Here is a 57261-nt window from a genome sequence, read left to right on the forward strand (position 1 = left end):
AGTAGATTGAAGCCGTTTCAAAAGGAAAATTTTTAAACACGGTTTTTGGGTCAAATTCTTCCGCGGCACTAAAAATAATTGCCTCCGCCCCTCTTTCCACGGCATCCAAGGCTATATTATTTGCTATTTTTTCATCGTCGATAAAGATTTTTTGGGCAATTTTCCACGACTTCGGCTGCCCGGGAATGGATTGGAATTCTTCCTCGAAATCGTCTTGGTGGTAAAACGGTTTCACGTGAATCCCTTCGGGACTTTGCCAAACCAAGGTTTCGTTATAGTCGGCGCCCTTTAAATCGTACTGAATTTTTTGTTTCCACTGTTTTGCGGAAACTTCATCAAAATCCTCGAACAAAAAATCACTCATCGCTTTTCTTCTTTTTTGATACTGTCTTCGTGCTCAATTATATAAATATCTTCGTTTTCCTTTTTCAAATAATACTTTTCGCGGGCAAATTTCTCCATCTCATTGCTGTCCTCCATTTTTTTGATGAAGCTTTTATCGCGGTCTATTTCCTGTTGGTAGAATTCAGCGTTGTCTTCCAAAGCATTGATATCACTATCCAATTCGTGATGAATAAGGTATGAATTGGCGTCGAAAAAAATCATCCAAACAATAAAAAGGATAAGGATAAGCACATATTTATTGCTTATAAACCGTACCCACTTTTTATTTTTAAACTCCTTTAAATTCACGATTCGGTATAACTTATTTTTTGGTGGATAATGCTTCTTATAACGTTTACCGCTACTGTATTGTATTTATTTGTTGGAATGATAATATCCGCAAATTCCTTGGTCGGTTCTATAAATTGCTGGTGCATCGGTTTTAGCGTGGTTTGGTAGCGGTTCAGCACTTCCTCCAAATCGCGGCCGCGGGTGGCTATGTCGCGTTTCAACCTTCGTATCAAGCGTTCGTCACTATCTGCGTGCACGAAAATTTTTATATCGAACATTTCGCGAATGTCTGGATGCGCCAAGATTAAAATTCCTTCCACAATAATAACCTTTTTTGGAAAGGTAGTAATTGTTTCCCCAGTTCTATTGTGCTCCACAAAGGAATAGACGGGCTGCTCAAAGGAATTCCCTTCGCGAAGCTCCTTTAAATGCCCTACCAACAAATCGAAATCGATGGCCTTGGGATGGTCAAAATTTATTTTTACGCGCTCTTCCAAGGAGAGATGACTGGTATCGTGATAATAAGAATCTTGGGAAATAACGCAAACTTCATCTGCGGGAAGCTCTGCGACTATTTGGTCCACTACTGTTGTTTTTCCGCTGCCGGTGCCGCCGGCAATGCCAATTATGAGCATATTTTAAAGGTTTATACAAAGGTAGGGAAAAAAGGTTTCACGTTTCTTGTTTCAAGTTTCAGGTTCTGAAAAGAGTCGATGAGTTTATGAGTTTAAAAGTTTAGGGGTTTAGAAAAACGTAAGTAATGCTAAACTCATCGACTTCTAAACTCATCGACTTTAATTTAGTATCCCGTATCTCGTATTTCGTATTTTGTATTTCACACTTCTTTCCTATTTTTGAAATGATGAAAACAATCCTCCTCCATCCCTCCTATTTTCCGTCCATTGAGCAGATGGCTGCGGTGGCGAAGGCCGATAAAGTGATTTTTGAAGTGGAGGACAACTACCAAAAGCAAACCTACCGCAACCGTGCCTACATTGCGCACAGCAACGGTCGGCTTTTGCTGAACATTCCGATAAAACACACGGGGAAACGCAGAAAAACGAAGGATGTAGTGGTTGAAAATGATTTTCCGTGGCAGGAACAGCACTGGAAGAGTTTGCAGAGCGCGTACCGAACCTCTCCTTTTTTTGAATATTACGAAGACGATTTGGAGCCATTGTTCACCGAAACTGTCAGCAACTTGATGGAACACAATCTAAAAATATTCAACTTGCTGTGTGAACTGATTGGGATTGATGTTGAAATTTCAAAAACTACTTCCTTCGAAAAAAATCCTGATATAACCGATTTGCGCATTTTGGTAGATGCAAAAAGAAAAACAAATTTTAAAGCCGAAGAATACACGCAGGTGCATCAGGCTAACCATCCTTTTCTGCCCAATCTTTCGGTTTTGGACTTACTTTTCAATGAAGGGCCGAACGCCTTGAATTATTTGGAAAAGCAACAGTTAAATATTACAGAATAAAATAGGTTTTTGTTAATTGCTAATTGGTAATTGAATTCACCACCCCACCGTAGCCCGAACGGCATAATGGTCGGAAAAAGTTTTCTTCAAAGTATCGAATGACAGTATATCGAGCCCATTTGAAGCAAAGATATAATCGATTCGCATCGGGAAACCCTCAAACTTGAAGGTGGTCCCCAACCCATTGCCCCGCTCGCGGAAAGCGTCCTGCATTCCGTCTTTCAATTTTCGATAACTGTACGAAAAAGGCGTATTGTTGAAATCTCCGGAAAGAATCACCGGATGATTGGTTTTCGCTTTGTGTTCCAAGATGGCCGCTACCTGTTGCTGTTGCATTTCAAAGGCACGCGACACCCGTTTGCGAAGTTTTTCGTTATCGCTTTCCTGTAAAAAACTTACCCGAGGAATAATGCCAAGCGACTGCAAATGTAAGCTGTAAATGCGAAGGGTATCCGCGCCCTTTACCACATCGGCGTAAAGCGTATTGTTATAGGTATCCTCAAAATCGAAGGCCCCGGTATTTACCAACGGATATTTTGAAAATATAGCGTGACCCAATTTTGCCTTTTCAGATTTAAAGTGAATGTATTGATAGGGATAGCCCGAAAAGTCGATAATATTGGGGTTGTAGTATTCCTGCACGCAGACCACGTCGGGATTTTCCTCAAAAAGCATTTCAGCAATTATTTGAGGTGCATCGGTGTCTGGATTTTTTTCGTAGGCATTAAAAAGCCGCACATTGTAAGATAAAACACTGAGGGTATTTTTATATTGGGAAGCGTCGCCTTCCGAGGAAACTTCGTAGAATACGTTGAAGTAAAAATAGGAAATCAAAAGTACGGTGAACGACACTAAGAATCTGCGCCTAAACTGCACGGCCCAATAGATTGCGAAGATTATATTCACAATTATTAGCAATGAGACCACCAAACTCAGCAAGGACAGTGTCGGGAAACTTTTGGGCGGCAAATACGGCAGAACAAAGGAAATCAACAATAAAAATGCCGCGAGCAGATTGCCCCAGTAAATGAATTTGTTGAGAGATTTCCGCATGGGTTAGTCGTCTTTTCCGGCCTTGAACAGAAAGTCCTTTTCTTCCTTTGTAAGACTTTCGTAGCCACTTTTGCCTATTTTGTCCAAAATACTGTCCACCTTTTTTTGGTTTTCAGATTTTTCGGCCTTTGATGTAGAACGTCGTGGGGCAGGTTGTGTTGTGCGGTGTACTTTTTTAAACGGCTTTTTGGCGCGGGGCTTAAAAAGATTGGCTACCCAATCCATAAAATTCTCGAACCACTTGCCAATGTCGTTTCCCTTAGCGAGTTGAACCGCATAGATATAACCGAAAATTGCGCCACCCACATGGGCCATCAATCCGCCTGCATTGCCTGATGAAGGTATGCGGACCAAATCAAAAAGGAACAGAAAAAGCGCAATATGCCAAAGTTTTATGGTGAAGGTAAAGATTCGCACTTCGGTAGTCGGGGTGTAGGTGGCGATAAAAACCATCAGGGCCGTAACTGCTCCCGAGGCGCCAATTAAAAATCCGCGTTGCATTTCAAAAACCGGAAAAAAGTTATAGGACAAAATAAATAACAGCCCGCCAAATGCAGCCCCCAACAGATAGATGGTCAACAGGCGTTTTCCCGTAAAAAGGTTGAGCACAAACTGCCCAAACCAGTACAGCCAAAGCATATTAAAAAGAATATGGAAAAAGCCGAAATGTAAAAACCCATATGTAATAAGCGTCCACGGCCGAAACAAAAGGGTGTCGAAATCATCGCCTAAAACAAACCATCGAGAGAAATATTGCGGACTCACACTCAAAAAGAAGGACCCCAACCTTACCACCAAAAATGCCGCTACATTGATGACAATGAGCTTTACCAAAATATTGGCGGTTTTATACTTATATGAAAGACTGGTTGCTGCCATAGTTAATTCCAACGATGGTTATCAAAACTGTTCTTTTTCCAGTACCACGCCATGATAAAACCGAAGAGCGCGCCACCAATGTGGGCCCAATGCGCAATACCCGTGGCGGTTCCGGTAATGCCAAAAATTAAATCCAATAAGATTATTCCGGGGATGAAATATTTCGCCTTAATTGGAATTGGCAGAAAGATTAACATCAGTTCAATATTCGGGAACATAATTCCGAAGGCAACCAAAATTCCATAAACCGCCCCGGAAGCTCCCAGAGCCAAGCCGTTATAAGATTGCGCCATGGCCTGGATATTTTCCATGGAAACGGTGTCCAAAACCGCCCTGCTACCGCCGTTGCCGCCTGATAAATAACTCATTACTTCAGCTTCACTCCAGCCGCCAGCAATTAGCGCGTCCATAACACTGTGAATCTGGAAATAATTTACCAAAGTATGGATAATGGCTGCGCCCAAACCCGCTGAAAAGTAGAAGAAAAGAAACTTTTTTTGTCCCCAGCGCATTTCCAACGGTGAACCAAAAGCCCAGAGCGCATACATATTAAAAAGTATGTGGAATATAGACGACGGGTCGTGCATAAACATATGCGTGATAGGCTGCCAATATTGAAAATTGGGGTTTTCAAAATAGTAAAGCGCAAACAACTTAATCGATAAGTCACCAATAATAAATGATCCTATATAAAAGATCACATTCAGTATTAAAAGAAATTTTACGGTATCGGTTATTCTTCCCATTTACATAAATTTTTTATCGAGGTCACTTACGTCCATCGTTGTAAAAACCAGCTTGTTATTTGGCGAAACGGAAGGTTCTTTGCATGCAAATAATTGATTGATTAAATGCTCCCGTTCTTCCCTGTTCAGTGAAACTCCTGTTTTTATGGCCATACTCGCGGCCATGGATTTTGCAAGCATATCGTTCTGGCTAAAACCACTTTCGGGCACTTCTTCCTTTATGTCGTGCACCAACTGGCTGAGCAAATTTACAACATGGCTTTCCAAAATCATCACGGGAATACCGCTAATCTCAATCGTTTCCTCTTTTATTTCCGAAAAAATAAAGCCCGTGTGCTCCAATTGCTCACGTACTTTTTCAATAATTTCCAAATCGGGCTTTGAAAAATGCAGTTGCAGCGGAAACAACAATTGCTGGCTCACCGCTTCCTTTACAGTAATATTTTTTAACAGCTCTTCGTAAAGTATGCGCTGGTGCGCCAGGTTTTGATGGATAACCATCATTCCGTTTTTCAGCGGGCTCACGATATATTTATTTTGAAGCTGAAAAGTTGTTTGGCCAGTTTCGGTTTCGGTATTTTCAAAAAGACTTCCAGTTACTTCCTCGCTTTCAAACTCAATATCTCCCAAATTGGAAACGGCAGCATTTTCATCATTTAAACCCACATATAAGGATTCCCACGAGGCAGACTGCTCTCTTTTAAAGGGAAAATTGATATTGCCTTGCTTTGGCTTTTCCTTAAAGGGATTAAAGTCGCGATCCACTTCAATGGAAGGCGCGGTGGGCGATTTTTTGCTGTATTCATAAGGTGTATCAAAACCCTTATCCCTTTCAAAGTCGAGCACGGGCGCAATATTGAACTGTCCCAAACTGTGCTTTACCGTGGCGCGGAGCATGGCGTAAATGGAATGCTCATCGTCAAACTTTATCTCGGTTTTTGTGGGATGTATGTTGATGTCAATGGAATGCGGATCTACTTCCAAAAAAAGAAAATAGCCCGGATGCACATCATTTTTCATCAAACCTTCAAAGGCCGATGAAACCGCGTGGTGCAAATACGGACTTTTTATAAAGCGGTCGTTTACAAAAAAGAACTGCTCGCCCCTGCTCTTTTTTCCGAATTCGGGTTTTAAAACAAAACCTTCAATTTTTAGGATTTCGGTTTCCTCGTGAACGGGAACCAGTTTTTCATTGGTTTTGCTTCCGAAGATATTTACGATACGTTGCCGCGAATTTGTCGATGGAAGATTGAAAACATCGCTTCCATTGTGAAGCATTTGAAACGCGACGTTTGGATGCGCCAAAGCCACGCGATGGAATTCATCAATTATATGACGGGTTTCCACAGGATTGCTTTTTAGAAAATTTCTTCGGGCGGGAATGTTGTAGAAAAGATTTTTTACTGAAATGGTCGTGCCCTTCGGAACTACTGCCGGATCCTGCGAAATTACTTTGCTGCCTTCAATGGTGAGATGCGTTCCTATTTCGGAATTTTCAGTTTTGGTTTTAAGCTCAACGTGCGCAATTGCAGCGATAGAAGCCAAAGCCTCGCCACGGAAACCTTTTGTATGAAGATTAAAAAGATCTTCGGCCGATTTGATTTTTGAAGTGGCGTGGCGCTCAAAACTGAGCCGGGCGTCGGTAACGCTCATCCCGATGCCGTTGTCGGTAACCTGCACGAGGGTTTTTCCCGCATCTTTAATTAGCAGTGTGATTGAAGTTGCTTTTGCGTCAATGGCGTTTTCCAACAATTCCTTCACTACCGAGGCGGGGCGTTGCACAACTTCGCCAGCTGCAATCTGGTTTGCAACGTGATCCGGTAATAACTGAATAATGTCTGCCATTAAAATTTATGCGTAGAAAATAGATAAATCGAATTCAATAATAAATAGGAAAAGTAGGACGAGAATGGCAATGATTACAATCAGCCTTCGGTTTGCGTTTCTGTCGGAAGATTGCCGCAAATCGGCCCAGGCGGTTTTAAATTTTCCCTTTAAGCCTTTGTTGTCGCCAACGGTGGTGCGGAATTGGTCAAATTTATGGCCCATTGCAAACGGGCTGCCTTCACCATCATGCTCAAAATGTCGCGGTTGATAACTGTACTTTTTGTTTTTTCTCTTGCCTATTAGTCCCATAATTGTCGTGCTTCAAAGTTACTTAATTCAATTAGGAATTCAGAATTATGAATTCAGAATTTAATTGTTTTTTGAACAATTACCATGCCGAAGTCCTCCCCCAGCCCCTCCAAAGGAGGGGAGCAAACCCAAGATTTTATGAAAACTTAAAAAGTCCCTCCCTCGGGGAGGGATTTAGGGTGGGACTAAAACTTAGATTCCTTCCGAAGTTGCGCCATTTTTATCGCAGCAATTGCGGCTTCAGTACCTTTGTTGCCGTGTTTGCCACCGCTTCGGTCTATAGCCTGTTGCATAGTGTTATCGGTAAGTACGCAGAAAATTACGGGAATATTGCCGCGAACGTTTAAATCTTTTATGCCCTGGGCTACGGCCTCGCACACATAATCGAAGTGTTTTGTTTCGCCTTGTATCACGCTTCCAATGGCAATTACGGCATCCAGCATATCATAACTCTCGGCCATTCGCTTGCAGCTATAGATAAGTTCAAAACTGCCGGGAACATTCCAACGGACAATATTTTCATTGATGGCACCGCAATCCTTTAAAGCTTCAAAAGCGCCTTGGAACATGCCCTCGGTAATATCGTGGTTCCATTCTGAAACAACAATCCCAAACCGAAATTCCTTCGCGTTTGGGATTGATGTTTTATCGTAAGCCGATAAATTTGTATTTGCTGTAGCCATTTATTTGTTCATTGCTTCCGCGCGGCCGGTATAGATTTCAGCCTTAGCAGCTTCAGTTGATTTTGGATATTCATCAGCTATTTTTTTGAAATTCGCCATTGCCTTGTCGTTTTGGTTCAACGCCATTGCTGCAATTCCGGCTTTCAATAGAAAACGTGGGGTTGTAAAGTCGTTCGTACGCATTTTGGCAGCTTCCTCATAATATTTCAACGCATCCTCATTTTGACCCAATTGTACGAAAGCATCGCCAATAGCACCCTTTGCCAATGGTGCCAAAATATCATCATCGCTGCTGAATTTATCCAAATGTTCGATGGCTTGTTGGTATTTGTTGGTATTCAAATATGCCATCCCTGCGTAGTAATGTGCAAGATTGGCAGCGTTTGTTCCACTGTAATTTTCGATGATTTCCAAGAAACCATACTTGCCCTCTCCACCTTGAAGGGAAAGATTATATAACGAATCCTTTGCAGGCGCCGTCAATGCTTGTTCCCAATAGCTCTGCGCTTGGAACATCTCGTTCATCGCCTCAGCTTCCTTTGGAGTTTTAACATATTGGTCGTAAGCAAAGTATCCCAAAACCAAAACTGCCACGACAATGATAAAGCCCAAAATTCCTTTTTGGTTCTTTTCTACCCAAGCTTCCGTTTTTGATGCGCCTTCATCCAGCGTATTAAATACTTCTGCCGTTGTGCTGTTTTCTTCAAGCTGCGTTTCTTTTTCAGCTTTTGTAGTTGGTTTGCCTCCGCGTTTTTTGTACGTTGCCATAATCTAACTTCTATTTATTTGGATTCCTGTCTTTGCGGGAATGGCGCAAAAATAAAATTTTAAATGGAATTTGAAAGGATAAATATTTCTTATTTTTTAATAATTTGCAGAACGGTTATTCTTCCATTCACTAAATAATCCAGAAGCACAACCCGCTCATTTTTATGATTTTACAAAAACTCTCTTTGCTCAACTATAAAAATTTTGAAGCTGAAAACTTCGAATTCGACCCAAAAATAAATTGTTTTGTGGGAAATAACGGCGTGGGAAAGACCAATGTGCTGGACGCCATCTACCATCTTTCCTTCGGAAAAAGTTATTTTAACCCAATCACTACCCAAAACATAAAACACGGCGAGGAGTTTTTTGTGGTGGAAGGGTTTTACGAAAGAAAGGAAGCGCCCGAAAAAATTGTGGTCAGCGCCAAAAAAGGGCAGAAAAAAATTATAAAACGAAACGGAAAAACCTACGATAAATTCAGTGAGCACATCGGATTTCTGCCGTTGGTCATTATTTCACCGGCCGACAGGGATTTGATAATTGAAGGAAGCGATACGCGCCGGAAGTTTATTGACGGCGTAATTTCCCAACGCGATTCGGATTATTTGAATACCTTGATTAAATACAATAAAGTACTTGCACAGCGCAATTCCCTTTTGAAATATTTTGCGGCGAACAACACTTTCAGCCAAGATACCATTGATATTTACAACGAACAGCTTCACACTTACGGAACTTCTATTTTTGGGAAACGAACCGCTTTTTTGGAGGAGTTTCTGCCAATATTTCTGAATCGATACAAATCCATCAGCAGCGGTGATGAGAGCATCAATTTGGTTTACGAAAGCCAATTGCAGGAAAACGACCTATTGACGTTGCTTCAGAAAAATATAACAAAAGATAAAATTACGCAGTACACCAACTTCGGAATACACAAGGACGATTTGGTTTTTGAGATTGACGGCCATCCTATAAAGAAATTTGGCTCGCAGGGGCAACAAAAATCGTATCTTATCGCTTTAAAATTGGCGCAGTTCGATTTCATAAAAAACCATTCAAAAACAAACCCAATTTTGCTGTTGGATGATATTTTTGATAAATTGGACGAAACCCGCGTGGAGCATTTGATTACGCTGGTTGACAATGAAAATTTTGGGCAGCTATTTATCAGTGATACCCACGCCGAACGCACCGAAGAAGTGATAAGAAAAGTACATCAGACATATAAAATATTTCCGTTATGAAATACTCCATTTATATAATTTTTTTTAGTTTCATTTTTTTGGGATGCGAAAAACCAAATCCCGAGGCACAAAAACAAAACCTGAGCGGTTATTGGGAAATAAAAACCGTAAAAATGCCCGATGGCGAGAAAAAGGAATACACTATAAATACGGTTGTTGATTATATTGAAATAAAGGGCGACTCGGGAACCCGAACCAAGGTCTCTCCCCGATTTGACGGCACTTTTAGAACTAATGGCATTTCAGAAAATTTTACCTTAAAAATTGAGGACGATAGCTTGCGGATGTATTACAAAACCCCTTTTGACGCATGGAAAGAAACTGTCATAAAAGCAGAAGACAGTACATTAGCCGTAATTAACAGAGATAATAAGATTTATACCTATTCTAAATTCAAAAAGTTTGATTTCGGGAAAGAATGACAGATGACGGATGCAAAAAATAACTTAGTAACTTAATAACCAAATAACTCAAGTAATGGCAAAAAGACACGCAGAAAACATATCAATTGGCGATGCTTTAAAAGAGTTTATCGGCGCTAATCGATTGGAGAAAGGCTTGAACAAAGTGAACGCCAAGGAAGCGTGGGATGCTGTTATGGGCGTAGCTATTTCAAAATACACGACTGATATTAAGTTTGATCGCGATACTTTATATGTGCAGCTTTCGTCTTCAGTGCTGCGGGAAGAATTGAGTTACGGAAAAGAAAAAATTGTCAAACTACTAAATGAGGAATTAGGCAAGGAATTGATTAAGAAATTGGTACTAAGGTAAATTGTTGTTATATTAAAAACGTAGGCGCGCGATTAATCGCGCGCCTACTGGATGCCAAAAGACCTGTCAGGTTTTGAAAACCCGACAGGTCTTTTTATTTAGTTTGTCATTTCCCCCGCCGTGGCTGGGTCAAGAGCATCTTAGAACATCTCGCGACCCGCAAAATGAAAAGCACCTTCAATAGCTGCGTTTTCATCGCTATCACTTCCGTGAACGGCGTTTTCGCCAATGGAAGCTGCATATAATTTACGGATGGTTCCGTCGGCAGCATCAGCTGGGTTGGTTGCACCAATTAAGGTACGGAAATCCTCAACTGCGTTTTCCTTTTCAAGAATTGCCGCAACGATGGGTCCGCGCGTCATATATTCTACCAATTCGCCGTAAAAAGGGCGCTCGCTGTGAACCGCATAAAATTCCTTTGCATCCGCAGTGGTCATTTGGGTAAGTTTCATCGCAACGATTCTAAAACCGGAAGCATTGATTTTTTCAAATATGGCGCCTATGTGTCCTTTTTCAACCGCATCGGGCTTTAACATTGTAAATGTTCTGTCTGTTCTCATTGTATTTTTAAAATTTCGGCAAAAATAACTATTTGAAAATGAAATGCAACTATTTACGGAATGTTTAATTCCTGCATTAAATAATTATGGAAATCCTCAATTAATGGCGCCGTCACAATATTCTTTGGGGTTAATGGGCATTATCGTATCTTCGCCGCGTATGAATAATGAAACTACGCAAGTTGTAAAAAAACTGCTCGCCTCCCCCCAAAAAGTGGCAATAGTAGGCCATAAAAATCCCGATGGCGATGCGATTGGCTCGTGTTTGGGACTCTCTTTCTTTCTGAAAAGCCAAGGCCACAGCGCCACGGTAATTATGCCGAACGACTTCCCTGATTTTTTGAAATGGCTTCCCGGTTGTGATGAAATTGTTATCTACGAAAAGGAAGTCGAAAACAGCAAGAAAATCTTTGAAAAGGCCGATATAATCTTCACTTTGGACTTTAATAGTTTAGACAGGGTTGGCGGGGAACTGCAATCGGTTTTGGAAAATGCTGCCGCAAAATTCGTAATGATTGACCATCACCAACAACCCGCAGATTACGCTGTGGCAACATATAGTGATGTGAAGATGAGTTCCACTTCTGAAATGGTTTATCATTTTATGGACGCAATGGACCAGGCCGAAAAACTTTCAAAGGAAATCGCAGTCAACCTATACACAGGCATAATGACCGACACGGGTTCGTTCCGCTTCTCTTCTACTACCCCAACTACGCACAGGGTTGCAGCCAAATTGATTGAGGCCGGTGCCCAAAGTGCCATTATCAACCAAAATGTTTACGACACAAACAGTTCCGAACGGATGAAACTACTTGGCGTTGCACTGAACAATCTGGTAATCCTGCCCGAATTGCACACCGCCTATATTACCCTTACCCAAAAGGAACTGGACGACCACAACTTCAAAAAAGGCGATACCGAAGGTTTTGTAAATTATGCGCTCTCTGTAAAAGGAATCGTTTTTGCGGCAATCTTTATTGAAAACAAACAGGAAAGTATTGTGAAAATTTCCTTTAGAAGCAAAGGTAATTTCTCGGTGAACGATTTCGCGCGCAACCACTACAGCGGCGGCGGACACATTAATGCAGCAGGTGGAAAAAGTTCACAGGACCTTAACAATACCATAAATGAATTTATTAGTATCTTGCCCCGTTATAAAAATGCACTTACAAATGCTTTATAAGCTGCTTTACACTGTACTATTTTTTGCCACGGTAATTTCCTGCAAAAGCCCGGAAGCCAGACGTCCAGTGCAAAGCGCCTCGGGAACTTTTATAAAAGAGTCTGCAGAGCGCAATAAAAAAATCTACGACGAGGAGAAGAGCTTTATTGAAAAACTAATGGCGAATGACTCTACTAACGATTATATTTCTTCGGAACAAGGATTTTGGTACTACTATAACTCCCGAGACACTTCTAGCACGGAGATGCCAGATATGGGCGATGTGGTGAAATTCACCTACAACATTAAAGATCTTAATGGCAACGTAATTCTTTCAGAAAAGGAAAACGGACTACAACAATATAAGGTAGACCAAAGCAACCAGGATTTAATTTCCGGGGTGCGTGAAGGTATAAAACTAATGAAGGAGGGCGAGACGGTAACCTTTCTTTTTCCTTCCTATAAAGCTTTCGGCTATTATGGGATCGAACAAAAACTCGGCACCAATATTCCGGTGCAGAGCACAATTACCCTACATTCAATTGAACAATCAAACTAAAATTAATTTAAAAAAAGATGAAAAAACTAACATTTTTATTTTTACTTCTTACACTTGCGTTTGCCTCCTGCCAGGAAAAATATCCTGAGCTAGAAGATGGGGTTTATGCTGAATTTATTACCAATAAAGGCACTTTTGTTGCCAAGCTTAAAAACGAAACGGCGCCACTCACAGTTTCAAACTTTGTGGCCTTGGCCGAAGGAACCAATGGAATGGTCGATTCTCTTTACAAGGGAAAACGTTTTTACGATGGGCTTACCTTTCACCGTGTTATCAAGGATTTTATGATACAGGGAGGCGACCCAAAAGGTGACGGTACCGGAAATCCAGGCTATGCTTTTCCAGATGAGCCTACTGATTCCATTCAATTTACCAAAAAAGGCCTTTTGGCCATGGCAAATTCAGGACCGGATACCAACGGAAGCCAATTCTTTATTACATTAAAAGAAACCCCATGGCTCAATGGCCGCCACACTATTTTTGGTGAAATAGTAATCGGGCAAGAAGTGGTTGATTCCATAGGAAACATGGAAACCGAAAAACCAGGTGACAAACCGAAAGAGCCTGTAATCATTGAAAAAGTGAATATTATAAACAAAGGAAATGTAAAGGTTCCTTATTTCACTGAGGAAATGGCGAAACTGGAAAAAGAGAAAAAGGAAAAAGAAGAACGCATCAATAAGATCGCCGAAAAGAAGGCGACGGAGCTTAATGCTTTAAGAGCCAAAGCGGACTCACTTCCATCAGGCGTTAAGATATATTTTAACGAAAAAGGCGAAGGCCCACAGCCTAAAGAGGGAGATAAAATCTTGATGAACTACGCCGGATACCTTGCCGACGGACACATGTTTGATTCAAACATTCTTGAAAACGCCGAGAAATTTGAAATGGTTGACGAAATGCGCAAAGCTGCACAACAGTACGTACCAGTGCCAACGGATTATAGCACAGAGGCGAAGTTGATTCCGGGCTTCCGCGAAGGCCTTTTGAATATGAAGGTTGGCGATAAAGCAACCATTTTCATCCCAGCACATTTGGCTTACGGAAAAAGAGGAATCCCGGGCGTAATTCCTCCCGACTCTGAATTAATTTTCGAGCTTCAAATTGTTGAAATAATGGAATAAAAGCCGTCAGGTTTTAAACCAAAAAAAGGAACCGAAATTCGGTTCCTTTTTTTATTTGAGAATTATATATTCCCTATTTCTTCGGAATATTCTTTAAAATTTCCAGCACATAATCCCAATACTTTTGCGCAGATGAAATACTGGCGCGCTCATCGGGAGAGTGTGCCCCTTTAATTGTTGGCCCAAATGAAATCATATCCATCTCCGGATAATTCTGGCCCAATATTCCGCACTCCAATCCAGCGTGGCAGGCGGCTACATTCGCCTTTTCGCCATTCATTTTTTGATATAGGCTGTCCAAAACCTTCAAAATCGGACTGTCCATATTGGGTGCCCATCCGGGATAATCGCCAGCAAGTTTTACTTCATAACCGGCAAGTTCAAAAACAGAAGTCAGCGCATTGGCCAAATTGGTTTTTGACGATTCCACCGAGCTTCGGGTAAGGCATTCTATTTTAATATTTCCGTCGGCAACCGAAACCTTTGCTATATTATTTGAGGTTTCCACCAAATCCTCAATATCCGGACTCATTCGGTACACGCCATTATGCGCGGCGTTCATGGCATTGAAGAAGTTTCGCTGCGCTTCATCGGTCATTACCTTTGCAAAATTTTCCTCGGTCAATTCGGCTATGATGGAAAGATTGGGCTCCAACGATTTGTATTCTGAAGTTATTTCGGAACGAATTTCATCAAAAGCCAAAAGAAATTTTTCTTCCGATGAAACCACTACTGTAGCCAAGCTCTCCCGCGGAATGGCATTTCGCAGACTCCCTCCTTCAAGTTTTGCCAATTGCATAAAATCTTTTGTGGCAAATAGCAAACGGTTCATCAGTTTGTTGGCGTTGCCCAACCCTTTGATGATGTCCATCCCGCTGTGGCCGCCTTGTAATCCCTTAACCTTAATTTGATACGTGGCTCCGTTTTTGGGGGCTTCGGTCTGGGTGTAAGTGCCCGTGGCGGTTACATCCACCCCACCGGCACAGCCTACGCCTATTTCGTCATCTTCTTCGGTATCGAGATTTAGGAGAATATCGCCTTTCAGCAACCCGCCTTTTAAACCTTTTGCTCCGGTCATCCCGGTTTCTTCATCAATAGTAAAAAGAGCCTCAATTGCCGGATGTTCAATTTCGTTGCTTTCCAAAATCGCCATTATCGTGGCAACGCCCAAACCGTTGTCTGCTCCAAGGGTTGTGCCTTTTGCGCGGACCCAGTCGCCATCAACGTACATTTCAATTCCCTGTGTGTCAAAATTGAAATCGGTATCGTTGTTTTTTTGGTGAACCATATCCAAGTGGCTTTGCAGGACCACGGTTTTGCGGTCTTCCATTCCCTTGGTCGCCGGTTTGCGGATTATCACGTTGCCCACTTCATCTTCAAGGGTTTCCAAATTAAGGCTTTTTCCGAAGTCCTTCATAAACGCAATCACGCGTTCCTCTTTTTTTGAGGGGCGTGGCACGGCGTTCAGGTCTGCAAATTTGTTCCAAAGAGCTTTGGGTTTTAGGCTTCTTATTTCTTCGTTCATTGTTTATGTTTTTGTTGTGAAAAATTTCTGCCACGAATACGCAAATACTTGTGTTCTATTTGAAATACATTTATGCGAAATGCTATTTTCAGAAACAGCAAAAGAAAAAATCGTGTATTCGTGGTCAACTTCCCACAAAATTACCTTTTTTCATTCGCTTTAAAAATTATGTGGGGAAAGAATTCCTTCGTAAGTTTGGATATGGCAAAACGAACCTCAGCTTTCCTAACCATTTTTCTTATTGTGCAGATAATTGGGCTGCAATTATTGAAATTTTTTCCGGAATTTGTAGAGAAATATTACAGCCTTGGGGTATATCCGTGGATTTCGAAACTTTCGCGGTATATCTTTGGTTGGATTCCGTTTTCGGTGGGTGATTTGTTTTATTTGCTTATCGCCATTGTTGCTATTCGCTGGTTGTATAAAAACGTGAGAAGGCTCAAAAATGACCAAGTGGGTTTTGCCGTGGAAATTCTGGGAGCCGTTTCAATAGTGTATTTTATGTTCCACGTGTTGTGGGGCTTCAATTATTATAGACTTCCGCTACATAAATCGCTGCAACTGGAAAGTGATTATACTACCGAGCAATTGCTGGAAACTACCAACCGTTTTATTGAGAAGAGCAACGCCATGCATCGCCAATTGGGTTATGCCGACAGTGTGAAAGTGGATTTGCCGTACACACAAAAAGAGATGTTCAAAAAATCTTTGAACGGTTATAAAAATCTTGAGGAGGAATTCCCCAAACTTGCCTATTCACCGCGCAGTGTCAAAAAAAGCGGCTGGAGTTTAGGATTGACCTATATGGGTTACAGTGGCTATTTAAATCCTTTTTCTGGAGAGGCACAGGTGAACAATCTGATAAAAACCTATAAATTCCCTGTGGTTGCCTGCCACGAAGAAGCCCACCAAATAGGGTACGCCGCCGAAAATGAAGCCAATTTTATTGCTACTCTTTCCACGTTGCACAATGACGATCCGTACATTCAGTATGCCGGATATATCTTTACGCTGCGCTATTTAATCAATGAAGTGGCGCGTAGGGACGAGCCCAAATATTTCGAACTTTTAACCACCATAAACCCCGGAATTCTGGAAAGCTATAAGGAAATGCGCGATTTTTGGGAAAGTTATGAAAACCCCTTTGAAAGTTTTTCTAAAATATTTTGGGATAATTTTCTAAAAGCAAACAACCAAAGCCGCGGGATTATGAGTTATGATTATATGGTGGCATTGGTTGTTAACTATTTTGAGGATAAACCGCTATAAAATTTTGTTGACCTTACTCCCGACCCCTAAAGGGGAGATACTCTCAAATCAATAATTTCTGGCTCCCTTTAGGGCTGGGGTAAAAAAAGTTTTGAAGTCAAATTGACCCCCGACCCCTAAATGGGAAGGGATTGAAATCATTTATACGATTGCCAACTGTTCACTGTCACTGACAACTGTTTACATTTTAACATACTCCGCCTCAGCGGGTTTGGCAAAAACCGAAGATTCCAGCATTGTTTCGGTAGCGGTTACTTTATTGAAACGAATATCCATCTCTTCATCCGTTGGTTTTCCGTCCTCAACATTCCACCACGTTAATTTTTCGGGCAGCAAAAGACCGTTCACGTCCTGCCATTTGTCATATTTTATATAATGGCAATCGTTGCTTTTCTTTTGGTCCATAAATGTTACGGTATAGGCCAGCCATACCATTTTATTGGTGCCGGGTTCAAAATAGAGAATATACTCATCTTTCGAGGAATCACCCACTCCATTGTCATAGGAAACCTTCAAACCATTGTAAAGTTTTCCGTCAAGTTCGGTTGGGGCAACGGCTTCATAATTTGTTCCCGGATCGGATATTACAAAAGGCATTGCGTAGAAATAAAACATTAAATTATGGTAGAAAATTGGGTTGCCCTCATAACCCAGCTTATTCTTTAAGAGCCAAACGCCTTTGCCATCATAGCCTATAGACCAATCCTTGGACTCGATTTTTGTCTTCCGGTCGGGAAGGGAAACGGTATGAGTCTCCAACCCATTTTTACCCTTCATCTCAAAACAGAGGTTGTTCATTTTTTTCCAATTATCCAGACCTCCGTGGGCGATAAATACGGTCTGGAGTGGTCTGGGATAGGTTTTTTCCAGGTTGGTTTGAGTAGTTTTAGGATTTCCATCCGGAGCATCCACTCCAGTGGAGTCAAGTTCAGTGCCCTCTACTCGGGGATCTTCGCCAGTAGTCTTTTTATCATCCCTACAGGCCGCGAGGACTATTAAAAGAAAAGCGAAAAAAGCTAAATTTTTCATATTGATTGGTTTTTAGTTTTTTAAAAATAAAAAAGCTTCCGCAGCATCGGAAGCTTTTTTGAAATGTTTATGATTAATAGACGTGAGAAGTAAGATTTGGGGTTTTAGACTTGTATGATTTAGTGCTTAATAATTTTCTTAACTGTTGAATTTCCCATTGAGGAAATTTTTACGAAATAGACCCGTTTTCCAAAGAAGAAACATTCTTGGTCAACTTGCTATTTTCCAACGCAATAATTTTTCCGCAATATATTGAATACTTTTAGAACCGAGAGAAATAATATCTTCTCTATATTCTTGACGTCCTTCTCTTTTTTTACTATTCTTGCCTTGTTTAAAACAGTTATGCTATGAATAGAAAGCACCTAATACAATTTCTTTTATTGGGCGTTCTTTTCCTGCTACAATCCTGCGACCCGCAGATTATGGATGACCGCCGAATTCTGGTGAAAGGAAATATTGTGGACAGTGAAAACAATCCCGTTGCAAATATTGCGGTCCGCTGCCAAACCTACGGCCTGGTCTTGGGAGAAGCCAGAAGTGATGCCAACGGACAATTTCAATTTACCTCGCTCGATGCCGAAAGCTACAACGGGCTGAATATTATGGTGAATATGAAATCTAACGACTATTATTATGAGGACGGCCACTCTTATGACCTAACGGAAAATCTGGCATACTCGGCCAAACAGTATTTTGACAATTTCACAAACCGTCCGGCAAAGACTTATAATTTAGGGCAAATAAAACTTAACGATGCTGCGCAACTGACGGTCTTTTTCAACAATATTCCCGGCGACAACAACAATGTGCCCTATAAAATGGAATACGACAGCGCCATTTGCCAAATAGACCTAAATGTACCCAATTCAGAGGACTGCAATTATGAGGAATATAATTATTACCAGCAGTTGGACATCAATACTGCCAATTTTCAGACCAATATCAAAAGTCAGTTGGGCTCCACGGTCATTTTTAAATACATTTTAAACAATGAGCCCGAGCAAACTATCTCCATCCCCTTAACAAATACCGAAAATACCTATGTTTTTGAATATTAAACTTTTTTTGGTGGCCCTTACCATCACCAGCCTCACGCTTGCGCAGGAAACCGAAACTCCCACAGAAACTACTGCTGAAACCCGAGATACCAAAGACGGTGGAAAAAACATCGGCAGCATTGTGATAGGCCCGTATATTCCCTTTGCATTTGGCGATAATTTCGTGAATGAGGGAATGGACCTAAAAATGGGCGCGCGAATTGCCTTTAAAGTGAACGCTTACAAAGGAATCTACATTGGCCCCTATTTCAGTTTTTTCAATGCCGATGTGACCAATAAAAATCTGTTGGGAAACTATGACAATACCACAAATACCGTCATAGGAGCTATTGCTGGCTATGAAACGCACATAAGCAAATTCGATTTGAGCATAGGCATAGGGGTGGGCGCTGCAACTTATCACAACGATGGTTATTACGACAATTTCAGTGACACCGCAACCGCCGTTTGGCTTAACCCCGAAGTTGGTTATCGCATTACGCCCTACTTGGGGCTCTATTTTGCGCCCGAACTACGCCACGATTTTATGAACATTGACGCCCCCGCAGAGCTCGGAAATACGTTTGAAGGCGTAAACTATCTAAACCTAAGTTTTGGGCTTCGCATCAATTTGGGTACCGCATATAAGTATCTGTAGCCTATCTTTGCGCCATGCACAAGAACATTACAAGTTTTCAAAATCCGCTGATAAAGCAAATAGTTTTACTTCAGGACAAGTCGCGCGAACGCAGAAAATTAGGGCTTTTCATTATTGAAGGTATGCGCGAAATTTCACTTGCTATTAAAGGTGGCTATCTTATGAAAACGCTACTTTTCTGTTCCGAAATAATTTCCGAAGAAGAAGTTTTCACATTGAAAGAATCCGCAAACAGCGAAACGGAATTTATAGAAATAAGTTCAGAAATCTATGAAAAACTTGCCTATAGAGGTTCTACGGAAGGCGTTTTGGCAATTGCACACACGAAAGATTTAAACATTTCAAAATTAGTCATTTCGGCTCCGCTTAATGACCGGTCCCAGAGCGGAGCCGAAGGGCTTCTAATCCTAATCGCCGAAGCACCCGAAAAACCCGGCAATATCGGCGCCCTGCTTCGCACAGCAGACGCCGCAAAGGTAGATGCGGTAATCATCGCTAATCCAAAGACGGATATGTACAACCCAAACATCATCCGCAGCAGCGTGGGCTGTTTGTTTACCAATAAAGTGGCCACAGGAAGCACTTCGGAAATTATTTCGTTTCTAAAGGAAAACAATATCAATATTTATTGTGCGGCATTGCAGGCTTCATTGCCCTATCACACTTGCGATTTCAAGAAAAGCACTGCAATTGTGGTTGGAACCGAAGCTACAGGACTATCCGACGAATGGCTGCAAAACAGCACCCAAAATATCATCATCCCGATGCAGGGTGAAATAGACAGTATGAACGTATCCGTAGCGGCGGGAATTCTTATCTTTGAGGCCAAGCGCCAGCGTGGATTTTAGCACACAGTTGCAGTCGCAGTTTGCAGTATTAATTTGAAACCTGAAACTTGAAACTCTAATATAGTACCCAGCCCTAAAGAGAGCAAGTAAAACTACCCTTTAGGGGCGGGGGTAAAAACCCAAAACCTTGAAACCAGAAACCCTTTTTTACATAATAATAGCCATCCTCGTCATCAGTTTTGTGATAGATCAGCTATTGGATTACCTAAACGCAAAACATTTCAACGACCCGCTTCCCATCGAATTACAGGACGTTTTTGATGAAGCCGAGTACAAAAAATCGCAGCGCTACAAAAAGGAACGGTACAAATTCGGAATACTTACAGCCACCATTTCCCTCATCGCTACCCTCCTATTCTTCTTTTTTGATGGCTTTGCCTTTGTAGATAGTTTTGCGCGTTCCGTATCAAGCAATGAAATTATAATCGCCTTAGTTTTCTTCGGAATTATTATGATGGCGGGTGATATTTTAAGCACTCCATTTAGTTATTACAGCACTTTTGTAATCGAGGAAAAATACGGTTTCAATAAAACCACCCGAAAGACCTTCTTTCTCGATAAGCTGAAAGGTTGGCTGATGGGCGCAATAATTGGCGGCATTCTTTTGGGAGCGATTATTTGGTTTTACCAAAGCACGGGCCAGCATTTTTGGCTCTACGCCTGGGGCATCATCACGGTTTTTACCATATTTATGAACCTGTTTTACGCGAGATTGATTGTTCCGCTTTTCAACAAACAAACGCCGTTGAAGGAAGGTTCGCTCCGCTCCGAAATTGAAAAATATGCCTCAAAAGTAGGTTTCACGCTCGATAAGATTTTTGTGATAGACGGCAGCAAGCGCAGCACCAAGGCCAATGCCTATTTCTCTGGCTTCGGAAGTGAAAAACGCGTTACGCTTTACGATACGCTGATAAAAGATTTAAACGAAGATGAAATAGTCGCCGTCCTCGCCCACGAGGTAGGCCATTACAAACGGAACCACATTATCATCAACCTTTCCGCCGCCATAATTACGACAGGTTTTACGCTTTGGTTGCTATCGTTGTTTATAGGAAATCCGTTGCTTTCCGAAGCGCTCAATGTTTCACAACCCTCATTTCACATAGGTTTGGTAGCCTTCGGGGTGCTTTACAGTCCAATCTCGGGTATTACGGGATTATTGATGAATTACCTGTCAAGAAAATTTGAATACCAGGCCGACAATTTTGCCAAACACACCTACGCCGCCCCGCCGCTTATTTCAGGTTTAAAGAAACTTTCAAAAAACAGTTTGAGCAACCTCACGCCGCACCCGCTGTATGTTTTTGCGCATTACTCGCATCCTACCCTGTTGCAACGGTTTCGGAATTTGAGGAAATAGGCTACCTGTGCAAAGGTTTCAACGCCGTGGTCTCCTTAAAGAACAACAGCGCGTCGTACCGCAACGGCACGATGGTGGGCACAAACTGACGCCTGTCAAATTGGGGATTGTAAACCACCCCTATCGCCCTGTGGCCCATTACCTTTAGGTTCTCCTCTTTTCTATCCTCGGCATCAAAAATAAGGTACAGGGCGTCCAGTCCCGTCTTTTTTAGCTTGTATTCCACACTGCTCCTCAAGGCTCTCGGAATGGTCATTTCTTCCATTTTGGCGCCCCAGGTGGACCCGGCGATCACCTTTCCTCTATAACTGGCGAATCCTATCAGGAATACATTCTCCTTCCCAAGGCTCTCGCGCTTTAGCTGGCCTATATTTTTCTCGCCCGTATTGCGCATACTGGTAAAGGAAGCATCGCCAATATGGGTATTGTGAGCCCAAACCACGCCCTTGGCGTTTTCGCCATAAAGCGCCAGCAGGTCGCCCACCGTCTCAAACATATGGAAAACCCGTGAATTCCACGAAGCAGCCCCCTTGGAGGCAACGCTTTCCCGATAAAATTCCTCGGCATTGTGGACCACGATCGCATTTTGGAGCAAATAAAAATAGGCGTCATCCGTAAGTGCCCCTAATGCCTCGCGATTGCTCCTTATAAACTCCACCACCCGAGCCGTGGCGGCGGCACAATCCTCCTTTCCGCCTTTCACGGCATGGGCGTACTGCCAACTGTCGCCCTTGTGCGGCTCAAAACAGTTGTACTGTTGCTTGGCGTAATAATAGCTGGCCTCATCAGTGTTTTTGAGCACCTCCAGCACCATTTCCTTGGAATGCCATTCATCATACACATCCATCCCGTAAAAATCTACCTTCTCTTTCTGGGGCAAAGCGTCGTTGTGCTTACGGAGCCATTCGGCCAGGGCCACCACCTCCTCGTTTGCCCACATCCACGTGGGCCATCGGTTGAGCGACATCAAAACTTCCCTCGCCGATTTTCCCGCGCCCTCCGTATTTTTTACATATTGGTTTAGCTTATAAAGACTGGCAAAGTCGCCTTCCACGGCAATAAAATTGAAACCGTGCTCCTCGATGAGCCTTCTGCTTATAATGTCGCGCCACACGTAATATTCGTGCGTACCGTGGCTGGCCTCCCCGAGCAGGACCAACTTTTTATCGCCAGCCGCGGTAATTAGCGGGTCCAAGCTGGATGCGTCCTCCAGCAATCGCGCTTTGTCCGTAAAATCCTGTGCAGAAACCATCATGAGTGAAAAAATCATTAAAACCGTTGCGCGCAACTTCATAAATTGGTTCATTAAATAGCAACCTCAAGATACGCAATATTGCCGACTTGTGCCACTGTAATGGCCTCACAAATTCCAAAGGAAAACGATTGGAAAAAATAAATTACCTTTCAGAGTAAATTAGATCAATCTTGAAACCCATAACCCGCACCGTATGGATCCTCTCCCTCGTCAGCCTGTTTACAGACATGGCCAGCGAAATGTTGTATCCCATCATGCCCATTTATTTAAAAAGCATTGGGTTTTCAATTTTACTGATCGGCATTTTGGAAGGTTTGGTAGAAGCTGTGGCAGGTTTGAGCAAAGGATATTTCGGACAACTTTCCGATAGCAAAGCAAAACGCGCGCCCTTCGTCCAACTCGGCTATTCCCTGAGTGCCATCTCAAAACCGATGATGGCCTTCTTTGTATATCCGCTGTGGATTTTCTTTGTACGGACTACAGACCGATTGGGAAAGGGAATCAGAACCGGCGCCCGCGACGCCATGCTTTCGGCGGAGACCAACAGGGCCAACAAAGGAAAGGTCTTCGGCTTTCACCGTTCCATGGACACTTTTGGGGCCGTCCTCGGTCCTGCCCTCGCTTTGGGCTACCTGTACTTTTATCCCGAAGACTATATCAATCTGTTTTACATAGCCTTTATTCCGGGCGTTTTGGCCGTGGTAGCCTCCCTTCTTTTGAAGGATAAAAAAGTTGTGATTGCTTCTGAAAAAAAGCAGATTCATTTCTTCTCCTTCATCAATTACTGGAAAAAAAGCCCTTCGGAATACCGAAAAGTAGTGCTCGGCCTGCTATTCTTCGCCCTCTTCAACAGCAGTGATGTCTTTCTTCTTTTAAAAGCAAAGGACGCCGGCCTGGACGACACTTGGGTCATCGGCATCTATATTTTCTACAATTTAATCTATGCCCTCACTGCGTACCCCTTGGGAAGTTTTGCAGATAAAATTGGTTTGAAAAAAATGTTCATTTTTGGATTAATCATATTCAGCTTAGTTTACTTCGGAATGGGTTTAACTACAAATTTATATGCCATCATCGCCCTCTTTTTTGGCTACGGAATTTACGCCGCCGCAACCGAAGGTATCAGTAAAGCGTGGATCACAAATATTTCAAAAGAAGAGAATACCGCCACCGCCGTGGGCACCTACACCGCCTTCCAAAGCATCATCGCCATGGTGGCAAGTGTAATGGCCGGATTGTTATGGTTCTATTTTGGGGCGAGCGTTACGTTTATAGTAACCGCTGTCGCGACAATTGCCTTAATTATTTATTTCCTCGGAAATTTTTCGGCAACAACTGATGTTTTCCCGCAAACCCATCTGCCGGACGGGCAAGGTCGCGAAGACCCAAAGTGAACCAATCCATACGTTATCCATTATTCAGCACACGTCATCTATCATCCCGCACCCAGCACCTATCACACTGAGCGCAGTCGAAGTGCAGCACCCAGCACCCGACAAAACAATACCCAATAAATAATAAACAATAAACAATAGAATATTATCTTTGCCCTCTGTTAAGATTTTTACACCTATGACAATTTCATACAACTGGCTAAAGCAATTCATTAACCTTCCGTGGGATGCCGAAAAAACTGGCGAATTATTGACAGACCTCGGTCTGGAAGTAGAGGGAATAGAAGATTTTTCATCCGTAAAAGGCGGCTTGGAAGGGGTTGTGGTAGGCCACGTTCTGGAATGTGCGCAACACACAAACGCCGACCGACTGAAGGTGACCAAAGTTGATGTAGGCAGTGGCGCACCGCTACAAATAGTATGCGGCGCCCCTAACGTTGCTGTAGGCCAGAAAGTGCCAGTAGCCACCGTTGGCACCACGCTTTACGATGCCGAAGAAAAGCCATGGCAAATTAACAAAGGTAAAATCCGCGGGGAGGTAAGCGAGGGAATGATCTGTGCCGAAGACGAACTTGGTATCGGAAAATCGCACGACGGAATCATGGTTTTGGATGCTAAATTAAAACCGGGAACACCCTTGGCCAAAGTTTTGGAAGTTGAAAATGATAAGGTTTATGAAATAGGCCTAACCCCTAACCGCGCCGATGCCATGAGCCATTGGGGCGTGGCGCGCGATCTAAAAGCCGGCCTGCTGCATAAAGGTATTTCGGCTAAGTTAAACACACCGTCCACGAGCAGTTTTAGAGTGGACAACCGTACCATGAAAGTGGCCATTAACGTGGAAGATTCATCATTGGCGCCCCGCTATTGTGGTATAACCATTGGCAATCTAAAAGTAGGCCCCTCGCCTGCCTGGCTTCAAAATCGATTGAAATCCATTGGGCTCGCCCCGATCAACAATATTGTGGACGTTACCAATTATGTACTCCACGAACTCGGGCAACCGCTCCACGCCTTTGATGCCGGAAATATTGCGGGAAATACCGTTAACGTAAAAACGCTACCAGCAGGGACAAAATTCACCACCCTTGACGGCATAGAGCGCGAACTGCACGAAGAGGACCTAATGATCTGTGATGCCGAAAAACCCATGTGCATCGCCGGCGTTTTTGGCGGAATTAACAGCGGGGTTACCGAAAATACCACAAGCATCTTTTTGGAAAGTGCCTATTTTAATCCGGTAAGTATCCGGAAAACCGCAAAGCGCCACGGGTTGAGCACCGATGCCTCCTTCCGCTTTGAACGGGGAATTGATCCAAACATTGCAGATTACGCACTGCGCTACGCCTCCATTTTAATTCTCAAAGTTGCGGGAGGACAGATTACAAGTGATTTGGTGGACATTTATCCTAAAAAAATTGAAGACCACCAGGTTTTTCTCACTTTTGACAAAGCCAATAAACTTATAGGCGAGGAACTTCCAAAGGAAACCATAAAAGATATTCTTACCTCACTGGAGATGAAGGTGAGCAACGTGACGGAAACCGGCATTGGGATGACCATTCCTGCATACAGAAATGACGTTACTCGAGATGTGGACGTTATTGAGGAAATACTTAGAGTGTACGGATATAATAACATAAAGTTTACCCAGAAGCTGAACGCCTCCATATCCACGATTTTACCTGGAGAAGATTATGACGTGCAGAATAAAATAGCATTGCAGCTTACAGGACTTGGTTTTAATGAAATGCTGAATAACTCGCTCACTACCACAGAATATGGCGACCTGAGCGATACAATCAAGAAAAATTATAACGTTACCATGCTCAATCCCTTGAGCAAGGATCTTTCGGTGATGCGGCAGTCTATGTTGTTTTCTGGTTTAGAAGCCATCGAATTTAATAGCAACCGAAAAAATAGTGACCTAAAGTTTTTTGAATTTGGAAAAACCTACCACAATTTTCCGGGAGGCCGAACCGAGACCAAACATTTGGCGCTATTCATCACGGGACTTAAAACCCAAGGCAATTGGGCAAGCCCAGATACACAAAGCAATTTTTTCTTCGGAAAAGGAACCGTTACAACATTAATGGAACGTTTGGGTCTTGATAATTATGCAGAGGAAGAAACTGAAAATGATATTTTTTCGGAAGGAATTGCCTTTAAAAGAAATAAGGCAGTTCTTGTAGAATTCGGGATTATAAAGAAAAAGATTACCAAGGAATTTGATATTGACGCCGAAGTATTTTATGCAGATTTCAACTGGGATGCGGTATTGAAACAAATTTCAACCAAAAATTTCAAGTTGAAACCTATCGCGAAATTTCAAGCCGCGCAACGTGATTTTGCCCTGCTGCTCGATGATTCCGTTCGTTTTGGTGCCTTGAGAGATGCTGCCTTTGCCGCTGAAAGGAAGTTCTTAAAATCCGTGACCTTATTTGATGTTTACAAGGGCAAAAATCTTCCCGAAGGCAAAAAAAGTTACGCATTAAGCTTTACAATTCAAGATGATGAAAAGACGCTGACAGATAAGCAGATCGACAAAATTATGAGCAAGCTCCAACAAAAATTTGAAACGGAATTTGGAGCATCACTTCGATAAAAAACAAAAACAGCGACTCTAAAAAGTCGCTGTTTTTTTTGAATTAATGGGGAATTGGGGCAATTTATTTAGGCAATACAACGCCATCAATAACGTGGATAACTCCATTTGACTGGTTTACATCTGCAATGGTTACCGTGGCCATTCCGCCGTTTTCATCCATTAGCATTACTTTTTTCCCTTTCATCATAGCGGTCAAGGTACCTCCGCTCACGGTTTTGTAAGTTGGTTTTCCATTTCCTTTTTTAATGTCCTTCATAATATCGGCAGCACTATGCTTTCCCGCAAGAACGTGATAGGTTAAAATGGTTTGTAATGTTTTTTTGTTTTCTGGTTTCAATAGAGACTCAACGGTTCCCATCGGAAGTTTTTCGAAAGCCATATTTGTAGGCGCAAAAACCGTGAATGGCCCATCGCCCTGAAGGGTTTCCACCAAATCTGCTGCCTTGACCGCGGCAACCAGCGTAGTGTGGTCTTTTGAATTTACTGCGTTTTCAACAATGGTCTTACTTGGGTACATTTCGGCACCGCCAACCATTACTGTTTTTTCATTCATCATTTTGTTTTGCGCAAAATTGGAAGTTGTTCCAGCCAGAAGGGCCATTGCGAATACTGCTGCTGTAAAGAATTTAGTTTTCATAAAATGTGTGTTTAGTTTAATGTTTACGTACCTATAAACGAAAGTCCCGAAACTGCGGTTTCGCAATTCCGGGACTTTAGGGTTTATTTAACTTTTGGAAAAAGCCTATTCCGAAGGTGGAAATATTAAACCATCAATTATATGGAAAAACCCATTTTTATGGTAATAATCTGGTGCTATGACCTTTGCCTTATTGCCGTTTTCATCAATTAATACAAGCTCTCCCGCTTCCTCAGTAATGGTCAAAAAATTGCCCTCCACGGTATTAAGCCTGGCTTTGCCTCCATTTTTCTTAACGGCATTCATAATACTCTTGCTGTCAAATCTACCCGGAACTGCCAAAAAGGTAACCATCGCTTTCATCAAATCGGTATTCCCCAAAATGGAATCGCGGCTTTTTTTCGGTAGCTTGGTAAATGCCTCATCGGCTACTGCAAAGAGGGTGACCATCTCCTCATTTTCCAATGTGTTGCGCAGCGTTTCGTTTTTTAAAATTTTCGACAATATTCTAAAATTGGGCGCCTCAGAAACATTCGCATAAAAGGATTTGCTGGAAGTGAAGGTTGTTTCACCGTACTTACCGGAAACCTCAACTTGTTCCGTTGTCTTATATTTTTGAGCTGAAACTGTAGTGGCAAAGCAGGTTATAAAAAAAATCAGGAATAGGTAATTAATCTTCATTTGTGTTTTGTTTAAAGGAAACTAAGGCTGAAATTATCCCCATAGCCGTTCGCAAAAATGTTCAAATTTCTAAAATGGTAACGGGTCATTTCATAAAAAATTTCAAGATTGTAAATATAGCAAATACGAGACCAATTTCTGAAGGATTGAAAATGGGATTCTATTATTTAAAATTTTAATCAAACTGTGTTAAATACTTGTTTTGCATAATTGTACTGTGTAAATTTAGTTTTCAAAAAATTGCCTTTTATGTTTTCGCGAACCAATATTGAACAACAGCTGCTGAAATATCGCTCCAAAAGGATTGACGAACACGCCGTTATGGAGGAAGTATCGCGGATTTTTTCTGAAAACGAAAAACAACGCGAAACAATTATTTCCACCTTAAAAGATAAGCCTTCCGAAATTGAAAACCATTTTAATTTTGAGTTGATTGAAAGTTCGCATATCTTTCACATTGACGATATTAAACACCTTTGCATAAATTACCGTTTGCGATTTTTGGACTCGCACTATTTCAAGGGAGATTTCCCCGAAGAAGCCATTTCAGAAATCCGAAATCTTGAAAAGCAACACGCTACAGTACTTAAAAACTTTAAAATTATTGCTCCCGCAAAACTGCTGAAACTTGAAAATGCTGACGATCCGTTGCTTTTTGCTCCCATGGGAAATGATTATTTCTACCTAATACATAAATGGGGAAATGATCTGCATCCGTTTCGGAAATTACTGATGTGGCCCTATAAGAGTTTCGAGAATTTGGTGTTTACCGTGGCTTTGTTCAGTTTGCTTATAACCGCTTTACTCCCTATGCACTGGTTTACACCCCATGCAAGCTTTGCTGAATATCTGTTTTTATTTCTCTTTATTTTCAAGGGAGTGGGCGGAATGGTTATTTTTTACGGTTTCGCCAAGGGGAAGAACTTTAATGGCGCCATTTGGAAGAGTAAGTATTATAATGCCTAACGGAAATTTCCGCCAAATAAATAACCGCATCAAAATTTTAAAGAATTAACTTAATAACGTAAGAAATGTCAGAAAACACAGAAGAAACAGTTCGTATTTACACAGGTTCAGATATTATGGCCGAAGCTCTCGTAGGACGATTGGAGGAAGTGAATATTAAGCCCATACTTAGGGATGACGAACAAAGCGGCGTAATGTTTGGCACAGGAAGTAAGTATGACGACCAAGTGCGCATCTTTGTGCGCAAGGATGAACTTGCCATTGCCCAACCGATTGTAGATGCCTACCTAAAGGAAATAGGAGAATAAATCTATGTCTGAAACAACCCGAATCTACACAGGTCCAACCCTAATTGCAAAAGGTTTGGTTGCCCGTTTAAATGAAATAGGAATTAGCCCGATAGAGCGAAATGATCACGATAGTAGTGTGCACGCAGGTTTTGCAATGAGCATTGCAAACCAAACGATTATTTTTATAAGAAAGGATGAAATGGCCAAAGCACAAACCACCATTGATGATTTTTTAAAAGACATAGGCGAGCAATAATCCGCTCCCCCGCACCTTTGGCGCAAGGACGAACTTGCCATTGTCCAACCGATTGTGAATGTCTAACTAAAAATAGGAAAACTTAATTTACTGGAAATTCACCGCCATGAATGTAAAAAACAAAAGAATACTTGCACTGTTGTTGGATTTGGCGATAATTGGTTTTATCTCCAGCCTTGTTACGAGCATGATTAAATTTGAATGGGAGCTGGGAACTTATTCCCTATTTAACCATCGCATAAGCTTTGGGCTCAGTCTGTCCGTTCTATTTTATTTGGTTTATTTTATACTATGCGATATTTTTTGGAACTCAATGACGATTGGCAAGGAAGTGCTGAAAATAAAAGTTGTTTTACAGGATGGAGCGCCATTGGAGCTGAAGTCGCGAATCTATCGGACACTTTTAAAAACCATTAGCATTCTATTTTGGCCCATTAGCGGCTTAGTATTTTTAGTAAATGGTTATACCTTGGAGGACGATTTCAGTAAGACCAAAACGGTTGAAAAATCATATCGTCTGCCCCAATAAAGAGACAGGCTTTATTTGATAAAAAATCAAATAAAGCCTGTTTTTATATAAAATCCCGAACCGGAATATAATCTATGCTGAATACATTTTTTCGCGTAATTCCTTAATTTTCTTGTCGTCCATATATTCATCAAAAGTCATATAGCGATCAATGGCACCATTTGGTGTAAGTTCGATGATGCGGTTACCCACGGTTTGCGCAAACTCGTGATCGTGCGTAGTAAGCAGTACAGTTCCCTTAAAGTTTTTCAAGGAATTGTTGAAGGCCGTTATCGACTCCAGGTCCAAGTGGTTGGTAGGCTCATCGATCATTAAAACATTGGCTCGCTGCATCATCATTCGGCTTAACATACAGCGCACTTTTTCGCCCCCGGAAAGTACATTGCTTTTCTTTAGGGCTTCTTCGCCGCTAAACAGCATTTTGCCCAAAAATCCGCGTAGAAATACCTCTTCGCGTTCCTCCTCGGTTTTTGCGTACTGACGTAACCAATCCACTAACGAAAGATTATTTTTGAAGAATTCCTCATTATCCAAAGGCAGATAACTTTGATTGGTAGTTATCCCCCATTGAAAGGAACCGGTATCGGGCTTCGCGTGGCCGTTGAGAATTTCATAAAAAGCGGTAGGAGCGCGGGAATCTCGCGAATAGATAACCACCTTATCGCCCTTGGCCAGATTTATATCCACATTTTTGAAAAGCGCCTCGCCATCAATAGATGCGGAAAGATTCTCAACATTAAGAATTTGATCGCCCGCCTCTCGTTCCCGCTCAAAAATAATGGCAGGATAGCGGCGACTGGATGGTCTAATTTCTTCAACATTTAGCTTTTCGAGCATCTTTTTTCGGGAAGTTGCTTGCTTGCTTTTTGCCACGTTGGCGCTAAAACGCATGATAAACTCCTGAAGCTCCTTGCGTTTTTCCTCTGCTTTCTTATTCTGCTGTGCACGTTGGCGAGCGGCCAGTTGGCTACTTTCGTACCAAAAAGTATAGTTACCGCTGTAATGATTAATTTTTCCGAAGTCGATATCGCTGATGTGGGTACAAACGGAATCCAAAAAGTGACGGTCGTGGGATACTACAATTACACAATTGTCATAATTCGCCAAAAAGTTTTCCAACCAGTTTATGGTTTCATAATCCAAATCGTTCGTGGGCTCATCCATTATCAGCACATCCGGATTCCCGAAAAGCGCCTGAGCCAATAGCACGCGTACCTTTTGTTTTCCGTCAAGATCCTTCATTAAAGTGTAATGAAGACTTTCATCAATACCAAGGTTTGAGAGCATGGCAGCGGCATCACTGTCTGCGTTCCAGCCGTTCATTTCCTCAAAGGCAACTTGCAGTTCACCTATTTTCTCCGCATTATCATCTGTATAATCTTCGTAAAGTTTGTCAATTTGGCTTTTTAGGGAAAAAAGTTCCTTGTTGCCTCGCACCACAGTTTCGAGCACCATAAAATCGTCATAGGCATTGTGGTTTTGTTCCAAAACAGACATGCGCTTTCCTTTTTCCAAGTGCACCTGTCCTGAAGTAGGGTCCTGTTTGCCCGAAATTATTTTTAGAAAAGTGGATTTTCCGGCGCCATTGGCCCCAATAATACCATATATATTGCCGCTGGTAAACTGCGTGCTCACTTCGTCGAACAAAACGCGTTTGCCGAATTGTACGGAAAGATTTGAAACTGAAAGCATAAATTTTTAAATTTTGCGCAAAAGTAGCTATTTATGCGACATCCCGAAAACATTAACGTTTTAAAAACCCTTTTAACTACCATTTAACAAATTGCAGGATAAGGGTCGGCTACATTTGTTTTTTAATCCTTATATTTTGGTGTCATTGTTTAGAAAAATACTTCCTCTCTTATTGCTTACCATAGTGCTTTCCTGTAAAGATAAGGAAGGTGCCCTCCAAACGACTACTTGGATAGGTGGACAGATAATAAACCCCACGATGGATTACATTATCTTTTCACGCGGAAATGAGATTTTAGATACCGTTAAACTGGATTCAAAGAATTTCTTCTTATATAAAACAGATAAGATAAAGGCTGGGCTTTACAACTTGAAGCATAACGAATCGCAGGTATTTTATATAGAACCTGGCGACAGTCTGCTATTACATTTGAACACGATGGATTTTGATGAATCGCTGGCTTATTCAGGCAAAGGGGGAGAAAAAAACAACTTGATGATGGACCTTTATCTAACGAATGAAAAGGAAAATCAAAATCTTAGTAATTGGTATAGACTTTCCTCAGAAGAATTTACCCACAAGATAGATTCGCTCAAACAATTGAAATTTCAGGAATATGAAGATTTCATAAGCAAAAATGAAGTAAGCGAGGGTTTTAAGAAGATAGCACTGGCCAATATTAAGTATGATTATTTCAGAAAAAAGGAAATCTATGCGGCAGCCAACCGCAATAACCGGGAAAAATTCTCGGATGATTTCTTTGCTTATCGGGACGACATAGATTTTAAGCGGGAAGACCTTGCGTTTTATTATCCCTACTATCGATTTATGAACCAGTATTTTGAAAACTTGGTTTTTTCGGAATACAAAAATAATGTTGGCATAGATCGGAATTCTTACGATTTTAAATACAGGAAAATTGTTTTGATCGACAGCATGGTGACCTCAGACACCCTTAAAAACAGCCTATTGCGCCAGAATGCACTATGGTATTTATTATACGCCAACAATGCTGAAGAGGGCCAGCGGTTTTTCGACCAATTTTCAAAAATGAATACCGATAAAAAACATCTTGCCGAGGTGGCCGAAATGTTGGAAACCACCATGCAGCTTACCCCCGGAAAGACAGTTCCAAATGTAGCTTTGGTGAATGCGGACAATGTGGTGGAAGATTTGCACAGCGTAATCAAGACGCCTACGGTTATTTATTTTTGGTCCGGCCAATCGCCTTCGCATTACAAGAATATCCACAGCCGGGCGGCAGAGTTAAAATCGAAATATCCAGAATATGCTTTTTTGGGCATAAATACCGATACACACTTTAAAAAATGGCGACAGACTATTGCCAAGTCTGGATATAACCCAATGCAGGAATTTCAGATTGAGAATTTAAGCGATGCGGAAAAAAAATTGCTCGTAAAATATAAGAACAGCGCGATAGTACTTGATAAAAATGGAGTGATCCTCGAAGGAAAAACCAATTTATTCAATACCAATTTTGAAGAATTGTTATTGGGCTTTTTAAATAGATAGTACTACGCCCCACACGCATATTTGCCTTTTTTGAGCTCTTCACAGGTGTCCAAGAGAACTAAATCTTAATTCCCCTTTTTATAATCTTCCAAAAATTGTTTTAAACCAATGTCGGTTAATGGATGTTTCAGCAAACCTTCTATTGATGAAAGTGGTCCCGTCATTACATCTGCGCCTATTTTTGCGCAATTGATAACGTGCATAGTATGGCGCACGGATGCTGCAAGAATCTGGGTTTCAAATCCGTAGTTATCATAAATCAAGCGGATGTCTGCAATCAATTCCAAACCGTCCGTTGATATATCATCCAAGCGTCCGATAAAAGGAGAAACATAGGTTGCTCCTGCCTTTGCCGCCAATAATGCCTGCCCTGCGGAAAATACTAAGGTACAATTAGTGCGAATGCCGTGGTCTGTAAAGTATTTGATTGCTTTCACCCCTTCCTTTATCATTGGAACCTTAACCACGATTTGTGGGTGGAGTTCGGCCAACTCCTCGCCTTCTTTTACCATGCCTTCAAAATCGGTCGCAATTACTTCTGCGGAAACGTCGCCATCCACAATATTGCAGATGTCCACATAATGTTTTAGAATATTGTTCCGGCCCGTAATGCCTTCCTTTGCCATCAATGAAGGATTGGTAGTTACGCCATCAAGCACTCCCAAATCTTGGGCTTCTTTTATTTGGTCAAGGTTTGCTGTATCGATAAAGAATTTCATAGGTATAATTTCAAATTAATTACTGCAAAAATATCGAAGAATGCTCTTATGATATAGTATTGTTGAAAAAGATTAATAAGTTGATAAAACAGGCCTATTAAAATATTTTTAAATTGGTTTTATACTATAATTTTTATGCACATTAATAAAGGTTTTTATTTATTGAAATTTTATTTTCATAAATGTGGTATATTCCTCTTGGGCACCATTTATTGATGTATGTAATTGTTTAAGGACTAAAGTATTATTATCAGTAAATACTGTAGAAGTTTTATTTATGAGGGAAGATGTTGGATATTCTAATACAATGGTGGCATCAAAGTTATTTTTAAACAAATTTTTATTGTTTGATATATATTCATCATCAGGACTACTAGATAAAATACCTTCAGGACAAAACCCAATTATGTTTAAATCAAGATCCAATTTTCTACCATGCCAAAATATCGTTTGGTTATCATTTGATAAATACAAATCGGCAGAATAAAGAATATAATTTGACAAGTCAGGAAAAGCAAAATCTAAATTAAGATCATTATCCTCAATAGACCACCTAAAAACTCTACCCGTAATATTTTGAGTTTGAGCGCTAGAATATAATTTATGATTAAGCGTATTATACTCAATATCGGATCCAGAATATGAAGTAAATCCAGCATGTTGGTTAAGCAAGGTGCCATTATTACCATCAAAAATCCAAAAAAAGTTTGACGATCCAAGCGTATGCTTTTCTACATATACAATATTGTTCTCATCAACTTCAACTTTTGAAGCTCTTTTGGGATGTGTACCATAAATTCCAGTAAATGTCGATTCCATTGTGTCTAAATTTAATCGGGTAACTCCATCAACCTCCTCATGACCTATAAACAAGTATTGCTTATCTGGTGACATATCAAAATCAGCAAATTTTTTGTCAATTAGAATGTGTGAATCAACTTCAAAAGTATCTGAGTCAATAATAACTATGCCATATTTATCATTTTCATTAAGAGGATAGGGGTTAATAATACCATAGATTTTATTTCTTAAAGGATCATTGACAATTTTACTAACAGAATATGGAAATCTTAAGAAATTTCCTGGATGCATCGCTTCAATGTTACTGCCAATTGGATGATTGTGATTTCCCGATGTTTTTACAATAATTTGGTAAGCATACTCATCAGGAAATATGTTGAAATCTGAATCTTCATATTCCAACGTATTGATGTTTTGTATTTCGGCAATAGGGGTGTGATCTTCCCTATAAACTAAATATGATTCAAAATCATTACCTTCATATTGTGTCCAATTCAGTCTAACAGACAAAGCCGTATTTGTTGTGGTTAGTTCTATATTATTCGATAAAATTATAGAGTCTTTTGCTATTAAATTTTCATTGGGAATTGCAACTTCCAAATAAATTGTATGGGTACCTACAGATAAATTGCTGATAATTTCACTCTCAAAATTTTCATCTGGGTTTCCTTCAAATAAAATTCCATCTAAATTACTTTTCCATATAACTTGAATATCCGTCAAGTGTAATTGAGTAGAATTGTTTTCATAACTTATATCAATTTCACCGTTAAATGTTTTACTATCATTCGGGTTTTCAAAAATTCCATAATAGCCTTGATTATCGTAGGAATAATCTCTTAATTGAATAGGATTTTTAATTTTTGTAGTAAACTCATTTATAAATATGTTAGAATTTTGCGTAGTAACAGACTCACTGTCTGAGCTACAACTTGCTAATATTGAAAAAAGGAGAATTAAGTAAGCAAAGTGAATTTTCATAAAATAGTTTACTTTGGTAAATTATGGTTTTCCATTGCAATAATATAATTTTTATGTTTAAATCTTGCACTTACTAATTGAACTTAAGCAAAAATCAAATAAACTTACTATCACTTCAACCCATAATGCCGTAAAAGCATCCGCTCATAAACCTTATCGGGCAACATGCGTTTCAAAATGATTGAAAATTTCTGCAACGAGGAGCCCACTTTATAATGAATTTTTGGATTTGTGGTTCCTATAATTTTGTGGACCACTTTTGCCATTTCCAATGGATTGTTACCATTATCCACATGCTCGTTCATTGTTTTAAGTGTGTTTCCGTAGTCTTTTTTATAAGGAGAATTCTCTAAAATCGGTGCGTGGTAACGACCTGCGGCAATGTTTGTAGCAAAATCTCCGGGGGCGATGTTGGTCATTTTTATACCGAATTGCAATGTTTCCATTCTCATGGCCTCAATGGCAATTTCCAAGGCGGCCTTACTGGCGGAGTATATTCCGCGGTACGGAAGCCCCATATAACCGGCAATGGAGGTAATATTCAAAATATGCCCAAAGCCCTGTTTGCGCATTTGCGGCAACACGGCTTTTATAACATTTATAGGTCCGTGAAAATTGGTGTCGAAAGCCTTTTTTATTTCAGCTTCGGGAGTTTCTTCAATTGGACCGGTAATCCCAACTCCGGCGTTGTTTATTACTACGTCAATTTTCTCTACTTTCTTCAAAATTTCAGAAATGGCAGCTTCAATAGACTCGGTGCTATTCACGTCCATTTTCAACAATGGAAATGCGGAATCCTTATATTTTTCAGGATTTCTGCTAGTTCCAAATACTTGATAACCGTCTTTTGGCGAAGGGTTTGAAAGATTTACAAGATATTCGCCTATGGCTTTTCCAATTCCCGAAGAACCGCCTGTGATGAGTACTGTTTTTGGCATATGAGGTTGTTGAGGAGCAAAGGTGCGTTTCTACGGGGAGTTTTCCAAATAGTTTTTAAAAAGATAAATGAAGAGAGATTAAAGTGAAAAAGACTTGTTCTTCTTTAAACCATCAAGAATGTGAAATTCAGAATCGTGCTGCGGAATTTATAAAAGCGGTCTTAGTCCTTTATTCTTTCAATAAAACGGTCGTTGCTTTTTTGGAAAACGAAAGTTTATCGCACAAAAAATGGCAAGCTACCTACATCACACCGCTACGACCGTATACCCTTGCTGCGTTCCCGCCCTGGGGGATTCAACAGGAGCTGGTTGTGTAGGACTTGCCGCTGCAAAGATAAGGCTTTTTGAAGTTTTGGCAAGTATTTTTACATTTCAATTTTAATAAATACCTTGCGGAAAAATTATAGTTCACGATGAAAATCCATAACATTTTAGTTCCTACGCTTTTAGTGCTTTTGCTGGGTGGCTGCGGAGGAAATTCAGAAGAGAAAAAAGATGCTTTTTCTCTGGAAATTAAGAATTCAAAAAAAACCTATACCACAGAAGATGCGCTTAATATTTCCCTAAACAACAAAAAAAAAATTGAAATAGATTCGATTGTTTATTTTTTGAACAAGGACCGCGTTTCGGTAACTGATAATACGCTTTCCCTTTCGGGGAAAAAGCTTGGCGAGAAAACCCTAAGGGCTCAAATATACAGTGATGATGAAACATATGAAGCTTCTACGAAAGTCACCATACTTTCTTCCATAAAACCAAAACTCTATACTTATAAAGTACTGGAAACGTATCCACACGATATTAATGCCTACACCCAAGGGCTGGAATTTGAAAATGATACGCTCTATGAAAGCACCGGTCAATACAAGCAATCATCTTTACGAAAAACTGATTACAAGACTGGGGAAGTGCTTCAGAAAGTAAATCTTCCCGATCCATATTTTGGAGAGGGACTCACCATTCTCAACAACAAAATTTATCAACTTACCTGGCGCGAAAACACGGGTTTTATTTACAACCTAAAAACGATGGAACAAACCGGCACCTTTGTGTACGGGGAAAGTAAAGAAGGCTGGGGGCTTTGCCACGATGCCGAAAAAAATATCTATAAAAGCGACGGTACCGATAGAATCTGGACCCTCAACTCCAATACACTTGCAGAAATGGATTATATTGAAATTTTTACAAACACAAGCAAAATAAACAGTGTAAACGAACTGGAATGGGTGGAAGGAAAAATATATGCAAATGTGTATCAACAAGGTTCAATCGCCATTATAGATCCTTCAAACGGCGCGGTGGAAGGCGTGATTGACCTAACCGATTTAAAGGACAAGGTAACGCAACACCCTAAACTGGACGTTCTAAACGGCATAGCATACAAGGGAGAACCCAACATACTTTATATTACTGGGAAAAATTGGGATAAACTTTTTAAGATTGAAATAATTCAAAAATAACCTCATTGAATTATTTCCCTCATTGAAATGACCGCTTTACTCAAAAGCGGTTTTTTTATGGTTTTATGTTTGGTTCCTTTGAATCATTAAACCATCAACTATGAAAAAATCCATCACCATCCGAATTCCAGAGCCTTGCCACGAAGATTGGGCTAAAATGACCGCAACTGAAAAAGGAAAATTTTGCAGTGTTTGCACAAAGGAAGTTATCGATCTTACTTCAAAAACAGATGAAGAATTGGTTAGAATCTTAACTAAGAGCAAAAATGCCTGCGGCAGAATAAAAAAATCACAACTAAACCGCGAAGTGAAACTGGAACGAAAAAGCGGAAAAGGCTTCGCTCCAATCGCTGCCTCCATGCTTCTTCCGCTGGCGCTTTTTTCAAACAATCCAAAACCCGAAAACAATACAATTTCAAGAAAACCAATGGTTTCTATGGGAATAGGCCGTTTCAGCACTCTCGATAATTCAAGGCTACAGGTCTTTACCCAAGGTATCGTAAAGGACGAGAACGGAAATCCCTTGAAAAATGTCAAAGTCATTTCCAACGAAACCGAGGCACAAACGTGGACCAACAAAAAGGGCGAATATGAAATCTATACCTTGGACAAAGAGTGGCTAACCTTCAGCAAAGAAAATTTTGAAACCCAAAAAATCCAACTGAACCACAAATCGGAAATTAGAAATATTTATCTGATGTCAAATAGCCAATCTCCACCGATACTTCTTGGCAAAATTGCCGTCGCTCCCCAAAAAGAGGAAGTGATTGATGGATATTCGGTAAATACCAAAGGAACCGTAACCGATGATACCGGCCTGCCACTTCCGGGCGCAAACATAATGATAAAAGGAACCTCAATAGGAACCCAGACCGATTTTGACGGTGAGTATGAAATTGAAACTAAACCTGGCGATGTTTTGGTGTTTAGCTACGTTGGTTTTGATTCAAAAGAAATAACAGTTTCAAACGTCACTAATATCATTGATGTATCTCTGGATAAGGGAGACTTTCTTCTTGGTGAAGTAGTTGTGGGGGGTATTTCTTGGATAAGTTCTGAAGATGTCGAGCCGTACAAAAATCCAGATTGGTATGAAAAAGCAAAAAAGGCCTATAGAAACACCCTCAAATTCCGAAAATTAAAGATTGCCAAAAAACGAGCATTGCGAAAAGCGAAGCGTGGTAATGAATAGATACCATCTCTGTATTTGGCATAATTACGCTAACTAAGGGTTATTAGTGACTTTTGAAAAGTTATTTGTATTACAATAATTAGCTTCATAAAAAGTTATATTTTTACCAAAATTATAATTGAATGAGGTATTTGTACGGTTTGGCAATATTGTGTTGCCTGGTATTATGGAGTTCATGCCGCAACGATTTTGAGACCGTTGCCAGCACCGGAAATCTGGAATTTTCAAAAGATACGGTCTATCTTGATACAGTTTTTTCAAACATTGGTTCCAGTACCTATAACCTGAAAGTTTACAATCGAAGCGATGAAGACATAAACATTCCCACCCTTCGTTTGGCGCAGGGCGAAGCTTCCAATTATCGTTTGAATGTTGATGGAATGCCGGGAAAGGTTTTTGAGAACGTACAGGTTTTGGCCAAAGACAGTATCTTTATCTTTATTGAAACTACCTTTAATGTTAATAGTCTTCCCACGAACCCCAAAGAATTTCTTTATACAGATCAGCTCCTTTTTGACAGTGGCGGAAATGAACAGAAAGTAGAACTGGTTACATTGGTAAAGGATGCCATTTTTCTGTTTCCGGAAAGATATGCAGATGGAACCACCGAAACATTGAATTTAGGCACAGACGAAGATGGAGAGGATATACTGGTAAAAGGATTTTTGCTGGAAGATGACGAACTCACCTTCACTAACCAAAAACCGTACGTAATATATGGTTATGCGGCGGTTCCAAATAATAAAACCCTCACGGTGGAAGCAGGTGCCCGTGTACACTTTCACGACGGAAGTGGAATAATCGTAGCAGAAAATGCCTCCATAAAGTCACTGGGCTTGCCTAGCCTTGACCGCGAAGCGATGGAAAATGAGGTAATCTTTGAAGGCGATAGACTTGAGCCGGGATTTGCCGATGTTCCGGGCCAATGGCTTACTATCTGGCTAACCTCGGGTAGTGTTGATAATGAATTTAATTACACAACAATAAAAAACAGTACCGTAGGTATTTTAATGGAAGACTGTCCGGTTATTTTAAAAAATGTTCAGATTTACAACAGCACCAACGTTGGTTTACTTTCCAGAACGGGAAGTATCGACGCTGAAAATATGGTAATAAACAATAGTGGCCAATCCTCTTTGGCAATACAACTGGGCGGTAGCTATGAATTTAGGCACTGTACATTTGCAAATTATTGGACCAATGGCTTTCGCTCATTCCCTGCAGTTTCACTTGACAATAGCCTGGAGACGGCCGATCAAATATTTGTAGCAGATTTAATAAAAGCCGATTTTAAGAACTGTATTATTTACGGAAACGAGCGGCGCGAGTTTTCGTTGTTCCAGAATACGGAAGCCGCTTTCAATTTTAACTTTGAAAATTGTTTGCTGCGTTTTGAAGATCCTACGGGGGAATTTGGCGATGATCCACTGTATGATTTTGGTAACAGTACGTTATATACTAGTACCGTATTTAATGCCGATCCTGTTTTTCAAAATACCGAATTGAACAATTTTAATATTGAAAAAAATAATTCGGCGGCAGAAGAAATTGGAAAAATTGGCGTGGGTCCCTCCAAAGATTTGAACGGTAGGGATAGACCGTCGCCTCCAAGTACAAATCCCGATACCGGAGCGTATGAGTCTATCGAATTTCCTGCAGAATAATGAAGAGAATATTTATAAAAAACCCGTCCATAAAGACGGGGTTTTTTATTGTTCTATTCTTTAATTTTCTTTCAACCACTTCAATCTCAACTTGGAGTTTTTCCGTTCCACAGGTTGCATTACCAAGGTATCACCATTAAAGTAAAATCTTCTTTCGGCGGTAAGCCCAAATTCGGAAGGGTTTGAATGGGAAAGTTTAAAATGCGAAACAATGCTATCGGCCTCAGATACTTTATAATTCCCCATATAGTAGTAGGATTTCGTTATATATTTTAACGCTTCCAAAGGAATGGAATCGTTAAAATTTGGAAACTCCATTCCCGCTTTTTCATATCCCTTTTCATACAGGTGAAGGGCTACGTGGCCGTTACCGTCATATAGTAGATAGCCGTCCATTCCACCTTTGTAATCGCTCCAGGTATTGGTTGGGGTGTCGCGCACCTTTATACTTTCCAGTTTCCAAAGCCCTGTAATCGTAGCCTTGGACGGTTCATCCTTGCCACACGAAAAAGCAATCGCTGCTATTCCAAGGAAGATGATTCGTTTCAAATTCTTCATTTTGAAAAAAAGTAAATTAGTAATCAATTCTTCCCTCCTTGGCTTCCCATTTTTTAAAAACTTTTCGACCCTCTTCCCTACCAAGATTGATGAATTTGATGTTCCGGTTTTCAATATCCTTATCTATTTCATCATAAATAAAATGGTCGTCAAAGCCTATTTCTGCGGCGTCTTCTTTTGTGCAAGCGTAGTAAACGGCTTTTGGCCGCGCCCAATAAATAGCGCCCAAACACATGGGGCAAGGCTCGCAGGACGTGTAAATTATACAATCATCCAATTGGAACGAACCAAGCTCATCACAAGCTTTGCGGATGGCCACAACCTCAGCGTGCGCCGTTGGGTCATTACTGGAAGTTACCTGGTTGAAACCTTCGGCTATAATTTCGCCATTTTTTACGACCACTGCCCCAAAAGGGCCGCCGGCATTGTTGTCCATGCCTCTTTCGGAAAGTTCGATGGCACGTTTTATAAATTGGCTGTCTTTTTCGGTTATCATGTTTAAATTATTATTTAGTGTCGGTTGATTTTTCAATAGAACTTGCGTGGTCCTTAATTATGTACCATTTATCATCTATTTTTTTCAGGTCGTAACTCACTATCATTCTGTTGAAATATGGGGCGCCATCGCGCAAGGGTTCACGGTATATGATTTCTGTTATCGCCATTCCCAAATCCTGCCCAATCTCAGTGTTCAGTATTTTTGTTTCAAAAGTTCAATCGGGCGCGGCAAACCATTCTTTGTGATAATTCATAAACCCCTCCACGCCGTCAATGATTTCGGAACCGGGCAAAATCAATTGCATCTGGCCGTTTGGGGCCATGGTTTCTCTCAAAGCGCCTAAATCCCGATTTGAAACGGCATCCAAATGTTTTTGCATCACTGCTAAAAATTCCTTATCATTATTTTCTTCACTTTTTTGGGAAATGTCCACTTCAACAATGGTATCGGTTTTCGCCGATGAAGATTTTTCGTTGCACGATATGGCAAAAACTCCTAAAAAGAAAAGCACCGTTAATGGGCTGGCTTTGAAAATTGAGGGTATAAACTGTTTCATAAAAGCAGTATTTATAAATGATTTTCTAATTTGAAAAAAGCAATAGCTCTTCCCCGTCTTCATACGTATAGTTTCCAACCTCCAAAAGACCGAGCTTTTTTAGAAGTTTTATGGAGGAAAGATTTGTTTCAAGCGTAATGCCCACTATTGTCACTATTCCCAAGGTTTCCGAAGCGAACTGCATTACGGCATTTGCTGCCTCAAAGGCATAACCTTTATTGGCAAACTCGGGTAAAAACGCGAAACCTATATCCGGATGTTCCAAGTTGTCCCGCTTGTATAGACCCGCCGAGCCGAGTGGCGTTTCGCCTTCCTTCAACGAAACCAAATAGGGTCCAAAGCCATGCTTTTCATAACTGCTCAAATAGTTCTTCTTCATATAATCTTCCGCATCTTTAAGGGTTTTGATATTCCTATCGCCGATGTTTTTGAGCCAGCCTTCGCTGTTCATCAGTTTAAAGATGAAAGGAGCATCGGTTAAGGTATATTGCCTTAATAGAAGTCGGTCGGTTTCTATTTCCACTGTTTTCAAATGAAGAAATTTTTTAGAAAAACATTCCTTGCGGCTTTGCGACCTTTGCGACTTTGCATCTCCGCGTGCTAATTTTTCACGCAAAGGCGCAAAGACGCAAAGTTTTATATGGGAAGTTTTAATTCTTAAAAAGCGGCAGCCCAGACATCATTTCGTTTACCTTTTCGGCAATGCTTTCCAGCTTGGCATCGTCTTCACGGTTCACGATAACTTCATCAATCAAATTCACTATTTTTTCCATATCCTTTTCAACCAAACCGCGGGTAGTTACCGCTGCTGTACCAATACGAATCCCACTTGTAACGAAAGGCGATTTATCATCAAATGGAACCATGTTTTTATTAACCGTAATATCTGCTTTGCCCAAGGCTTCCTCTGCTTCTTTTCCCGAGATATTTTTGTTGCGAAGGTCAATAAGCATCATATGGTTATCGGTTCCGCCGGAAATAATATCATAGCCTTTTTCCACAAAATGCTTCGCCATTACTGCCGCGTTCTTTTTCACTTGGACCATATAATGCAGGAAATCATCCGTCAAAGCTTCGCCAAAGGCAATCGCTTTTGCGGCGATAATATGCTCCAACGGCCCGCCCTGGTTTCCGGGAAAAATAGCGCTGTCCAGCAGACTGCTCATTTTTTTAAGGTTGCCGTTTTTCAGTTTTTGACCGAAGGGATTGTTAAAATCCTTTCCCATCAAAATCATTCCGCCGCGAGGGCCACGAAGGGTCTTGTGGGTGGTAGTTGTTACCACGTGGCAGTGCGGCAGTGGGTCGCCGATAATTCCTTTTGCAATTAATCCCGCCGGGTGCGCAATATCCGCAAAAAGCAGGGCGCCAACTTTATCGGCAATTTCGCGGAAACGCTTATAATCTATTTCTCTTGAATATGCAGAAGCTCCTGCAATAATCATTTTTGGTTTTTCCTTTAGGGCAATTTCTTCTACTTTATCATAATCAATCCGTCCAGTTTCCTTATCAACACCGTAAAAAACGGGATTGTAAAGCCTTCCCGAAAAGTTTACAGGAGAGCCATGGGTTAAATGCCCGCCGTGGGAAAGATCGAAACCTAAATATTTATCCCCCGGATTTAAACAGGCAGCAAAAACAGCTGTATTTGCTTGCGAACCACTATGGGGCTGCACATTTGCAAATTCTGCCCCAAACAGGGCTTTTGCGCGGTCAATGGCTATTTGCTCTACCTCGTCCACCACTTCGCAACCGCCGTAATAGCGCTTGCCGGGATAGCCTTCGGCATATTTATTCGTTAAAACGGAACCAGCGGCTTCCATTACTTGGTCGCTCACAAAATTCTCTGAGGCAATCAGCTCCAGACCGTTCAATTGGCGTTGTTTTTCGGCTTCTATCAGTTCAAAAATTTGTTCGTCGCGTTGCATAAAAAAGTTCAAAATTTATGGTTTATGGTTTAGAGTCGAAAAAATGGGAATTGCAGCCAGAGAACCACAAACTACAAACCATTTACTCTAAACCTCCACCGAAAGTTAATTAAATCCAAAAATAGTAATTACATTCGGTAACTATCCTGAAATATATATATTTGATGAAGAATTTTACTAACAAAACTCAGGTTGTAACTAAATTGCACTAACGAATTAATTCTATGATTTTGAAACTTTTGAATTTTTTTCCTTAGTTTTATTTGCAACTACAAAAAGAATTTTAAAAAATGCCCATAACAGCAAACGACCCCAAACGAAAAACCTGGCTGGATACTGCGCCAGACACAGATTTTCCAATACAAAACATTCCCTTCGGCGTTTTTTTAACGCGCGACGACATTATTACCATCGGAACCCGCATTGGCGATTATGCCATTGACCTTGGCGCACTGCACCAATTGGGGTATTTCAAAGGAATTGACCTTACCGATGATATCTTTCTGCAAGATACCTTGAACGATTTTATTAGCGACGGAAGAAAAACCTGGCGTTTGGTACGCAACCGGATTGCGGAAATTTTTGATGCCGAAAATCCAAAACTTCGCGATAACAAAGACCATCGACAGCACATCCTTTTCACGATGGATGAGGTGGAAATGCAGCTTCCCGTGCAAGTTGGCGATTATACCGATTTTTACTCCAGTAAGGAACACGCCACGAATGTAGGAACTATGTTCCGCGGAAAAGAGAACGCGTTGATGCCAAACTGGCTTCACATTCCCGTGGGATATCACGGAAGAAGTTCTTCCATAATCCCAAGTGGGATAAACGCTCGCAGACCTTGGGGACAAACCATGCCCGAGGGCGCGACTGAACCCGTTTTTGGTCCTTCAAAATTGGTTGATTTTGAATTGGAGATGGCTTTTATCACCACAGATGCAAACGCCTTGGGCGAACCCATTCCGGTGAACGAAGCCGAGGAATACATCTTCGGATTGGTGCTTTTCAACGATTGGAGCGCGCGCGATATCCAAAAATGGGAATATGTGCCGCTTGGTCCTTTCCTGGCTAAGAATTTTGCCTCATCCATTTCACCGTGGATTGTAACCTTGGATGCTTTGCAACCCTTCAAAGTGGAAGGCCCAAAACCTGAAATGGAGCAACTGCCCTATCTTCAGTATAAAGGAAAGAAAAGCTACGATATAAATCTTGAAGTTTATATTGCTCCCGAAAATGGAAAAGAAACCAAAGTTGCTGGTTCCAACTTTAAATATATGTACTGGAATATGAGCCAGCAATTGGCGCACCATACCATTAACGGCTGTAACGTAAACAGTGGCGATATGATGGGAAGCGGAACAATTTCAGGTCCAACGCCAGATAGTTATGGCTCTATGCTAGAACTTACTTGGCGCGGGGAAAAGCCTATTAAACTTTCCGATGGGTCAGAACGTAAATTTATAAACGATAATGATACCGTTATCTTAAAAGGTTTCTGTAAAAACGAAAACGTGCGGATTGGCTTTGGGGAATGTAGGACGAAACTGCTCCCGGCAATAAAGCTGTAGTCTTTTTATAATATGGAATTTAAAAACCACGAATACACGAATAATTAGGCATTAAAAAAATTCGTGTATTCGTGGTTTATTTTTCGCCCAATAATCTTCTTCAAAGTTATACAAGATAAATTGGCACTACTATTGTAATTTAGCCTTCATAACCAAATCAATTTCGGTATGAAGGCTTTTTACTTACTCCTATTTACTGCATTTTTCAGCATTTCCTGCAATAGCGTTAAACGTACCCAAAAGTTTGTTGCCCGAGGCGATTATGACCAAGCCATTGAGCTTGCCGTAAAAAAGCTTCAAAAAGATAAGGGCGCAAAAGAATATGAACCGCACATCCGTCTTTTGGAAGAGGCTTATTTAAAGGCCAAGGAGGATGATACGCGCCATATTTCTTTTCTGAAAAAGGAAAACAACCCTGCCGCCGCAAAGGAAATTTATTACACCTATCTCGATCTGCAGGCGCGTCAAGATCTGATCCGGCCTTTGCTTCCGCTTTACAGCAACGAAATGGGCAGAAAGGCGAATTTCGTGTTTTCAGATTATAGCAATGACCTGTTGGCGGCCAAGGATGCGTATGTAAAGGCGTTATACCATGAGGCCATCGTTTATATGCAGCGCAACACGAAAAAAGATTACCGAAGCGCTTTTAATGTTTTATGCGAACTAGATGAAGTGCAACCCAATTACCGCGATGTGCACCAACTTAAGGAAGACGCACATTTCCGGGGCACCGATTTCGTATTCGTAACGATAAACAACCACACCGGGCAGTTTATCCCTATTCGCCTTGAGCGCGATCTGCTTGATTTCAACACCTACGGATTGGATGATTTTTGGACCGAATATCACGGACAACGAGCGAACGATATCAATTATGACCTGGGCGTTGACTTAAATTTTCAGACCATCCAAATTTCACCTGAACGAATTTCGGATAGACAATATACCCGAACTCAGCACATTAAGGATGGCTTTGAATATCGCCGTGACCGTAAGGGAAATATTGTGCGTGACAGTCTGGGCAACCCAATTAAAATTGATAAGTTTATTAATGTTTCGGCACAGGTTACCATCATCACCCAGCAAAAAAGTGTATTTGTGGGCGGCACCGTGGTTTATAGGGATTTGAACAGAAGGCGGCAATTAAACAGTTTTCCAATTTCCTCGGAATTTGTTTTTGAAAATGTCTTTGCAAAATATCGCGGCGATGAACGCGCCCTGACCGCCGAGGACCGAAGACTGCTGAACAATTACTTTATACCCTTTCCGAACAACGAACAAATGGTCTTTGATGCCGGAACGGATATAAAGGAACGGTTTAAGGAGATTTTGAGGGATAATTCCTTTTAAAAATCAAACAAACCGCTCCAAATGCGAAGCCTCGATAGCATGGTGCGAATCGTGGTGTACCACTTCCCCATTCTTAATAACAAGCATTTGTGGGCTTTCGTGATGAACCTTAAAACGCATTGCTATTTCATTTGAAATCTCCCGGTTTTGCAAGAGGTCTAAATAATACAGTTTTAATTGCTCGTCGGTAAGTTTGTAGTTTTTCTCAAACAGTTTTAAAACGCCTCGGCTAATCCCGCAACGGGTGGAGTGTTTAAAAATAGCGACAGGTTTGATTTTGGATTCCTCCACTAGTTCATCCAATTGTTCCATAGTGCCCAAAACGTGCCACGGTACTTCTACTATTTCTTCTTTCGCAAGGTCTCTCGGCGACTTAAATTTATCAAAAAATCCCATAAATTATTTTTGTTTTTTAGTTATTCAAAACTACGAGTTTCAGCGTAGTATTTTCTAAAAGAAATGATAAAGTCCCCACTGTTAAAGCCGTCATAATGTCTGTTAAATCAAAGAATTTAGCAGACATTTTGTCTTAATTTTAGCGTGGCTTTATATTTGAAAATACCTTTTTGAAATAAAATAATATGTCAGACCAAGCGCATCCGATAGCTATCGGATCCAAGCCATTTCAAATAAAAAATAACAATAGATAATAAGCAATAAAATGAACTTTAACAACTTTACAATAAAAAGCCAAGAGGCCATACAGCAGGCGCAGCAGATTGCGCAGGGCTACGGCCACCAGCAGATTGAGAACGAACACCTCCTCAAAGCTATTTTTGACGTGGATGAAAACGTGGCACCTTTCATCTTAAAAAAACTTAACGTAAACCTTGTTACCCTAAAACAAATCTTGGACAAGCAATTGGAAAGCTTTCCAAAGGTTTCCGGCGGCGATATTATGCTTTCCCGCGAAGCGAACAAAACGGTCATCGAAGCCAGCAATATTGCAAAAAAGATGGGCGATGAATATGTTTCCATAGAACATCTTTTATTGGCGATTCTAAACTCAAAAAGCAGCATTGCACAGAGCCTGAAAGACCAAGGCGTAACCGAAAAGGGAATGAAAGCCGCGATTGACGAACTCCGCGGGGGTGAAAAGGTAACCTCCCAAAGTGCCGAGGAAACTTATAATTCTTTAAATAAATACGCCAAAAACCTCAACCAACTTGCCCGCGACGGCAAGCTGGACCCCGTTATTGGCCGTGATGAGGAAATACGAAGAATTCTTCAAATCCTTTCGCGAAGAACCAAAAACAACCCGATGCTTGTGGGCGAGCCCGGTACAGGAAAAACCGCCATTGCGGAAGGTTTGGCGCATAGAATTGTTGATGGCGACGTGCCCGAGAACCTAAAATCAAAAGAGATTTATTCTTTGGATATGGGCGCGCTGATTGCAGGAGCGAAATACAAAGGTGAATTTGAAGAGCGTCTAAAAGCCGTTATCAAGGAAGTAACTTCCAGTGAAGGCGATATCGTACTTTTCATTGACGAAATCCATACCCTCGTTGGCGCTGGTGGCGGACAGGGTGCCATGGACGCCGCGAATATTTTGAAGCCCGCCCTTGCGCGTGGCGAATTGCGCGCCATTGGAGCAACGACATTGGATGAATATCAAAAATATTTCGAAAAGGACAAAGCTTTGGAACGCCGTTTCCAAAAAGTGGTTGTTGACGAGCCCGATACGGAAAGTGCCATTTCAATTCTTCGAGGAATTAAGGAAAAATACGAGACCCACCACAAAGTGCGTATTAAGGATGAGGCAATTATTGCTGCCGTTGAACTTTCGGAAAGATATATTACCAACCGTTTTCTTCCCGATAAGGCTATTGACCTTATGGACGAAGCCGCAAGTAAACTTCGAATGGAAATAAATTCAAAACCCGAGGAACTTGACGTTTTGGACAGAAAAATTATGCAGCTTGAAATTGAAATTGAAGCCATAAAACGGGAAAAGGACGAAACCAAGCTGAAATCGCTCAATGCCGAACTTGCCAATCTTAAGGAAGAACGCAACGAACTTAACGCGCGATGGCAGAGTGAAAAAGAGGTGGTTGACAATGTGCAGAACCTCAAAACACAAATTGAGGAATACAAGTTGGAAGCCGAGCGTGCCGAACGGGAAGGCGATTTTGGAAAAGTTGCGGAGCTCCGTTACGGAAAAATCAAGGAAGCTCAGGAAGAACTCAATAAATTGGAAGCACAATTGGCCGAAAAACAAGACGGCACTTCCATGATAAAGGAGGAAGTAACCCGCGAGGACATTGCCGAAGTAGTAGCAAAATGGACGGGAATACCTGTTACCAAAATGCTGCAGAGCGACCGCGAAAAGCTATTGAAGCTCGAAGACCATTTGCACAAACGTGTGGTGGGCCAAAACGAAGCCATAGAAGCGGTTAGCGACGCCATTCGCCGTAGCCGTGCAGGGTTGCAGGATGAAAAGAAACCCATAGGCAGCTTCCTATTCCTGGGAACTACTGGGGTGGGTAAAACCGAGCTTGCAAAGGCATTGGCCGAATATCTCTTTGACGATGAAAACGCAATGACCCGAATAGATATGAGCGAATACCAGGAACGCCACAGCGTGAGCCGCTTGGTAGGTGCGCCTCCCGGATATGTGGGTTACGAGGAAGGCGGACAACTCACCGAGGCCGTGCGCCGCAAACCCTATAGCGTGGTTTTGCTTGATGAAATTGAAAAAGCGCACCCAGATACTTTCAATATTTTATTGCAGGTGTTGGATGAAGGAAGACTAACTGATAACAAAGGCCGTTTAGCAGATTTCAAAAACACGATTATTATTATGACCAGCAATATGGGCAGCGATATAATCCAAGAGCGCTTTGAGACTGTAAAAGATCCCGAGACCGCAATGGAAGCAGCCAAAATAGAAGTGCTGGCGCTTTTAAAGCAGACCGTGCGCCCAGAGTTTTTGAACCGTATTGACGACATCATCATGTTTACCCCGCTTTCAAAAAGCGATATTCAGCAGATTGTAAAGCTACAGTTGAAAGGCGTTTCCAAAATGCTTTTGAAACAGAACATCGTGCTGGATGCCACACCGGAAGCCATTAAGTACCTTTCGGAAAAAGGATTTGATCCGCAGTTTGGCGCAAGACCTGTAAAAAGGGTAATTCAGCGGGAAGTGCTGAACGAGCTAAGTAAGGAAATCCTCGCCGGAAAAATAACCACTGACAGTATAATCTTGCTCGATAGCTTTGATGACTCACTGGTATTTAGAAACCAAGAGAATTTAGTTGAATAGATTGGATTAATTAGTCAATTTGAAAAACCCTCAAGAATTTACTTGGGGGTTTTGTGTATCTCTAATTCATTAATAGCCGCATTAGGCCAAAAAAAGACCCCTTAAAATTTCAATGTTTGAAATTTTAAGGGGTCCGGCTTCAAATAAAGCGGTAACTAAAGTTTAGTTTAAAACTACCACTTGTCAATCTGTTCCTTCAATTTTTCTTTGGATTCACCTGTTTTCTCTTGAAGGCGACCAAGCAATTCGTCCGATTTTCCTTCGGCATACTTTAGGTCATCATCGGTAAGGTCTGCGTATTTCTGCTTAAATTTACCTTTTACTTGGTTCCATTTTCCTTTAAACTGATCTTCGTTCATAGCTTTTTTGTTTTAAGTTAAATTAATTTTTCTTTTTCGTTTTATAAAATTACAACAGGAACCCGCCCATTTCTAATAATGAAATATTAAAGATTCCACAGTTTTAGTTATAACTTTGCCAATGAATCTTAAAAAGTGTTATTTAATAAGCAAAACCTATGAAGCATTTCATTTTAGTATTGACACTATTGCCACTCTTCACCTTTTGCGGACAACAAAAAGAAAAAGAATCTGAGAGCGGCAATGAATCTGCTGCCTCCAATTACAGCGCAACTTATTATTTAATCCGCCACGCCGAAAAAGTACGTACCGACCCAAAAGACCCCGACCCTGCCCTGAACATTGACGGGATGATGCGCGCCAAGCGTTGGGCTGCCTATTTTGAACCCATCAAGCTTGATGAAATCTACATAACAAAATACATCCGTACCAAGCAGACCATTTCGTTCATAGCACAGCAGAAGCAGATTTCGCCAAAGCGCTATGACCCGAACACAATCTATTCCGAGGAATTTTTAAAGGAAACCAACGGAAAGACCGTGCTCATCGCCGGCCATAGCAACACCACCCCGCAGTTGGTGAACCAATTAATAGGCGAAGACAGGTTTGAGGATATGGACGATAGTGATAATTCCACACTTTTTAAGGTAACGATAGATGGTCCCGATAAAAAGGTTGAAACGATTATCGTTGAGTAGTGAGTGGTGAGTGACAATATTCTTTATTCTTTATTCTTTATTCTTTATTCTTTATTCTTTATTCTTTAATCCGTACACATTATTGTTTATTCATTATTAATTCTGCATTATTCAATCTATTTTTGCAGCTATGGCAATTCAGAAAAACGTAAAAATAAAAAACCGAAAGGCGAGGTTTGAGTATGAAATTCTCGATACCTACACCGCCGGCATCGTCTTGCGGGGCACCGAAATTAAGGCCATTCGTGAAGGCAAGGCGTCCATAGCTGAAAGTTTTTGTGAATTTAGCAATGGAGAGCTCTTCGTGATTAATATGACCGTGCAGGAATACAGCCACGCCACGCACTACAATCATTCCCCAAAAAGCGAGCGCAAACTTCTTTTAAACCGCAGCGAGCTAAAAAAACTTGAAAAGGAAGTAAGAAACAGCGGACTTACCATAATCCCGCTTGTACTTTTTACCAATAGCAAAGGCTTGGCAAAAATGGACATAGCGCTTGCAAAAGGTAAAAAGGAGTACGACAAGCGCGAAACCATCAAGGAACGCGACACCAAAAAGCAGCTTAGCCGTATCAAAAAAGCTTTTAATAATTAATTCATAAAAATTTTACTGGCAGATAAGGTTTTGGTATTTTGGTTGGGAAATAACCAAAAGCAGTCCTTCTTTCCTTTATGAAAAAATTACTTTTTGTCCTCTTACTTTTTTCCACTTATCTACTCCAGGCCCAAATTGTTGGAAAAGTAACCGATACCAAAGGCGAGCCCCTGCCCTACGTAAACATTTACCTTCAAAATAGCTACATAGGCACCACCACAAATGACGATGGCAACTACTCGCTCAACGTTTCCCAACCGGGCGAATACAAGGTTATTTTTCAGTTCTTGGGCTATAAAACCTTAACCAAAACGATTGCTCCCAGTACCTTTCCTTTTATTCTGAATATTTCCCTGGAAGAAGAAACCACCAGCCTTGATGAAGTGGTGGTCAACACTTCCGAAGACCCAGCGTACCGCATCATCCGAAAAACCATTGCCCAACGGAAGGAAAATCTGGAGAAGTTGAGCGAATACACAGCCGATTTTTATTCGCGCGGACTGTGGAAAGTTAAAAACGTGCCCGAAAAAATAATGGGCCAGGAAGTCGGCGATTTTGACGGAATGCTGGATTCTACCCGCACGGGCATCATTTACCTATCGGAAACCATTTCAGAAATAGCGTACCAAAAACCCGATAAATTCACCGAAAAGATTATCGCCAGCAAAGTGAGCGGCAACGATAACGGTTTCAGCTTCAACAGCGCACAGAGCGCCAACATCTCCTTTTACGAAAATACGATTGAATTGAACGCGGCACTGGTTTCGCCCATTGCCAATAATGCATTGAATTATTACAACTATAAATTGGACGGCGTTTTTTACGAAGGCCCAAAACTCATCAACAAAATAAAGGTAATCCCCAAACGCCCCAATGACAGGGTTTGGCAAGGCTATGTATATATTGTGGAAGACGATTGGCAGCTATACGGAGTTGAACTTTCTACCACGGGAGCGGCGATACAAGTGCCTTTTGTGAGCAATTTAATGGTGAAACAGAACTATAAATACGATAGCGATTATGATTTTTGGGTGAAAATTTCACAGTCCGTCGATTTCGGTTTTGGCTTTTTGGGAATGGAAGGCGACGGTCGGTTTATAGCCGTTTATAGCAATTATGACTTTAAGCCACAGTTCACCAAAAAATCCTTTACCAACGAAGTGCTTTCCTTTAAACCCGAGGCCAACAAAAAGGACAGTCTGTTTTGGCGAGGCAGCCGCCCCGTGCCGTTGACCGATGAGGAGCTGAGAGATTACATCAAAAAAGACAGCATACAGGTTTTAAGGCGCTCAAAGCCCTATTTGGATTCACTGGACGCAAAGTCGAACAAACCCGGTGTTCTGAGTCTGCTGACAGGTTATACCTATAAAAATTCCTTTGAAAAATGGTCTGTTGGTTATGAAGGCCCTTTGCCCAACATAAATTTCAATACCGTTCAGGGCTGGAAGAGTACGGCGGGACTAACGTTTAACAAATGGTACGACGACAACCAGACCAACACCCTTTCGGCGGCCGTTCGGGCAGATTACGGGATTGCAGAAGACAGGCTTCGGTTTACGGCGAATATTCTTCGGAATTTTAATTGGACGGACAAATTGCGCTTCTCCCTTTCGGGCGGAAGCACAGTGGCCCAGTTTAATGATACGGAGCCCATTTCGCCATTGATAAATACGTTTGCCACCCTTTTCTTTGAAAGGAACTATATGAAGCTGTACGAGCTAAATTTCGGACGAATCGCTTACAGTCAGGAAGTTTTTAACGGGCTACACCTGTACGCCGCCGTGGCTTATGAAAACAGAAAGCCGCTTTTCAACAATACCGATTACGTTACCATTCCATTTGACGATGTGAGCTATACCAGCAACAACCCATTGGCACCAAACGATTTCAGCAATGCCGCAATCACCGAGCATAACATCGTGAAAAGCAAGCTTCGGGCGCGCATCAACTTTGCCCAAAAGTATTTTTCAAACCCCGATATGAAATTCAATATTGGCGACAACAAATATCCGGAGTTAAATATTTCCGTGGAAAATGGTGCCGCGATTACTGAAAGTTATTATGATTACACTCAGTTTGAAGCAAGTTTGAACCAATCCATTTCCTTGGGAAACAAGGGACAGTTTTATTACAATTTAAAAGGGGGAACCTTTGCCAATGGCGACGGGATTTCCTTTGTGGATTACAAACATTTCAACGGAAATCAAACACGGGTGGGCACTTCGCCTAATTATACAAATGTTTTTAACCTGATGCCCTATTACGATTTCAGCACCAACAAAAGTTATTTTGAAGGCCATGTGGAGCACGATTTCCGTGGATGGATTTTGGGGAAAATTCCGGGAATCAATCAATTGAATCTCAATTTAGTAGCTGGCGCGCACTTTTTGAGCACCGAAGAACGGAAACCTTATTCCGAAATTTCCGTAGGTATTGACAACCTCGGTTTTGGAAAATTCAGGCTGTTGCGAGTGGATTATGTGCGCTCCTATTACAACGGCGGCAGCGACGGCGCCTTTATTTTTGGGCTGAAATTTCTGGATCTTTTGGGGCTTTAATAGAAAAAACTATGAAAAATATTTTAAAACTACTAGTTATCTTTTCACTTTTCACTAGTTGTATTCCGATGCAAAAAGTGCCGAAAGATGCAGTAATGACGGACTTTTTCCACTTTCAAAAAGCGAAGGATTACGACGCTTCCAAATGGGTGGTATTTCTACCGGGGACTGGCGGCTTGCGGATTTTTAAGGACACAACCCATTATTACAAGGTAGCTGAAAAGCTAAACGCGGAAGGCATTTCGGTTCTATTGGTCGATAATGTTGCTGCCTATAAAGCTTCCAAAAGAGACGTTGACGAAGAAGAACCCGCACAAATTCTCTGGACACTGGAAGAGGCTCTAAAGTGGGCAAAACAGAATGGAGATATCGCTCCAAGTTCAGAGGGAAGCATCGTGGGCTGGTCACGGGCTGGCCTCGGTTTAATTCCGCTTGCAAATGATGAAGATGAATTGAAAAAACTCAATATAAAATCAATTGCAATGTTTTATCCTGCAAATGGTTATGAAATTCAACTTAAACCAAAAGTTCCAGTACTGGTAATGACTGGCGGAAAGGATAAAATCGTTAAAGTTGACGATATTTTGAAGCATATGGTTGCCGAAAATGTGACCATTCAAGTTTATGATGATGCGTATCACGGCTATGATGTGGAAAGCCTGAAAAAGGGAAAATATTACCGCTACATTCCCTTCATCAGCAAAAAGCATTATCTCCTAAAGTACGATGAAGAAGCCGCGCAGGAATCTTTTGAGGAATTGATTAAATTTTTAAGGAAAAACTAAATCTTCGTGCCCTTTACGGCTCTGCAGTGTTAATTTTACCGCAAAGACGCGGAGAGCGCAAAGCATAAAACCATGGCAATACCTTTTCCAATCATAATAACAGAACGCTTAAACCTTCGGAAAATAGTTCCCGCAGACCTGGACAGGGTCTATTTTTTACGCTCAAACACAGATATCAACAAATACATAAAGCGGCCACCGCAGACGCGGGAAACGGCAATTGCGCATATCCAACTGCTGGACGGCAATTTAAAATCCGACAAAGCGATTGCCTGGGGAATTACGACCAAAGAATCAAACGTTTTGATTGGCTCCATTTGCCTTTGGAATTTTTCAGAAGACAAAAAAACCGCAGAGGTGGGTTACGACCTCGACCCCGAATATCAAGGCAAGGGAATTATGGGCGAAGCACTAAAAGCTGTTTTGGATTACGGCTTCAACCAAAGAGGTTTTGAAACTATCGAAGCCTATACGGATTATAGGAATATTCCTTCAAAAAAGCTATTGAAACGACATGGATTTATTCCAAGAGAAGGCGAAAAAGATTCTGATAACCAAGATAATAGAATATATTACCTAAACCTTTAGTTTTTGTCTTCCAAAAGTGGTACAAATCGGAATTCTCCGTACTCTTCTTTCTGAAATTCGGTGTCGGATTTACGCAAAAATACCGTCATAATCTGTACATTTTCCCCAACCGGAATTACCAATCTTCCACCAATTTTTAACTGCGCCAACAACGGATTGGGGACATAGGGCGCTCCGGCAGTTACGATAATTCCGTCAAAAGGAGCTTCCTCTTCCAGCCCGATATAACCGTCGCCAAAAATCATGCGTTTGGGTTTGTAGCCAAGTTTTGGAAGAAAGAGTTTCGTTTTTTTGAAAAGTTCGTTTTGTCTTTCAATGGTGTATAGAATCGCTCCCATTTCCAAAAGTACTGCAGCTTGATAGCCGCTCCCCGTTCCTATTTCCAGAATTTTGTCGCCCTTCTTCACTTGCAAGAGTTCCGTTTGGCGAGCCACGGTATATGGCTGCGAAATGGTCTGGTCTGCAGCAATCGGGAAAGCCTTGTCAACATACGCGTGGTCCACAAAGCCCGAGTCCATAAAAAGATGCCGTGGAATCTTGCCGATGGCCTGTAAAACGTTTTTGTCGGCTATCCCTTTTCTTTTAAGGGTTTCAACCAGTTTTTTACGCATTCCTTGGTGGGTAAATGTATCTTTCACTGCTATTGGATTTGAGATTTTGACGTGAGATATTAGACTTTACAAAGTAACCAAATTAGCGTATTAAGCACCAAATTTCAAGTACCAATTTCCAAATATATTTCGGAAAGCAAATAGCAAAGCCAATACCCCAGCCTTAAA

General features: G+C 41.3%; 59 protein-coding genes and 1 other RNA gene (1 of these 60 only partly in view). 30 read left to right on the forward strand and 30 right to left on the reverse strand.

The window, feature by feature from the left end:
• The 3 genes in view from MB09_RS04350 to udk are tightly spaced (each overlapping or abutting the next) and all read right to left on the reverse strand, a layout consistent with a single transcriptional unit that may run on beyond the window.
• Positions 1-364, reverse strand: the 5' end (the start) of a protein-coding gene (locus MB09_RS04350) for a methylmalonyl-CoA mutase subunit beta (protein WP_045079648.1). 1028 nt of this gene lie to the left of the window's left edge; 364 of the gene's 1392 nt are visible here — the first part of the coding sequence; it begins with the start codon at positions 362-364; its stop codon lies off the left edge, out of view.
• Positions 361-693 (reverse strand): FtsB family cell division protein, encoded by a 333-nt coding sequence (locus tag MB09_RS04355; RefSeq protein WP_045079649.1) that lies wholly within the window; start codon positions 691-693, stop codon positions 361-363. Before MB09_RS04355 ends, MB09_RS04350 begins: the two co-directional genes overlap by 4 nt.
• Entirely contained in the window at positions 690-1310 is a 621-nt protein-coding gene (gene udk, locus MB09_RS04360; protein ID WP_045079650.1) for a uridine kinase, read from the reverse strand. Before udk ends, MB09_RS04355 begins: the two co-directional genes overlap by 4 nt.
• A gap of 227 nt (positions 1311-1537) precedes the next feature.
• On the opposite strand from udk, the gene MB09_RS04365 reads away from it, so the two are divergent.
• Positions 1538-2161 carry a WbqC family protein gene (locus MB09_RS04365; protein ID WP_045079651.1) on the forward strand — a complete coding sequence of 208 codons (624 nt, stop codon included), beginning with the start codon at positions 1538-1540 and terminating at the stop codon, positions 2159-2161.
• 36 nt (positions 2162-2197) lie between these two features.
• Here the strand turns inward: MB09_RS04365 and MB09_RS04370 are convergent, their stop codons facing one another.
• The 7 genes from MB09_RS04370 to MB09_RS04400 all read right to left on the reverse strand — a co-directional run bounded on the left by MB09_RS04370 (position 2198) and on the right by MB09_RS04400 (position 8426).
• Positions 2198-3214 carry an endonuclease/exonuclease/phosphatase family protein gene (locus tag MB09_RS04370; protein WP_045079652.1) on the reverse strand — a complete coding sequence of 339 codons (1017 nt, stop codon included), beginning with the start codon at positions 3212-3214 and terminating at the stop codon, positions 2198-2200.
• Positions 3215-3217: 3 nt separating this feature from the next.
• Positions 3218-4093, reverse strand: coding sequence for a rhomboid family protein (locus tag MB09_RS04375; RefSeq protein WP_045079653.1), 876 nt, complete (start codon positions 4091-4093; stop codon positions 3218-3220).
• 2 nt (positions 4094-4095) lie between these two features.
• Positions 4096-4839: a rhomboid family intramembrane serine protease gene (locus tag MB09_RS04380; RefSeq protein WP_045079654.1), complete on the reverse strand. Its 744-nt coding sequence runs from the start codon at positions 4837-4839 to the stop codon at positions 4096-4098.
• A complete protein-coding gene (gene mutL / locus MB09_RS04385) occupies positions 4840-6684 on the reverse strand; it encodes a DNA mismatch repair endonuclease MutL (RefSeq protein ID WP_045079655.1) in 1845 nt (614 codons plus the stop codon).
• Positions 6685-6690: 6 nt separating this feature from the next.
• Positions 6691-6975 carry a hypothetical protein gene (locus MB09_RS04390; RefSeq protein ID WP_045079656.1) on the reverse strand — a complete coding sequence of 95 codons (285 nt, stop codon included), beginning with the start codon at positions 6973-6975 and terminating at the stop codon, positions 6691-6693.
• Positions 6976-7160: 185 nt separating this feature from the next.
• Positions 7161-7658 carry a 6,7-dimethyl-8-ribityllumazine synthase gene (ribH, locus tag MB09_RS04395; RefSeq protein ID WP_045079657.1) on the reverse strand — a complete coding sequence of 166 codons (498 nt, stop codon included), beginning with the start codon at positions 7656-7658 and terminating at the stop codon, positions 7161-7163.
• Complete coding sequence (locus MB09_RS04400; protein ID WP_045079658.1) at positions 7659-8426, reverse strand: tetratricopeptide repeat protein; 768 nt, start codon at positions 8424-8426, stop codon at positions 7659-7661. It abuts the gene before it with no gap.
• A 164-nt stretch (positions 8427-8590) separates the two neighbouring features.
• Here MB09_RS04400 and recF point away from each other — a divergent pair, with 164 nt between their 5' ends.
• Genes recF through MB09_RS04415 form a run of 3 tightly spaced genes read left to right on the forward strand, consistent with a single transcriptional unit; the run spans position 8591 to position 10444 of the window.
• Positions 8591-9670 (forward strand): DNA replication/repair protein RecF, encoded by a 1080-nt coding sequence (gene recF, locus MB09_RS04405; protein ID WP_045079659.1) that lies wholly within the window; start codon positions 8591-8593, stop codon positions 9668-9670.
• A complete protein-coding gene (locus tag MB09_RS04410; protein WP_045079660.1) occupies positions 9667-10092 on the forward strand; it encodes a lipocalin-like domain-containing protein in 426 nt (141 codons plus the stop codon). The genes recF and MB09_RS04410 overlap by 4 nt, the downstream gene beginning before the upstream one ends.
• A 55-nt stretch (positions 10093-10147) precedes the next feature.
• Complete coding sequence (locus MB09_RS04415; RefSeq protein ID WP_045079661.1) at positions 10148-10444, forward strand: DUF721 domain-containing protein; 297 nt, start codon at positions 10148-10150, stop codon at positions 10442-10444.
• 140 nt (positions 10445-10584) lie between these two features.
• Here the strand turns inward: MB09_RS04415 and MB09_RS04420 are convergent, their stop codons facing one another.
• Entirely contained in the window at positions 10585-11004 is a 420-nt protein-coding gene (locus tag MB09_RS04420) for a nucleoside-diphosphate kinase (RefSeq protein WP_045079662.1), read from the reverse strand.
• A gap of 160 nt (positions 11005-11164) precedes the next feature.
• Between MB09_RS04420 and MB09_RS04425 the strand changes: the two genes are divergently transcribed.
• The 3 genes from MB09_RS04425 to MB09_RS04435 are packed head-to-tail and all read left to right on the forward strand — an operon-like array spanning position 11165 to position 13852.
• Complete coding sequence (locus MB09_RS04425) at positions 11165-12190, forward strand: DHH family phosphoesterase (RefSeq protein ID WP_045079787.1); 1026 nt, start codon at positions 11165-11167, stop codon at positions 12188-12190.
• Entirely contained in the window at positions 12180-12728 is a 549-nt protein-coding gene (gldI, locus tag MB09_RS04430; RefSeq protein WP_045079663.1) for a gliding motility-associated peptidyl-prolyl isomerase GldI, read from the forward strand. Before MB09_RS04425 ends, gldI begins: the two co-directional genes overlap by 11 nt.
• A gap of 17 nt (positions 12729-12745) precedes the next feature.
• A complete protein-coding gene (locus MB09_RS04435) occupies positions 12746-13852 on the forward strand; it encodes a peptidylprolyl isomerase (protein WP_045079664.1) in 1107 nt (368 codons plus the stop codon).
• 73 nt (positions 13853-13925) lie between these two features.
• Here MB09_RS04435 and MB09_RS04440 read toward each other — a convergent pair whose 3' ends face one another.
• The gene (locus MB09_RS04440) at positions 13926-15377 is read right to left on the reverse strand and encodes an aminoacyl-histidine dipeptidase (protein ID WP_045079665.1); all 1452 of its coding nucleotides are present in this window, start codon (positions 15375-15377) and stop codon (positions 13926-13928) included.
• A gap of 168 nt (positions 15378-15545) precedes the next feature.
• Between MB09_RS04440 and MB09_RS04445 the strand changes: the two genes are divergently transcribed.
• On the forward strand, positions 15546-16646 hold the full coding sequence (locus MB09_RS04445) for a DUF3810 domain-containing protein (RefSeq protein WP_240484807.1): 1101 nt from the start codon (positions 15546-15548) through the stop codon (positions 16644-16646).
• Positions 16647-16826: 180 nt separating this feature from the next.
• Here the strand turns inward: MB09_RS04445 and MB09_RS04450 are convergent, their stop codons facing one another.
• Complete coding sequence (locus MB09_RS04450) at positions 16827-17675, reverse strand: DUF6503 family protein (protein ID WP_045079666.1); 849 nt, start codon at positions 17673-17675, stop codon at positions 16827-16829.
• A 350-nt stretch (positions 17676-18025) separates the two neighbouring features.
• Here MB09_RS04450 and MB09_RS04455 point away from each other — a divergent pair, with 350 nt between their 5' ends.
• The 4 genes from MB09_RS04455 (at position 18026) to MB09_RS04470 (ending at position 21581) form a co-directional block, all read left to right on the forward strand.
• A complete protein-coding gene (locus MB09_RS04455; RefSeq protein WP_045079667.1) occupies positions 18026-18736 on the forward strand; it encodes a carboxypeptidase-like regulatory domain-containing protein in 711 nt (236 codons plus the stop codon).
• The gene (locus tag MB09_RS04460; RefSeq protein ID WP_131459814.1) at positions 18726-19373 is read left to right on the forward strand and encodes a hypothetical protein; all 648 of its coding nucleotides are present in this window, start codon (positions 18726-18728) and stop codon (positions 19371-19373) included. The genes MB09_RS04455 and MB09_RS04460 overlap by 11 nt, the downstream gene beginning before the upstream one ends.
• A gap of 14 nt (positions 19374-19387) precedes the next feature.
• Complete coding sequence (locus MB09_RS04465) at positions 19388-20221, forward strand: TrmH family RNA methyltransferase (RefSeq protein ID WP_045079669.1); 834 nt, start codon at positions 19388-19390, stop codon at positions 20219-20221.
• Positions 20222-20348: 127 nt separating this feature from the next.
• Positions 20349-21581 (forward strand): M48 family metallopeptidase, encoded by a 1233-nt coding sequence (locus tag MB09_RS04470; protein ID WP_045079670.1) that lies wholly within the window; start codon positions 20349-20351, stop codon positions 21579-21581.
• A 1-nt stretch (position 21582) separates the two neighbouring features.
• Here MB09_RS04470 and MB09_RS04475 read toward each other — a convergent pair whose 3' ends face one another.
• On the reverse strand, positions 21583-22851 hold the full coding sequence (locus MB09_RS04475; protein WP_165586671.1) for an erythromycin esterase family protein: 1269 nt from the start codon (positions 22849-22851) through the stop codon (positions 21583-21585).
• 155 nt (positions 22852-23006) lie between these two features.
• Between MB09_RS04475 and MB09_RS04480 the strand changes: the two genes are divergently transcribed.
• Positions 23007-24230: an MFS transporter gene (locus MB09_RS04480; RefSeq protein ID WP_084709026.1), complete on the forward strand. Its 1224-nt coding sequence runs from the start codon at positions 23007-23009 to the stop codon at positions 24228-24230.
• 178 nt (positions 24231-24408) lie between these two features.
• Entirely contained in the window at positions 24409-26835 is a 2427-nt protein-coding gene (gene pheT, locus MB09_RS04485) for a phenylalanine--tRNA ligase subunit beta (RefSeq protein WP_045079671.1), read from the forward strand.
• A 64-nt stretch (positions 26836-26899) separates the two neighbouring features.
• On the opposite strand, the gene MB09_RS04490 is transcribed toward pheT, so the two are convergent.
• Together MB09_RS04490 and MB09_RS04495 are read right to left on the reverse strand one after the other, a co-directional pair.
• The gene (locus MB09_RS04490) at positions 26900-27475 is read right to left on the reverse strand and encodes a fasciclin domain-containing protein (RefSeq protein WP_045079672.1); all 576 of its coding nucleotides are present in this window, start codon (positions 27473-27475) and stop codon (positions 26900-26902) included.
• A gap of 105 nt (positions 27476-27580) precedes the next feature.
• Positions 27581-28156, reverse strand: coding sequence for a fasciclin domain-containing protein (locus MB09_RS04495; protein WP_045079673.1), 576 nt, complete (start codon positions 28154-28156; stop codon positions 27581-27583).
• A 249-nt stretch (positions 28157-28405) separates the two neighbouring features.
• On the opposite strand from MB09_RS04495, the gene MB09_RS04500 reads away from it, so the two are divergent.
• The 4 genes from MB09_RS04500 (at position 28406) to MB09_RS04515 (ending at position 30197) form a co-directional block, all read left to right on the forward strand.
• Entirely contained in the window at positions 28406-29122 is a 717-nt protein-coding gene (locus MB09_RS04500; RefSeq protein WP_045079674.1) for a hypothetical protein, read from the forward strand.
• 65 nt (positions 29123-29187) lie between these two features.
• Complete coding sequence (locus tag MB09_RS04505; protein ID WP_045079675.1) at positions 29188-29430, forward strand: putative signal transducing protein; 243 nt, start codon at positions 29188-29190, stop codon at positions 29428-29430.
• 4 nt (positions 29431-29434) lie between these two features.
• Positions 29435-29668 (forward strand): hypothetical protein, encoded by a 234-nt coding sequence (locus MB09_RS04510; RefSeq protein ID WP_045079676.1) that lies wholly within the window; start codon positions 29435-29437, stop codon positions 29666-29668.
• A gap of 106 nt (positions 29669-29774) precedes the next feature.
• Positions 29775-30197, forward strand: a complete 423-nt coding sequence (locus MB09_RS04515) for an RDD family protein (RefSeq protein WP_045079677.1) — start codon at positions 29775-29777, stop codon at positions 30195-30197.
• A 72-nt stretch (positions 30198-30269) separates the two neighbouring features.
• Here the strand turns inward: MB09_RS04515 and MB09_RS04520 are convergent, their stop codons facing one another.
• Positions 30270-31889, reverse strand: a complete 1620-nt coding sequence (locus MB09_RS04520) for an ABC-F family ATP-binding cassette domain-containing protein (RefSeq protein ID WP_045079678.1) — start codon at positions 31887-31889, stop codon at positions 30270-30272.
• Between the two features lie 172 nt (positions 31890-32061).
• Here MB09_RS04520 and MB09_RS04525 point away from each other — a divergent pair, with 172 nt between their 5' ends.
• Positions 32062-33423, forward strand: coding sequence for a TlpA family protein disulfide reductase (locus tag MB09_RS04525; RefSeq protein ID WP_131459816.1), 1362 nt, complete (start codon positions 32062-32064; stop codon positions 33421-33423).
• Between the two features lie 65 nt (positions 33424-33488).
• On the opposite strand, the gene fsa is transcribed toward MB09_RS04525, so the two are convergent.
• From fsa to ffs, 4 genes are all read right to left on the reverse strand, one after another.
• Entirely contained in the window at positions 33489-34142 is a 654-nt protein-coding gene (gene fsa, locus MB09_RS04530; RefSeq protein ID WP_045079680.1) for a fructose-6-phosphate aldolase, read from the reverse strand.
• Between the two features lie 159 nt (positions 34143-34301).
• On the reverse strand, positions 34302-35924 hold the full coding sequence (locus MB09_RS04535; protein WP_045079681.1) for a hypothetical protein: 1623 nt from the start codon (positions 35922-35924) through the stop codon (positions 34302-34304).
• Positions 35925-36034: 110 nt separating this feature from the next.
• The gene (locus MB09_RS04540; RefSeq protein ID WP_045079682.1) at positions 36035-36862 is read right to left on the reverse strand and encodes an SDR family oxidoreductase; all 828 of its coding nucleotides are present in this window, start codon (positions 36860-36862) and stop codon (positions 36035-36037) included.
• A gap of 227 nt (positions 36863-37089) precedes the next feature.
• Positions 37090-37188: signal recognition particle sRNA small type (ffs, locus tag MB09_RS15705), an RNA gene on the reverse strand.
• Between the two features lie 87 nt (positions 37189-37275).
• On the opposite strand from ffs, the gene MB09_RS04550 reads away from it, so the two are divergent.
• The 3 genes from MB09_RS04550 to MB09_RS04560 all read left to right on the forward strand — a co-directional run bounded on the left by MB09_RS04550 (position 37276) and on the right by MB09_RS04560 (position 41178).
• The gene (locus MB09_RS04550; RefSeq protein WP_045079684.1) at positions 37276-38322 is read left to right on the forward strand and encodes a glutaminyl-peptide cyclotransferase; all 1047 of its coding nucleotides are present in this window, start codon (positions 37276-37278) and stop codon (positions 38320-38322) included.
• A gap of 100 nt (positions 38323-38422) precedes the next feature.
• Positions 38423-39514, forward strand: a complete 1092-nt coding sequence (locus MB09_RS15875) for a carboxypeptidase-like regulatory domain-containing protein (protein ID WP_045079685.1) — start codon at positions 38423-38425, stop codon at positions 39512-39514.
• A gap of 122 nt (positions 39515-39636) precedes the next feature.
• Positions 39637-41178: a hypothetical protein gene (locus MB09_RS04560; protein ID WP_045079686.1), complete on the forward strand. Its 1542-nt coding sequence runs from the start codon at positions 39637-39639 to the stop codon at positions 41176-41178.
• Between the two features lie 60 nt (positions 41179-41238).
• On the opposite strand, the gene MB09_RS04565 is transcribed toward MB09_RS04560, so the two are convergent.
• The 6 genes from MB09_RS04565 to glyA all read right to left on the reverse strand — a co-directional run bounded on the left by MB09_RS04565 (position 41239) and on the right by glyA (position 44716).
• On the reverse strand, positions 41239-41736 hold the full coding sequence (locus MB09_RS04565) for a lipocalin-like domain-containing protein (protein ID WP_131459818.1): 498 nt from the start codon (positions 41734-41736) through the stop codon (positions 41239-41241).
• 16 nt (positions 41737-41752) lie between these two features.
• Positions 41753-42232, reverse strand: coding sequence for a nucleoside deaminase (locus MB09_RS04570; RefSeq protein WP_045079688.1), 480 nt, complete (start codon positions 42230-42232; stop codon positions 41753-41755).
• 10 nt (positions 42233-42242) lie between these two features.
• The gene (locus MB09_RS16120; RefSeq protein ID WP_165586672.1) at positions 42243-42401 is read right to left on the reverse strand and encodes a hypothetical protein; all 159 of its coding nucleotides are present in this window, start codon (positions 42399-42401) and stop codon (positions 42243-42245) included.
• A 48-nt stretch (positions 42402-42449) separates the two neighbouring features.
• Positions 42450-42791, reverse strand: a complete 342-nt coding sequence (locus MB09_RS04575; RefSeq protein WP_045079689.1) for a hypothetical protein — start codon at positions 42789-42791, stop codon at positions 42450-42452.
• Between the two features lie 25 nt (positions 42792-42816).
• Complete coding sequence (locus MB09_RS04580) at positions 42817-43314, reverse strand: GNAT family N-acetyltransferase (RefSeq protein ID WP_045079791.1); 498 nt, start codon at positions 43312-43314, stop codon at positions 42817-42819.
• A 127-nt stretch (positions 43315-43441) separates the two neighbouring features.
• Positions 43442-44716, reverse strand: a complete 1275-nt coding sequence (glyA, locus tag MB09_RS04585) for a serine hydroxymethyltransferase (protein ID WP_045079792.1) — start codon at positions 44714-44716, stop codon at positions 43442-43444.
• 290 nt (positions 44717-45006) lie between these two features.
• Between glyA and fahA the strand changes: the two genes are divergently transcribed.
• Both fahA and MB09_RS04595 read left to right on the forward strand, forming a co-directional pair.
• Positions 45007-46287 (forward strand): fumarylacetoacetase, encoded by a 1281-nt coding sequence (gene fahA, locus MB09_RS04590; RefSeq protein WP_045079690.1) that lies wholly within the window; start codon positions 45007-45009, stop codon positions 46285-46287.
• A 168-nt stretch (positions 46288-46455) separates the two neighbouring features.
• The gene (locus tag MB09_RS04595; RefSeq protein WP_045079691.1) at positions 46456-47637 is read left to right on the forward strand and encodes a hypothetical protein; all 1182 of its coding nucleotides are present in this window, start codon (positions 46456-46458) and stop codon (positions 47635-47637) included.
• A 3-nt stretch (positions 47638-47640) separates the two neighbouring features.
• On the opposite strand, the gene ytxJ is transcribed toward MB09_RS04595, so the two are convergent.
• Complete coding sequence (ytxJ, locus tag MB09_RS04600; RefSeq protein WP_045079692.1) at positions 47641-48033, reverse strand: bacillithiol system redox-active protein YtxJ; 393 nt, start codon at positions 48031-48033, stop codon at positions 47641-47643.
• 265 nt (positions 48034-48298) lie between these two features.
• Here ytxJ and clpB point away from each other — a divergent pair, with 265 nt between their 5' ends.
• On the forward strand, positions 48299-50899 hold the full coding sequence (gene clpB / locus MB09_RS04605; RefSeq protein ID WP_045079693.1) for an ATP-dependent chaperone ClpB: 2601 nt from the start codon (positions 48299-48301) through the stop codon (positions 50897-50899).
• Between the two features lie 173 nt (positions 50900-51072).
• Here clpB and MB09_RS04610 read toward each other — a convergent pair whose 3' ends face one another.
• Positions 51073-51258 carry a CsbD family protein gene (locus MB09_RS04610; protein WP_045079694.1) on the reverse strand — a complete coding sequence of 62 codons (186 nt, stop codon included), beginning with the start codon at positions 51256-51258 and terminating at the stop codon, positions 51073-51075.
• Positions 51259-51416: 158 nt separating this feature from the next.
• Here MB09_RS04610 and MB09_RS04615 point away from each other — a divergent pair, with 158 nt between their 5' ends.
• The 5 genes from MB09_RS04615 to MB09_RS04635 all read left to right on the forward strand — a co-directional run bounded on the left by MB09_RS04615 (position 51417) and on the right by MB09_RS04635 (position 56482).
• Positions 51417-51956 carry a SixA phosphatase family protein gene (locus MB09_RS04615; protein WP_045079695.1) on the forward strand — a complete coding sequence of 180 codons (540 nt, stop codon included), beginning with the start codon at positions 51417-51419 and terminating at the stop codon, positions 51954-51956.
• Positions 51957-52086: 130 nt separating this feature from the next.
• Positions 52087-52551: an SsrA-binding protein SmpB gene (gene smpB / locus MB09_RS04620; RefSeq protein WP_045079696.1), complete on the forward strand. Its 465-nt coding sequence runs from the start codon at positions 52087-52089 to the stop codon at positions 52549-52551.
• Positions 52552-52628: 77 nt separating this feature from the next.
• Positions 52629-55109 carry a DUF5686 and carboxypeptidase regulatory-like domain-containing protein gene (locus MB09_RS04625; protein ID WP_045079697.1) on the forward strand — a complete coding sequence of 827 codons (2481 nt, stop codon included), beginning with the start codon at positions 52629-52631 and terminating at the stop codon, positions 55107-55109.
• An 11-nt stretch (positions 55110-55120) separates the two neighbouring features.
• Positions 55121-55894 carry a dienelactone hydrolase family protein gene (locus tag MB09_RS04630; protein ID WP_078056375.1) on the forward strand — a complete coding sequence of 258 codons (774 nt, stop codon included), beginning with the start codon at positions 55121-55123 and terminating at the stop codon, positions 55892-55894.
• Positions 55895-55966: 72 nt separating this feature from the next.
• Positions 55967-56482 carry a GNAT family N-acetyltransferase gene (locus tag MB09_RS04635; protein WP_045079699.1) on the forward strand — a complete coding sequence of 172 codons (516 nt, stop codon included), beginning with the start codon at positions 55967-55969 and terminating at the stop codon, positions 56480-56482.
• On the opposite strand, the gene MB09_RS04640 is transcribed toward MB09_RS04635, so the two are convergent.
• Positions 56479-57120 carry a protein-L-isoaspartate(D-aspartate) O-methyltransferase gene (locus MB09_RS04640; protein ID WP_045079700.1) on the reverse strand — a complete coding sequence of 214 codons (642 nt, stop codon included), beginning with the start codon at positions 57118-57120 and terminating at the stop codon, positions 56479-56481. The genes MB09_RS04635 and MB09_RS04640 overlap by 4 nt on opposite strands.
• Positions 57121-57261: the final 141 nt, after the last annotated feature.

Source organism: Aequorivita vladivostokensis (assembly GCF_000952855.1).
In the GTDB taxonomy this organism is placed as follows: Bacteria; Bacteroidota; Bacteroidia; order Flavobacteriales; family Flavobacteriaceae; genus Aequorivita; species Aequorivita vladivostokensis.

Excerpts from the sequence above, each read along its gene's own strand:
- MB09_RS04415 (WP_045079661.1), top strand. The coding sequence starts at position 10,148 with ATGGCAAAAAGACACGCAGAAAACATATCAATTGGCGATGCTTTAAAA.
- MB09_RS04565 (WP_131459818.1), bottom strand. The coding sequence starts at position 41,736 with ATGAAGAATTTGAAACGAATCATCTTCCTTGGAATAGCAGCGATTGCT.
- MB09_RS04390 (WP_045079656.1), bottom strand. The coding sequence starts at position 6,975 with ATGGGACTAATAGGCAAGAGAAAAAACAAAAAGTACAGTTATCAACCG.
- MB09_RS04515 (WP_045079677.1), top strand. The coding sequence starts at position 29,775 with ATGAATGTAAAAAACAAAAGAATACTTGCACTGTTGTTGGATTTGGCG.
- smpB (WP_045079696.1), top strand. The coding sequence starts at position 52,087 with ATGGCAATTCAGAAAAACGTAAAAATAAAAAACCGAAAGGCGAGGTTT.
- MB09_RS04540 (WP_045079682.1), bottom strand. The coding sequence starts at position 36,862 with ATGCCAAAAACAGTACTCATCACAGGCGGTTCTTCGGGAATTGGAAAA.
- MB09_RS04625 (WP_045079697.1), top strand. The coding sequence starts at position 52,629 with ATGAAAAAATTACTTTTTGTCCTCTTACTTTTTTCCACTTATCTACTC.
- udk (WP_045079650.1), bottom strand. The coding sequence starts at position 1,310 with ATGCTCATAATTGGCATTGCCGGCGGCACCGGCAGCGGAAAAACAACA.
- MB09_RS04410 (WP_045079660.1), top strand. The coding sequence starts at position 9,667 with ATGAAATACTCCATTTATATAATTTTTTTTAGTTTCATTTTTTTGGGA.
- MB09_RS04425 (WP_045079787.1), top strand. The coding sequence starts at position 11,165 with ATGAATAATGAAACTACGCAAGTTGTAAAAAAACTGCTCGCCTCCCCC.
- MB09_RS04575 (WP_045079689.1), bottom strand. The coding sequence starts at position 42,791 with ATGAAACAGTTTATACCCTCAATTTTCAAAGCCAGCCCATTAACGGTG.
- MB09_RS04570 (WP_045079688.1), bottom strand. The coding sequence starts at position 42,232 with ATGATAACCGAAAAAGACAGCCAATTTATAAAACGTGCCATCGAACTT.
- MB09_RS04465 (WP_045079669.1), top strand. The coding sequence starts at position 19,388 with ATGCACAAGAACATTACAAGTTTTCAAAATCCGCTGATAAAGCAAATA.
- mutL (WP_045079655.1), bottom strand. The coding sequence starts at position 6,684 with ATGGCAGACATTATTCAGTTATTACCGGATCACGTTGCAAACCAGATT.
- MB09_RS15875 (WP_045079685.1), top strand. The coding sequence starts at position 38,423 with ATGAAAAAATCCATCACCATCCGAATTCCAGAGCCTTGCCACGAAGAT.
- ribH (WP_045079657.1), bottom strand. The coding sequence starts at position 7,658 with ATGGCTACAGCAAATACAAATTTATCGGCTTACGATAAAACATCAATC.
- ytxJ (WP_045079692.1), bottom strand. The coding sequence starts at position 48,033 with ATGGGATTTTTTGATAAATTTAAGTCGCCGAGAGACCTTGCGAAAGAA.
- MB09_RS04560 (WP_045079686.1), top strand. The coding sequence starts at position 39,637 with ATGAGGTATTTGTACGGTTTGGCAATATTGTGTTGCCTGGTATTATGG.
- MB09_RS04380 (WP_045079654.1), bottom strand. The coding sequence starts at position 4,839 with ATGGGAAGAATAACCGATACCGTAAAATTTCTTTTAATACTGAATGTG.
- fahA (WP_045079690.1), top strand. The coding sequence starts at position 45,007 with ATGCCCATAACAGCAAACGACCCCAAACGAAAAACCTGGCTGGATACT.
- MB09_RS04455 (WP_045079667.1), top strand. The coding sequence starts at position 18,026 with ATGAATAGAAAGCACCTAATACAATTTCTTTTATTGGGCGTTCTTTTC.
- MB09_RS04510 (WP_045079676.1), top strand. The coding sequence starts at position 29,435 with ATGTCTGAAACAACCCGAATCTACACAGGTCCAACCCTAATTGCAAAA.
- MB09_RS04520 (WP_045079678.1), bottom strand. The coding sequence starts at position 31,889 with ATGCTTTCAGTTTCAAATCTTTCCGTACAATTCGGCAAACGCGTTTTG.
- fsa (WP_045079680.1), bottom strand. The coding sequence starts at position 34,142 with ATGAAATTCTTTATCGATACAGCAAACCTTGACCAAATAAAAGAAGCC.
- MB09_RS04445 (WP_240484807.1), top strand. The coding sequence starts at position 15,546 with ATGTGGGGAAAGAATTCCTTCGTAAGTTTGGATATGGCAAAACGAACC.
- MB09_RS04370 (WP_045079652.1), bottom strand. The coding sequence starts at position 3,214 with ATGCGGAAATCTCTCAACAAATTCATTTACTGGGGCAATCTGCTCGCG.
- MB09_RS04375 (WP_045079653.1), bottom strand. The coding sequence starts at position 4,093 with ATGGCAGCAACCAGTCTTTCATATAAGTATAAAACCGCCAATATTTTG.
- MB09_RS04450 (WP_045079666.1), bottom strand. The coding sequence starts at position 17,675 with ATGAAAAATTTAGCTTTTTTCGCTTTTCTTTTAATAGTCCTCGCGGCC.
- clpB (WP_045079693.1), top strand. The coding sequence starts at position 48,299 with ATGAACTTTAACAACTTTACAATAAAAAGCCAAGAGGCCATACAGCAG.
- MB09_RS04550 (WP_045079684.1), top strand. The coding sequence starts at position 37,276 with ATGAAAATCCATAACATTTTAGTTCCTACGCTTTTAGTGCTTTTGCTG.
- MB09_RS04495 (WP_045079673.1), bottom strand. The coding sequence starts at position 28,156 with ATGAAGATTAATTACCTATTCCTGATTTTTTTTATAACCTGCTTTGCC.
- gldI (WP_045079663.1), top strand. The coding sequence starts at position 12,180 with ATGCTTTATAAGCTGCTTTACACTGTACTATTTTTTGCCACGGTAATT.
- MB09_RS04400 (WP_045079658.1), bottom strand. The coding sequence starts at position 8,426 with ATGGCAACGTACAAAAAACGCGGAGGCAAACCAACTACAAAAGCTGAA.
- MB09_RS04440 (WP_045079665.1), bottom strand. The coding sequence starts at position 15,377 with ATGAACGAAGAAATAAGAAGCCTAAAACCCAAAGCTCTTTGGAACAAA.
- recF (WP_045079659.1), top strand. The coding sequence starts at position 8,591 with ATGATTTTACAAAAACTCTCTTTGCTCAACTATAAAAATTTTGAAGCT.
- MB09_RS04490 (WP_045079672.1), bottom strand. The coding sequence starts at position 27,475 with ATGAAAACTAAATTCTTTACAGCAGCAGTATTCGCAATGGCCCTTCTG.
- MB09_RS04635 (WP_045079699.1), top strand. The coding sequence starts at position 55,967 with ATGGCAATACCTTTTCCAATCATAATAACAGAACGCTTAAACCTTCGG.
- MB09_RS04435 (WP_045079664.1), top strand. The coding sequence starts at position 12,746 with ATGAAAAAACTAACATTTTTATTTTTACTTCTTACACTTGCGTTTGCC.
- pheT (WP_045079671.1), top strand. The coding sequence starts at position 24,409 with ATGACAATTTCATACAACTGGCTAAAGCAATTCATTAACCTTCCGTGG.
- MB09_RS04610 (WP_045079694.1), bottom strand. The coding sequence starts at position 51,258 with ATGAACGAAGATCAGTTTAAAGGAAAATGGAACCAAGTAAAAGGTAAA.
- MB09_RS04500 (WP_045079674.1), top strand. The coding sequence starts at position 28,406 with ATGTTTTCGCGAACCAATATTGAACAACAGCTGCTGAAATATCGCTCC.
- MB09_RS04535 (WP_045079681.1), bottom strand. The coding sequence starts at position 35,924 with ATGAAAATTCACTTTGCTTACTTAATTCTCCTTTTTTCAATATTAGCA.
- MB09_RS04630 (WP_078056375.1), top strand. The coding sequence starts at position 55,121 with ATGAAAAATATTTTAAAACTACTAGTTATCTTTTCACTTTTCACTAGT.
- MB09_RS04365 (WP_045079651.1), top strand. The coding sequence starts at position 1,538 with ATGAAAACAATCCTCCTCCATCCCTCCTATTTTCCGTCCATTGAGCAG.
- MB09_RS16120 (WP_165586672.1), bottom strand. The coding sequence starts at position 42,401 with ATGGCGATAACAGAAATCATATACCGTGAACCCTTGCGCGATGGCGCC.
- MB09_RS04420 (WP_045079662.1), bottom strand. The coding sequence starts at position 11,004 with ATGAGAACAGACAGAACATTTACAATGTTAAAGCCCGATGCGGTTGAA.
- MB09_RS04615 (WP_045079695.1), top strand. The coding sequence starts at position 51,417 with ATGAAGCATTTCATTTTAGTATTGACACTATTGCCACTCTTCACCTTT.
- MB09_RS04505 (WP_045079675.1), top strand. The coding sequence starts at position 29,188 with ATGTCAGAAAACACAGAAGAAACAGTTCGTATTTACACAGGTTCAGAT.
- glyA (WP_045079792.1), bottom strand. The coding sequence starts at position 44,716 with ATGCAACGCGACGAACAAATTTTTGAACTGATAGAAGCCGAAAAACAA.
- MB09_RS04475 (WP_165586671.1), bottom strand. The coding sequence starts at position 22,851 with ATGATTTTTTCACTCATGATGGTTTCTGCACAGGATTTTACGGACAAA.
- MB09_RS04595 (WP_045079691.1), top strand. The coding sequence starts at position 46,456 with ATGAAGGCTTTTTACTTACTCCTATTTACTGCATTTTTCAGCATTTCC.